Source organism: Bacillus sp. JJ1609, assembly GCF_036967045.1.
GTDB lineage: Bacteria > Bacillota > Bacilli > Bacillales > Cytobacillaceae > Mesobacillus.
On record NZ_JBALSS010000018.1, the window covers coordinates 77,428 to 130,304 of the forward strand.

At 40.9% G+C, this 52,877-nt stretch carries 59 protein-coding genes, 1 tRNA gene, 3 pseudogenes and 1 riboswitch; of the genes and pseudogenes, 49 read left to right on the top strand and 14 right to left on the bottom strand.

Features of this window, described 5'->3' with window-relative positions; all coding sequences use genetic code 11:
• Positions 1-96 precede the first annotated feature (96 nt).
• The 5 genes from V7654_RS14445 to V7654_RS14465 all read left to right on the top strand — a co-directional run bounded on the left by V7654_RS14445 (position 97) and on the right by V7654_RS14465 (position 4,854).
• Positions 97-666: a 5-formyltetrahydrofolate cyclo-ligase gene (locus tag V7654_RS14445; protein ID WP_335431172.1), complete on the top strand. Its 570-nt coding sequence runs from the start codon at positions 97-99 to the stop codon at positions 664-666.
• Positions 659-1,447, top strand: coding sequence for a DUF92 domain-containing protein (locus V7654_RS14450; RefSeq protein WP_335431174.1), 789 nt, complete (start codon positions 659-661; stop codon positions 1,445-1,447). The genes V7654_RS14445 and V7654_RS14450 overlap by 8 nt, the downstream gene beginning before the upstream one ends.
• A 131-nt stretch (positions 1,448-1,578) precedes the next feature.
• The gene (locus V7654_RS14455; RefSeq protein ID WP_335431179.1) at positions 1,579-2,529 is read left to right on the top strand and encodes an L-lactate dehydrogenase; all 951 of its coding nucleotides are present in this window, start codon (positions 1,579-1,581) and stop codon (positions 2,527-2,529) included.
• Positions 2,530-2,742: 213 nt separating this feature from the next.
• Complete coding sequence (locus V7654_RS14460; RefSeq protein ID WP_335431182.1) at positions 2,743-2,940, top strand: hypothetical protein; 198 nt, start codon at positions 2,743-2,745, stop codon at positions 2,938-2,940.
• Between the two features lie 378 nt (positions 2,941-3,318).
• Positions 3,319-4,854, top strand: a complete 1,536-nt coding sequence (locus V7654_RS14465) for a rhomboid family intramembrane serine protease (RefSeq protein ID WP_335431185.1) — start codon at positions 3,319-3,321, stop codon at positions 4,852-4,854.
• Here the strand turns inward: V7654_RS14465 and V7654_RS14470 are convergent.
• On the bottom strand, positions 4,832-5,704 hold the full coding sequence (locus V7654_RS14470) for a hypothetical protein (RefSeq protein ID WP_335431187.1): 873 nt from the start codon (positions 5,702-5,704) through the stop codon (positions 4,832-4,834). The two genes, V7654_RS14465 and V7654_RS14470, sit on opposite strands and share 23 nt — an antisense overlap.
• 167 nt (positions 5,705-5,871) lie before the next feature.
• Between V7654_RS14470 and V7654_RS14475 the strand changes: the two genes are divergently transcribed.
• From V7654_RS14475 to V7654_RS14500, 6 genes are all read left to right on the top strand, one after another.
• Entirely contained in the window at positions 5,872-7,332 is a 1,461-nt protein-coding gene (locus V7654_RS14475; protein WP_335431189.1) for a spore germination protein, read from the top strand.
• Positions 7,333-7,579: 247 nt separating this feature from the next.
• Entirely contained in the window at positions 7,580-7,795 is a 216-nt protein-coding gene (locus tag V7654_RS14480; RefSeq protein WP_335431190.1) for a YqgQ family protein, read from the top strand.
• A gap of 6 nt (positions 7,796-7,801) precedes the next feature.
• Positions 7,802-8,779, top strand: a complete 978-nt coding sequence (locus tag V7654_RS14485) for an ROK family glucokinase (RefSeq protein ID WP_335431193.1) — start codon at positions 7,802-7,804, stop codon at positions 8,777-8,779.
• Positions 8,780-9,059: 280 nt separating this feature from the next.
• Positions 9,060-10,946: an LTA synthase family protein gene (locus V7654_RS14490; protein WP_335431194.1), complete on the top strand. Its 1,887-nt coding sequence runs from the start codon at positions 9,060-9,062 to the stop codon at positions 10,944-10,946.
• 251 nt (positions 10,947-11,197) lie between these two features.
• Entirely contained in the window at positions 11,198-12,352 is a 1,155-nt protein-coding gene (locus tag V7654_RS14495; protein ID WP_335431195.1) for a hypothetical protein, read from the top strand.
• A 19-nt stretch (positions 12,353-12,371) separates the two neighbouring features.
• Positions 12,372-12,683: an MTH1187 family thiamine-binding protein gene (locus V7654_RS14500; protein WP_335431196.1), complete on the top strand. Its 312-nt coding sequence runs from the start codon at positions 12,372-12,374 to the stop codon at positions 12,681-12,683.
• Positions 12,684-12,742: 59 nt separating this feature from the next.
• Here the strand turns inward: V7654_RS14500 and V7654_RS14505 are convergent, their stop codons facing one another.
• Both V7654_RS14505 and V7654_RS14510 read right to left on the bottom strand, forming a co-directional pair.
• Entirely contained in the window at positions 12,743-12,916 is a 174-nt protein-coding gene (locus V7654_RS14505; protein WP_335431198.1) for a DUF2759 domain-containing protein, read from the bottom strand.
• Positions 12,917-13,036: 120 nt separating this feature from the next.
• Positions 13,037-13,504 (bottom strand): hypothetical protein, encoded by a 468-nt coding sequence (locus tag V7654_RS14510; protein WP_335431199.1) that lies wholly within the window; start codon positions 13,502-13,504, stop codon positions 13,037-13,039.
• 105 nt (positions 13,505-13,609) lie between these two features.
• Between V7654_RS14510 and V7654_RS14515 the strand changes: the two genes are divergently transcribed.
• Positions 13,610-14,245, top strand: coding sequence for an MBL fold metallo-hydrolase (locus tag V7654_RS14515; RefSeq protein ID WP_335431200.1), 636 nt, complete (start codon positions 13,610-13,612; stop codon positions 14,243-14,245).
• 154 nt (positions 14,246-14,399) lie between these two features.
• Positions 14,400-15,497, top strand: a complete 1,098-nt coding sequence (locus tag V7654_RS14520; RefSeq protein WP_335431202.1) for a class I SAM-dependent methyltransferase — start codon at positions 14,400-14,402, stop codon at positions 15,495-15,497.
• 44 nt (positions 15,498-15,541) lie between these two features.
• Here V7654_RS14520 and V7654_RS14525 read toward each other — a convergent pair whose 3' ends face one another.
• Both V7654_RS14525 and V7654_RS14530 read right to left on the bottom strand, forming a co-directional pair.
• Entirely contained in the window at positions 15,542-15,787 is a 246-nt protein-coding gene (locus V7654_RS14525; RefSeq protein WP_207499985.1) for a DUF2626 domain-containing protein, read from the bottom strand.
• A 79-nt stretch (positions 15,788-15,866) separates the two neighbouring features.
• Positions 15,867-16,568: a helix-turn-helix transcriptional regulator gene (locus V7654_RS14530; protein WP_335431205.1), complete on the bottom strand. Its 702-nt coding sequence runs from the start codon at positions 16,566-16,568 to the stop codon at positions 15,867-15,869.
• Between the two features lie 193 nt (positions 16,569-16,761).
• Here V7654_RS14530 and V7654_RS14535 point away from each other — a divergent pair, with 193 nt between their 5' ends.
• Positions 16,762-17,115: a Spx/MgsR family RNA polymerase-binding regulatory protein gene (locus V7654_RS14535; RefSeq protein ID WP_335431207.1), complete on the top strand. Its 354-nt coding sequence runs from the start codon at positions 16,762-16,764 to the stop codon at positions 17,113-17,115.
• A gap of 82 nt (positions 17,116-17,197) precedes the next feature.
• Here the strand turns inward: V7654_RS14535 and V7654_RS14540 are convergent.
• Positions 17,198-17,269, bottom strand: a tRNA-Gln gene (locus tag V7654_RS14540).
• 139 nt (positions 17,270-17,408) lie between these two features.
• On the opposite strand from V7654_RS14540, the gene comGA reads away from it, so the two are divergent.
• From comGA to V7654_RS14585, 9 genes are read left to right on the top strand one after another with little or no spacing between them, the layout of a single operon-like run.
• Positions 17,409-18,479: a competence type IV pilus ATPase ComGA gene (gene comGA, locus V7654_RS14545; RefSeq protein WP_438825308.1), complete on the top strand. Its 1,071-nt coding sequence runs from the start codon at positions 17,409-17,411 to the stop codon at positions 18,477-18,479.
• The gene (comGB, locus tag V7654_RS14550) at positions 18,466-19,497 is read left to right on the top strand and encodes a competence type IV pilus assembly protein ComGB (RefSeq protein ID WP_335431210.1); all 1,032 of its coding nucleotides are present in this window, start codon (positions 18,466-18,468) and stop codon (positions 19,495-19,497) included. The genes comGA and comGB overlap by 14 nt, the downstream gene beginning before the upstream one ends.
• A 26-nt stretch (positions 19,498-19,523) precedes the next feature.
• Positions 19,524-19,823, top strand: coding sequence for a competence type IV pilus major pilin ComGC (gene comGC / locus V7654_RS14555; RefSeq protein ID WP_335431212.1), 300 nt, complete (start codon positions 19,524-19,526; stop codon positions 19,821-19,823).
• A 3-nt stretch (positions 19,824-19,826) separates the two neighbouring features.
• Positions 19,827-20,267 carry a competence type IV pilus minor pilin ComGD gene (gene comGD / locus V7654_RS14560; RefSeq protein WP_335431214.1) on the top strand — a complete coding sequence of 147 codons (441 nt, stop codon included), beginning with the start codon at positions 19,827-19,829 and terminating at the stop codon, positions 20,265-20,267.
• On the top strand, positions 20,251-20,586 hold the full coding sequence (locus V7654_RS14565; RefSeq protein WP_335431216.1) for a hypothetical protein: 336 nt from the start codon (positions 20,251-20,253) through the stop codon (positions 20,584-20,586). Before comGD ends, V7654_RS14565 begins: the two co-directional genes overlap by 17 nt.
• The gene (gene comGF / locus V7654_RS14570) at positions 20,537-21,013 is read left to right on the top strand and encodes a competence type IV pilus minor pilin ComGF (RefSeq protein ID WP_335431217.1); all 477 of its coding nucleotides are present in this window, start codon (positions 20,537-20,539) and stop codon (positions 21,011-21,013) included. The genes V7654_RS14565 and comGF overlap by 50 nt, the downstream gene beginning before the upstream one ends.
• 29 nt (positions 21,014-21,042) lie before the next feature.
• Positions 21,043-21,384 (top strand): competence type IV pilus minor pilin ComGG, encoded by a 342-nt coding sequence (comGG, locus tag V7654_RS14575; RefSeq protein WP_335431219.1) that lies wholly within the window; start codon positions 21,043-21,045, stop codon positions 21,382-21,384.
• A gap of 15 nt (positions 21,385-21,399) precedes the next feature.
• Complete coding sequence (locus V7654_RS14580) at positions 21,400-21,897, top strand: shikimate kinase (protein ID WP_335431221.1); 498 nt, start codon at positions 21,400-21,402, stop codon at positions 21,895-21,897.
• A gap of 44 nt (positions 21,898-21,941) precedes the next feature.
• Entirely contained in the window at positions 21,942-22,121 is a 180-nt protein-coding gene (locus V7654_RS14585; protein ID WP_335375157.1) for a YqzE family protein, read from the top strand.
• Between the two features lie 75 nt (positions 22,122-22,196).
• Here V7654_RS14585 and V7654_RS14590 read toward each other — a convergent pair whose 3' ends face one another.
• Complete coding sequence (locus V7654_RS14590; RefSeq protein ID WP_335431222.1) at positions 22,197-22,991, bottom strand: YqhG family protein; 795 nt, start codon at positions 22,989-22,991, stop codon at positions 22,197-22,199.
• Complete coding sequence (locus V7654_RS14595) at positions 22,969-24,657, bottom strand: DEAD/DEAH box helicase (RefSeq protein WP_335431223.1); 1,689 nt, start codon at positions 24,655-24,657, stop codon at positions 22,969-22,971. The genes V7654_RS14590 and V7654_RS14595 overlap by 23 nt, the downstream gene beginning before the upstream one ends.
• 168 nt (positions 24,658-24,825) lie before the next feature.
• A riboswitch (glycine riboswitch) is annotated at positions 24,826-24,914 on the top strand.
• A gap of 209 nt (positions 24,915-25,123) precedes the next feature.
• Between V7654_RS14595 and gcvT the strand changes: the two genes are divergently transcribed.
• From gcvT to gcvPB, 3 genes are read left to right on the top strand one after another with little or no spacing between them, the layout of a single operon-like run.
• A complete protein-coding gene (gene gcvT / locus V7654_RS14600; protein WP_335431225.1) occupies positions 25,124-26,230 on the top strand; it encodes a glycine cleavage system aminomethyltransferase GcvT in 1,107 nt (368 codons plus the stop codon).
• Positions 26,231-26,252: 22 nt separating this feature from the next.
• Positions 26,253-27,599, top strand: a complete 1,347-nt coding sequence (gene gcvPA / locus V7654_RS14605; RefSeq protein ID WP_335431227.1) for an aminomethyl-transferring glycine dehydrogenase subunit GcvPA — start codon at positions 26,253-26,255, stop codon at positions 27,597-27,599.
• On the top strand, positions 27,592-29,052 hold the full coding sequence (gene gcvPB, locus V7654_RS14610) for an aminomethyl-transferring glycine dehydrogenase subunit GcvPB (protein ID WP_335431229.1): 1,461 nt from the start codon (positions 27,592-27,594) through the stop codon (positions 29,050-29,052). Before gcvPA ends, gcvPB begins: the two co-directional genes overlap by 8 nt.
• Before the next feature lie 220 nt (positions 29,053-29,272).
• Here the strand turns inward: gcvPB and V7654_RS14615 are convergent, their stop codons facing one another.
• Positions 29,273-29,593: a rhodanese-like domain-containing protein gene (locus V7654_RS14615; protein WP_423994158.1), complete on the bottom strand. Its 321-nt coding sequence runs from the start codon at positions 29,591-29,593 to the stop codon at positions 29,273-29,275.
• A 243-nt stretch (positions 29,594-29,836) separates the two neighbouring features.
• Here V7654_RS14615 and V7654_RS14620 point away from each other — a divergent pair, with 243 nt between their 5' ends.
• The 8 genes and pseudogenes from V7654_RS14620 (at position 29,837) to V7654_RS14655 (ending at position 38,354) form a co-directional block, all read left to right on the top strand.
• Positions 29,837-30,673 (top strand): lipoate--protein ligase family protein, encoded by an 837-nt coding sequence (locus V7654_RS14620; protein WP_335431232.1) that lies wholly within the window; start codon positions 29,837-29,839, stop codon positions 30,671-30,673.
• Between the two features lie 348 nt (positions 30,674-31,021).
• A pseudogene (locus V7654_RS14625) lies at positions 31,022-31,840 on the top strand (ribonucleotide reductase N-terminal alpha domain-containing protein); the annotation flags it as partial.
• A 320-nt stretch (positions 31,841-32,160) separates the two neighbouring features.
• Positions 32,161-33,336: pseudogene (locus V7654_RS14630) on the top strand (vitamin B12-dependent ribonucleotide reductase); the annotation flags it as partial.
• A 206-nt stretch (positions 33,337-33,542) separates the two neighbouring features.
• The gene (locus V7654_RS14635; RefSeq protein WP_335431233.1) at positions 33,543-34,373 is read left to right on the top strand and encodes an HNH endonuclease; all 831 of its coding nucleotides are present in this window, start codon (positions 33,543-33,545) and stop codon (positions 34,371-34,373) included.
• Positions 34,374-34,445: 72 nt separating this feature from the next.
• Positions 34,446-35,048, top strand: a pseudogene (locus tag V7654_RS14640) (vitamin B12-dependent ribonucleotide reductase); the annotation flags it as partial.
• A gap of 192 nt (positions 35,049-35,240) precedes the next feature.
• Positions 35,241-36,251, top strand: coding sequence for a DUF1646 family protein (locus V7654_RS14645; protein ID WP_335431234.1), 1,011 nt, complete (start codon positions 35,241-35,243; stop codon positions 36,249-36,251).
• A 102-nt stretch (positions 36,252-36,353) separates the two neighbouring features.
• On the top strand, positions 36,354-37,379 hold the full coding sequence (splB, locus tag V7654_RS14650) for a spore photoproduct lyase (RefSeq protein ID WP_335431236.1): 1,026 nt from the start codon (positions 36,354-36,356) through the stop codon (positions 37,377-37,379).
• Between the two features lie 90 nt (positions 37,380-37,469).
• Entirely contained in the window at positions 37,470-38,354 is an 885-nt protein-coding gene (locus tag V7654_RS14655) for a patatin-like phospholipase family protein (RefSeq protein WP_335431237.1), read from the top strand.
• 10 nt (positions 38,355-38,364) lie between these two features.
• On the opposite strand, the gene V7654_RS14660 is transcribed toward V7654_RS14655, so the two are convergent.
• A complete protein-coding gene (locus tag V7654_RS14660; protein ID WP_335431238.1) occupies positions 38,365-38,736 on the bottom strand; it encodes an SA1362 family protein in 372 nt (123 codons plus the stop codon).
• Positions 38,737-39,108: 372 nt separating this feature from the next.
• Between V7654_RS14660 and V7654_RS14665 the strand changes: the two genes are divergently transcribed.
• The 4 genes from V7654_RS14665 to efp all read left to right on the top strand — a co-directional run bounded on the left by V7654_RS14665 (position 39,109) and on the right by efp (position 41,795).
• Complete coding sequence (locus V7654_RS14665) at positions 39,109-39,624, top strand: YqhR family membrane protein (protein ID WP_335431239.1); 516 nt, start codon at positions 39,109-39,111, stop codon at positions 39,622-39,624.
• Between the two features lie 78 nt (positions 39,625-39,702).
• On the top strand, positions 39,703-40,149 hold the full coding sequence (aroQ, locus tag V7654_RS14670) for a type II 3-dehydroquinate dehydratase (protein ID WP_335431241.1): 447 nt from the start codon (positions 39,703-39,705) through the stop codon (positions 40,147-40,149).
• A gap of 4 nt (positions 40,150-40,153) precedes the next feature.
• Positions 40,154-41,215 carry a M24 family metallopeptidase gene (locus tag V7654_RS14675; protein WP_335431242.1) on the top strand — a complete coding sequence of 354 codons (1,062 nt, stop codon included), beginning with the start codon at positions 40,154-40,156 and terminating at the stop codon, positions 41,213-41,215.
• 22 nt (positions 41,216-41,237) lie between these two features.
• Complete coding sequence (efp, locus tag V7654_RS14680) at positions 41,238-41,795, top strand: elongation factor P (RefSeq protein WP_335431243.1); 558 nt, start codon at positions 41,238-41,240, stop codon at positions 41,793-41,795.
• 75 nt (positions 41,796-41,870) lie between these two features.
• On the opposite strand, the gene V7654_RS14685 is transcribed toward efp, so the two are convergent.
• The 3 genes from V7654_RS14685 to V7654_RS14695 form a co-directional block, all read right to left on the bottom strand.
• Positions 41,871-42,233: a rhodanese-like domain-containing protein gene (locus V7654_RS14685; RefSeq protein ID WP_335431245.1), complete on the bottom strand. Its 363-nt coding sequence runs from the start codon at positions 42,231-42,233 to the stop codon at positions 41,871-41,873.
• A gap of 199 nt (positions 42,234-42,432) precedes the next feature.
• Positions 42,433-43,095 (bottom strand): SIMPL domain-containing protein, encoded by a 663-nt coding sequence (locus V7654_RS14690; RefSeq protein WP_335431246.1) that lies wholly within the window; start codon positions 43,093-43,095, stop codon positions 42,433-42,435.
• Between the two features lie 108 nt (positions 43,096-43,203).
• The gene (locus V7654_RS14695) at positions 43,204-43,356 is read right to left on the bottom strand and encodes a hypothetical protein (RefSeq protein WP_335431247.1); all 153 of its coding nucleotides are present in this window, start codon (positions 43,354-43,356) and stop codon (positions 43,204-43,206) included.
• A gap of 137 nt (positions 43,357-43,493) precedes the next feature.
• Between V7654_RS14695 and spoIIIAA the strand changes: the two genes are divergently transcribed.
• From spoIIIAA to V7654_RS14735, 8 genes are read left to right on the top strand one after another with little or no spacing between them, the layout of a single operon-like run.
• On the top strand, positions 43,494-44,417 hold the full coding sequence (gene spoIIIAA / locus V7654_RS14700; RefSeq protein WP_335431248.1) for a stage III sporulation protein AA: 924 nt from the start codon (positions 43,494-43,496) through the stop codon (positions 44,415-44,417).
• Positions 44,418-44,933, top strand: a complete 516-nt coding sequence (gene spoIIIAB, locus V7654_RS14705) for a stage III sporulation protein SpoIIIAB (RefSeq protein WP_335375842.1) — start codon at positions 44,418-44,420, stop codon at positions 44,931-44,933. It begins immediately after the preceding gene.
• A gap of 19 nt (positions 44,934-44,952) precedes the next feature.
• Positions 44,953-45,159, top strand: a complete 207-nt coding sequence (gene spoIIIAC, locus V7654_RS14710) for a stage III sporulation protein AC (RefSeq protein ID WP_009794945.1) — start codon at positions 44,953-44,955, stop codon at positions 45,157-45,159.
• A 14-nt stretch (positions 45,160-45,173) separates the two neighbouring features.
• Positions 45,174-45,563, top strand: a complete 390-nt coding sequence (gene spoIIIAD / locus V7654_RS14715) for a stage III sporulation protein AD (RefSeq protein WP_335375880.1) — start codon at positions 45,174-45,176, stop codon at positions 45,561-45,563.
• Between the two features lie 30 nt (positions 45,564-45,593).
• Positions 45,594-46,793, top strand: a complete 1,200-nt coding sequence (spoIIIAE, locus tag V7654_RS14720) for a stage III sporulation protein AE (protein WP_335431250.1) — start codon at positions 45,594-45,596, stop codon at positions 46,791-46,793.
• 10 nt (positions 46,794-46,803) lie between these two features.
• Positions 46,804-47,436, top strand: coding sequence for a stage III sporulation protein AF (spoIIIAF, locus tag V7654_RS14725; protein ID WP_335431252.1), 633 nt, complete (start codon positions 46,804-46,806; stop codon positions 47,434-47,436).
• Positions 47,426-48,088: a stage III sporulation protein AG gene (spoIIIAG, locus tag V7654_RS14730; RefSeq protein WP_335431254.1), complete on the top strand. Its 663-nt coding sequence runs from the start codon at positions 47,426-47,428 to the stop codon at positions 48,086-48,088. The genes spoIIIAF and spoIIIAG overlap by 11 nt, the downstream gene beginning before the upstream one ends.
• 3 nt (positions 48,089-48,091) lie before the next feature.
• A complete protein-coding gene (locus V7654_RS14735) occupies positions 48,092-48,640 on the top strand; it encodes a SpoIIIAH-like family protein (RefSeq protein ID WP_335431256.1) in 549 nt (182 codons plus the stop codon).
• Positions 48,641-48,672: 32 nt separating this feature from the next.
• Here V7654_RS14735 and V7654_RS14740 read toward each other — a convergent pair whose 3' ends face one another.
• The gene (locus tag V7654_RS14740) at positions 48,673-50,154 is read right to left on the bottom strand and encodes a methyl-accepting chemotaxis protein (protein WP_335431258.1); all 1,482 of its coding nucleotides are present in this window, start codon (positions 50,152-50,154) and stop codon (positions 48,673-48,675) included.
• Positions 50,155-50,371: 217 nt separating this feature from the next.
• Here V7654_RS14740 and accB point away from each other — a divergent pair, with 217 nt between their 5' ends.
• The 3 genes from accB to V7654_RS14755 are packed head-to-tail and all read left to right on the top strand — an operon-like array spanning position 50,372 to position 52,668.
• Entirely contained in the window at positions 50,372-50,875 is a 504-nt protein-coding gene (gene accB, locus V7654_RS14745) for an acetyl-CoA carboxylase biotin carboxyl carrier protein (RefSeq protein ID WP_335431260.1), read from the top strand.
• Between the two features lie 12 nt (positions 50,876-50,887).
• The gene (gene accC / locus V7654_RS14750; RefSeq protein ID WP_335431261.1) at positions 50,888-52,243 is read left to right on the top strand and encodes an acetyl-CoA carboxylase biotin carboxylase subunit; all 1,356 of its coding nucleotides are present in this window, start codon (positions 50,888-50,890) and stop codon (positions 52,241-52,243) included.
• Between the two features lie 14 nt (positions 52,244-52,257).
• Positions 52,258-52,668 carry an Asp23/Gls24 family envelope stress response protein gene (locus V7654_RS14755; RefSeq protein ID WP_207499945.1) on the top strand — a complete coding sequence of 137 codons (411 nt, stop codon included), beginning with the start codon at positions 52,258-52,260 and terminating at the stop codon, positions 52,666-52,668.
• Positions 52,669-52,877: the final 209 nt, after the last annotated feature.

The window sequence follows — 52,877 nt, forward strand, 5'->3', positions numbered from 1 at the left end:
CGCTTGCGCTTTTCTTACTTTCCGAGCGAGATGAAGCAATTAATGGTAAAGTTTATACATAAGATCATATCTTTGTGACCATTGGAGGAAGAATAAGTGGAAGCAAAAAAAGAACTTCGTAAAATGATAAGAAAAGAGCTTTCTGCACTGAATTTGCCGCACTATGAGCATTTATCCTACCAAATCGCCCAGCGGCTCTATCAGGATGAATATTGGAAAATGGCTTCAACGATCGCCATTACTATGTCTAAATCTCCTGAAGTTGATACTTGGCAAATGATCAGGAAAGCCTGGGAGCAAGGGAAAAGGATTGTTGTCCCTAAGTGTGAACCGAAGTTGAGAGCATTGGATTTTCGTGAGTTGACCCAGTTCTCCCAGCTTGAATCAGTATATTACGGACTTTTTGAGCCAATTGTTTCTGAAACCATTAAAGTAAAACCAGATGAGATTGACTTAGTTATTGTTCCAGGCCTGGCTTTTTCCAAAACAGGTTACAGACTCGGCTTTGGGGGAGGATACTATGACCGTTTTCTGGCAAACTATCAGGGGAACACTCTTTCATTGGCCTTTGAAAGTCAAATAGTGTCAGGCATCCCAACTGAAGCTCATGATATTCCGGTAAGTAAAATTATTAGCAATATTGAGGTTATTAAAGTTGGTGGCTGAGCAATTAATCATCCCATTTTTGATTGCCATAGTTGCCTTGGCTTCTTTTTTTTATAATTTCCTCAGTTTCTCTGGGACAGTCTCGGCTTTTGTTACCGGCTTGCTCGTCTGGTCAGGGTTTGGAATAAATGGATTGATCCTAATGGGGATCTTCTTTCTGACATCAAGTTTGCTATCTAAGTACAAGCAAAAGCGAAAGGAGAACCTTGGTGAAATGCATGAGAAAGGATCTTCCAGAGACTGGGCACAGGTTGCTGCTAATGGAGGGACAGCTGCTATTGCTGGGCTATTGAATATTTTGTTTCCTAATCCTGTTTGGATTCTGGCATTTTCAATTTCGCTTGCCAGTGCTAATTCTGACACATGGGCATCAGAACTTGGAGTTTTAAGCAAAAGTGATCCGGTATCAGTCAAAGGATTTAAAAAGGTTCCAAGGGGGACTTCTGGTGCAATTTCAGGTTTTGGAACAATCGCAGCAGCCGCAGGATCGGTGTTGATTGCCACTGCAGCTTACTTGCTATTTAATCTTGACCTCGATTGGACAGTGGCCATTTTTGTTTTAGGATTAGCTGGCTCTATAGTGGATACCATACTGGGTGCTTTTTTACAGGCAGGTTATAAATGTGTAGAGTGTGGCCTGCATACAGAAAAAACAATGCATTGTTCAAAGAAAACTGCTAGATTGACTGGACATAAATGGGTGAACAATGATGCTGTAAATTTTTTTTCAGGTTTTGCAGCAACTAATATGGGAATGATTATATATTTTGTTTTATTGTAATAAAGTGAAGGGCTTAATTTGTAACAAAATGTTTATAATGATAACGTTTTCGATATACATAGGGATTCTTAAATAATGTACTATTTTAAACATGGAAATAGTAAGCAGCCGAATTTAAGGAGGATGCCGATATGAAAAATCGTGTTAATAGAGTTGTCCTGGTGGGTACTGGCTTCGTGGGATCAAGCTATGCATTTGCAATGATCAATCAAGGAGTGGCAGAAGAGCTCGTTCTTGTAGATCTTAATAAGGAAAAATCTGAAGGGGATGCAATGGATTTAAACCATGGTATGGCGTTTGCACCTTCTCAAACGAAAATATGGTTTGGTTCATATGCGGATTGCAAGGATGCTGACTTGGTCGTCCTTTGTGCCGGAGCTAATCAAAAGCCGGGTGAAACAAGACTGGACCTTGTCGAAAAAAATACGAAGATTTTTAAAAGCATCGTGGAAGAAATAATGGCCAGCGGCTTCGACGGAATTTTCCTTGTCGCAACAAACCCTGTTGACATCCTGACATATGCAGTCTGGAAATTCTCAGGCCTGCCAAAGGAACGTGTCATTGGTTCAGGTACAATCTTAGACACAGCAAGATTCCGTTTTTTGCTTGGAGACTATTTCAAAGTCGATACGAGGAACGTCCATGCCTATATTATCGGAGAACACGGTGATACCGAATTACCGGTATGGAGCCATGCTGATATCGGAGGAAAACCGATTGCAAAAATGATGAAGGACCAAGAGCGTTATAAACACGATGACCTTGAACAAATTTTCACGAATGTACGAGATGCTGCTTACCATATCATTCAGCGAAAAGGAGCAACTTATTATGGAATTGCGATGGGACTTGTCCGTCTAACAAAAGCCATACTCCATGATGAGAACTCGATCTTGACCGTTTCCGCCCAGCTGAACGGAGAATATGGACATAATGATATTTATATAGGTGTGCCAGCAATTGTGAACCGCAGCGGTATCAGAGAAATAGTGGAGCTTTCACTAGATGAGGAAGAGCAAAAGAAATTTGATCATTCAGTAGAAGTACTGAAACAAGCTATGGATCCTGTGTTAAAAGGCTAAGATTTTGAAAGCTGCCATTTCCCTGGCAGCTTTTTTTGTAAGTTACTTCGGCTTTCGTTCTGAATTTAGATATCATCCCATATAAATAGCTTTTGTAAAAGAAAATGGAACCGTTTTCTTCTATTATATATACACAACTTTTGGAAGGTATTTTTTTCGTCAATCGGGATAAAAATTCGTTCTTTTTCCCAAAATAAAAGGGGAGGGATTTAAATGGTCAGGAAAATGATTTCGATTTTTATGGTTGGTCTTGCTGGTTATTTTCTATTTGAAAATAGGTACAGGGTGATGAATGTATTGCTCGGAAACAGGTTCTTGCGAAGGGTCGCAGTTGGCTCATTCATGGGATTGCCTGGTGTTAGGAGTAAAATGCTTCAATCTGTATTTTCAGGACCTTCAGATTTTCAGTAAAAGACCCTTTGAGGTCTTTTTCTGCTTTAGAGACGGCTGGCATGTTAACTTAGAAAAAGAGGACCAGGTAAACCTGCAAACTAGATAAAGACATAATAATTGGCTGTTTTCTTAAAAGATTGTTGTTTTAAATGAATCGTTTGAAATCAACTTATTAAAAACAACAAAGTATACGAAAACAGACTAATAATCAATGGATGGGGCATCTGAGTTTAGCAGATGGTATACAAATCCTCTGGATATGTGACGAAATAATATTTAGTTTATAATATTTTTAGTGAATAATTTAACTGTAGGCATATAAATATTGATAATAAATTTTTAGCCTCGTCATTAGGCAAGAAAGTAGGAGAGAAGTTGGCTTTATTGGAGGAGTATTTGTTTTGGAGGATCGCAGAATTCCTGATTGACCAAAAGGGCTATCGCATTCTGCAGCTGTCAAAGGGCCAGGAAGAGCTATGGCTGGAGAAAACAGAAAACAAGCAAGCTCAAGTCATTCGCTTGCTTCATTATAATATTGATTGGAGCAACTGGCTCCAAAGAGATATAGAAATGACAGCAGACAATGGTGAAAGCATACGCAGACAGATGGGTAAAGGAGATTTAAAGCTATTGAATCTCTATTTCAGTTCGTATCCACCTGTAGATGATTATGAATTCAGGTTGGCGGAACCTTATCAATCTCCTGACAATGCAAAAGTCAGCGTTACATCTATACTAGTAGACCGTGCACATGCAGCTGATGCGGTAAACCGGATAGAGAAGCATTTGGGCACAAATATAGAACTGATATTTACAGGTGATCATGTGGATTACGATATAGAAACAATAAAGAAAAACGCCCTTTCAACAGCATTGAACAGAGCTAAGGCTGAAAAATCAGTATTTAATTATGGCAAACCATTCTTCACTTATCTTTTTATTGGCATCCAAATAATCGTGTTTCTTGTCATGGAATTCGCAGGGGGCAGTACAAATTCATCCACATTGATAAAATTTGGTGCTAAATTTAATCCACTCATTCTAGCAGGCGAATGGTGGCGTTTTTTCACACCCATTTTCATCCATATAGGCCTCCTTCATTTGTTGATGAATACTCTGGCTCTGTACTATTTAGGAACGATGGTGGAGCGGCTTTATGGGAACTTCCGTTTCTTTATGATCTATTTAGCGGCAGGATTTACCGGGGTGCTCGCGAGTTTTATTTATAGCCCCAATCTATCAGCTGGAGCAAGTGGTGCGATATTTGGCTGTTTTGGAGCCTTGTTGTATTTCGGCATCAGTAATCCAAGATTGTTTTGGAGGACACTGGGACTTAATATTCTTGTAGTACTTGGCATCAATCTTGCATTTGGATTTACGATTCCTGGCATAGATAATGCAGGACATATCGGCGGGCTGATTGGCGGCTTTGCAGCTGCGGGCATTTTACATCTGCCAAAGAAAAAGCGCCCATTGCTGCAATTAGGGTTCCTGGCAGCTGCAAGCGCTTTGATTATTCTGACACTGCAATATGGTTTCAGTGGAAAAGCAGAAATTGTTGATGAGCGGTCTGTCTTGGTGCTTGCCCAGCAGCACATTAAGGCCGGTGAGTACGGTAAAGCATATCAAGTGCTGTCCGCATATTCAAAAGAGGAAAATCCATCTGCAGAGACATATTTTCTGCTCTCATATACTGAGATTAAGCAAGGCCGCCTTGAAGAAGCAAAAGGTCATTTGCTGCAAGTGGTGGAAAAGGAGCCCGAGTTTCATGAAGCTTTTTATAATTTGGCTCTAATATATTTTGATGAAAAAAATTACAAAGAGGCTGAAAAATATGCTAAGAAGGCAGTTGAACTGAAACCGGACCAGGAAGATTATAAGAAAACATTGAGCCAAATTAAGGACTTACTTAAAGCAGCTGCTTCAGAATAATGCTTTCACCATCTTTTGTTTGAGTTACTGCCAGTAAATGACTTTTATCCTTAGAAATTAAAATGAGCGGCATGGTACTGTCTCGAGAGTCGACTACAGTACCATCGCTTTTTTTTATGCCAAGGTAATAATTTTTATATAATCCTTCCCAAAGCTTTCCGAGTATATTAGCTGTTTCCCTCTGTGAAAATCCACCGATTGGCTGATCTTCATATTTACGGATTTCATATAGAGGGATGGCAATGTAGTTTGAGAGGTTAACTCCATAATTCTTTGCAGCCTTCTGAAGACTTTTATTCAGCCTGTTTTCCGTGCTTCGATCAAGGACTTGCTTCCATTCCCTCTCTTCCTTGCTATTAGGAACCCTGAAGGAACTGAGTGGGCTGAATTGTGAATCGATTACGTAAAGCCTATCCTCAGACATCCGTTGAGAGCTTGAAATCCTATCGTCGTTGCCATGCAGCTCTGAATAATGAAAAGTGATGGCATCATACCTTCCGCTTTCTCCTGTGGAAATGATATCTCCCTGTGATAGGTCAGATGTGTCCTGTTCCCATTTCCCCACCTTGCCCTTTAAAAGACCATTAATAAATATTAGGCCTAAATCCTGTCGTAAATAGGCTTTCCGATCAAGTACAGAATTTACTTTCCAATCTACTTGATGCTGGTTGTTTTTTTTATCTTTTAGCAGCGTTAAAGTGGTGTTTGCAGTTTGATATTGAACAGATTCATCTATTGGGAAGAAGGTGATCGTTTCCTGTATGGGTTTGAATAGCTGCAGCTGGATTACGATAACGGAAGCAGCAATTGCCAATGCGCTAATTCCTAGAAATATAAAACTTTTCCTCATGCTTATCCCTCTCAACGTTCATATTAGTTTGTCGGTATAACCACTATATGACTCTTGTCCTGAAGACATGCATTAAGTATGTTTTAGTGATTCTTTGGCAAAGATGGTGAAGGAAAAGGCAGGGAAATAATGGTTTAGTGCTGTATGAAAGGTGTTTGAGAAGGGCTATGTCGGAGAAAAAGAAGCATCTTGTACAAGAAAATCTAAAAGAGAATATTGAATTCCTGAGAGAAGAGCTCGGTATTGGCAAAAGCTTTGATGTTATTCAGCTTGATGTAGAGTATGCAGGCAGGGATATGGCGCTCTTCCTGGTTGATGGTTTTGTGAAGGATGACATCTTGCTCTATATCATGCAGCTGCTTGCCAAGCTGGAGCCAGGTACATTAGAAGTGGACACCCTGAAGAAGCTGGTGAAAACGTATATACCATACGTGGAGGTTGAAACAACTGACGACTTGGATAAGGTAGCCGATATGGTGCTTGCAGGGCCGACAGCCTTGGCGATTGATGGGATCTCAGAGATGATTTTGATCGATGCCAGGACTTACCCTGTCAGGGGACCGGAGGAACCTGATACTGAGAGAGTTGTAAGGGGTTCAAGAGATGGCTTTGTCGAAACACTCGTATTTAATACTGCGCTTACCAGGAGAAGAATCCGTGACCGCACCTTAAGGATGGAATACATGCAGGCTGGCAGGCGTTCTAAGACTGATATTGTCGTTTGCTATATTGAAGATATCGCTGACCCCGAAATGGTCAAAAAGGTAAAGGATTCCATCAGCAAAATTGATACAGACGGTCTCCCAATGGCCGAAAAAACAATAGAAGAATTTATGGCTGGCCGACATTGGAATCCGTTTCCGATGGTCAGATATACAGAAAGGCCTGATACTGCAGCAACACACTTATATGAAGGGCACGTCTGTATTATGGTTGATGGATCGCCAAGCGTGCTCATCACTCCTACAACTTACTGGCATCATTTGCAGCATGCCGAGGAATATCGAAATAAACCAATAGTTGGAGCCTATTTGCGATTAGTAAGGTTCATGGCAGTATGGTCATCCTTGTTTTTGTTGCCGCTGTGGTATTTATTCGCGGTAGAACCTGAACTGCTGCCGGATAAGCTTTCCTATATAGGCCCAAATGATCCAGGACAAATACCGTTGTTTTTACAATTTTTCATTATCGAAATCGGCATAGATGTCCTGAGGATGGCCGCAATACATACACCAACCTCACTGGCCACTGCACTGGGACTAGTCGCCGCATTGATGATTGGACAGGTTGCGGTAGAGGTTGGCCTTCTGACCAATGAAGTCATCTTGTATCTTGCTATAGCCGCAATTGGCACGTTCGCGACTCCAAGCTACGAAATGAGCCTTGCCAACAGGCTGGTAAGATTGTTTTTGCTGATTTTAACAGCTGCGTTCCAGCTATACGGGTTCTTGATAGGGATTGTCCTGTTCATCATCATGCTCGCAAGGATGAAGTCATTTGGCGTCCCATATCTCTGGCCGTTCATACCGTTTAACCTGAGGGCGTTCCGGGACGTCTTGGTCCGATCACCTATCCCATTAAAAAATCGGCGTCCACGAATATTGCATCCGCAGGATCCGGATCGTTAATAATGTGAAACGAAGAAAAGCAGCCTCCGCTGCTTTTTAGTTTTTTTAGGATAATGGTTAGAAAATAAACAAACATACTTATCACGCAGATATGTTAACTCGATTTTACATACTTTGAAACAGTTTAATTAAGGAAATATAAAATCTGATAAAATCTTCTCCAGTACTCTTGAGGAGGCTCCATGTATCCATTATACTTAAGTATTGTAGACATGCTCTTATATTCACAAACATTGAGGGGAATACGTTGAAAACGATTTATGAAATCCAGCAATTCCTGAAAAAGTTCGGGACCATAATTTACATTGGCGACAGAGTTTCTGATTTAGAGCTTATGGAGTCAGAATTGAAGGAACTTTTTAATTCCCAACTGATCGAGACAAGTGTTTATCAGACTGCATTATTGCTGTTAAGACATGAGATACAGCTGGAAAAAGAAAAAACTGCAAATAAGAAAAGGTGACGCAAGATGGCTGAAAAATGGCTCATAGGTGTGGATTTAGGTGGTACAACGACTAAACTGGCGTTTATAAACTTATATGGAGAAGTTCTTCATAAATGGGAAATACCAACCGATGTTTCCAACGAAGGGAAAAATATCACCCTTCATATCGCAAAATCGATTGATCAGAAGCTGGGAGAATTAGGTCATTCCAAAAGTGAAGTTATTGGGATTGGCATGGGAGCACCTGGCCCGGTCGATCTTTCCTCAGGTGTAATTTTTGAGGCGGTAAACCTTGGCTGGAGAGAACCATATCCGTTAAAGGATTTACTTGAAGTAGAAACTTCATTGCCGGCTGTAATCGATAATGATGCTAATTGTGCAGCACTTGGTGAAATGTGGAAAGGTGCTGGCAATGGAGCAAAGGATCTGGTTTGTGTAACTTTAGGTACGGGGGTCGGCGGAGGCGTCATCACAAATGGGGATATTGTCCATGGAATAAGCGGCGCTGCAGGGGAAATCGGCCATATAACTTCTTTAGCTGAAGGTGGGGCGCCATGCAACTGCGGTAAAACGGGCTGCCTCGAAACAATTGCTTCTGCAACCGGTATTGTGAGGATTGCTAAAGAAATTCTAAATGCAGAACCTTCAAGCGGTGAGCTTGCTGGCGTTTTTAAAGAAACAGGCTTGGTAACTGCAAAAGATGTATTCGATGCTGCGAGAAGGAATGATGGTATTGCCCTTAAGGTAATCAACACAGTTGCATTGCACCTGGGCATCGCCCTTGCAAATATCGCTAATACACTTAATCCTGAAAAAATTGTCCTTGGCGGTGGGGTATCAAAAGCAGGAGATGTCCTCCTGAATCCGGTAAAAGAACAATTCTTAAGAAATTCTTTTCCAAAAGTTGCTCAGTCAACTGAGATTAGTATCGCAACCTTAGGAAATGATGCTGGTGTGATTGGAGCAGCATGGCTGGTAAAAAATAGAATTCACCAGTCCTAAATCTTAAACAGGGAGTTCTCTCATCTATGAGAAAACTCCCTGTTTTCGTTTGAGCCAAAAGATTCAATTTTCGGAATTTGGACAGTGGTGAAACTTTTTGAGGTTTGAATCGTCTATAATGGTGGAAAATCACATTGATGGATTATACCTTTTGCCTTTTAAATTGGGTTTGCTTTTTCGTAAAAAAAGTATTAAGATTATGTTTGATTCTTGAGACAGATGTTTATTTATCCTAAAAATTCCCATGTCTGTTATTTAATAACAGGGAGGTAGTGAATGAATGAAAACACCTAAATGGTCAAAAGCATCCATTGTTGCAATCGCAACAATCCTGCTATGGCTGAAAACTTATATTGCCTATAAAACTAGCTTTGATATTAAAATTGAAAACTGGAGACAGGAAATCATCCTGTTCATAAATCCTTTAAGCTTCCTGATGTTCATCTTCGGAATCAGCCTGTTCATGAAGGAGAAGAACCAGAAGCGCTACGTACTGATTACAAGTTTCATAATATCCGCAGTCTTGTTCGCGAATGTTGTCTTCTATCGCTTCTTTAATGACTTCCTGACGATTCCAGTCTTATTCCAGACGAGCAACATGAGCGACTTGGGGAGCAGTGTCACCGAATTGATAAACTTAAGTGATTTATTATATTTTGCTGACTTTATCATTTTAGCCCTTCTATTAAAAGTTAAACCGAAATTTATGGGATATCGGGAATATTCCAAGGTTGATCGCAGAGCATTCTTCCTCGTTGCGATAGCGATCGCTTTTTTCAATCTTGGAATGGCTGAAACAGAGCGTCCTCAGCTGCTTACAAGAACGTTCGACAGAGAAATGCTTGTAAAGAATATCGGAACATACAATTATCATCTTTATGATGCGTTTTTACAGTCTAAATCATCTGCACAGCGAGCAATGGCTGATGGCAGTGAATTAGCTGATATCGACAATTATGTTCGAGCAAACTATTTGCCGCCTAATGATGAGATGTTTGGTGTAGCAAAAGGCAAGAACGTAATTCTTATCTCCATGGAATCAACACAGAACTTTGTGATTAATCAAACAATAAATGGACAGGAAATCACTCCTTTCCTTAACGATTTCATTAAAGACAGTTATTACTTTGATAACTTCTATCACCAAACTGGCCAAGGTAAAACTTCAGACTCGGAGTTCCTGGTTGAGAATTCACTTTATCCTTTGAGCCGAGGCGCAGTTTTCTTTACTCACTCGGGGAATGAATTTACGGCTACACCGGAAATTCTAAACAAAAACGGTTACTACACAGCTTCTTTACACGCTAATAATAAGAGTTTCTGGAACCGGGACATTATGTACCAATCATTAGGATATCAGCGTTTTTATTCGCTGCCTGATTACGAAGTGACTGAAGAGAATTCAGTTGGATGGGGAATGAAGGACATTGACTTCCTTCAGCAATCTGTTCAGCATTTGAAGGAAATGCCAAAACCGTTCTATTCAAAATTCATTACATTGACGAACCACTTCCCATTTGAATTGAGTGAGGAAGACAAATTTATTCAGCCATATACGTCTGATGATAAAACAGTTAACAATTATTTCCCAACAGTTCGTTATCAGGATGAGGCTTTGAAGCTTTTTGTACAAAAATTAAAAGATGAAGGTCTTTATGAAGATTCCATTATCGTATTATATGGAGACCATTATGGTATTTCTGAAAACCATAATAAAGCAATGAGTGAATTCCTTGGCAAAGAAATTACGCCATTTGAAAGCACTCAGCTGCAGAAGGTACCTTTGATTGTCCATATTCCGGGACAGGAAGGAAAGACTATATCCACAGTAGGAGGCCAGATTGATATCAAGCCGACAATCTTGCACCTGCTTGGAATTGATACAAAGACTGACATTGATTTCGGTTCAGATCTTTTCTCTAAAGATCGACTTGATTTTGCTGTACTTCGCGATGGCAGTTTTATCACGAAGGATCGTGTTTTCACACGTGAAACTTGCTATGATAAATCAACTGGTGAACCAACAGACAAAAACAGTTGTGAGCCGTACATGGAAAAAGCGAAGAATGAACTCGAATATTCCGATAAAATCATTTACGGTGACCTGTTAAGATTCTACGACAAGCCGGCAGGCGGCAAAGGATCTTTCCCACAGAGTGAAGATTAAGATAGAATAAAAACCTGTGCCCTTGGGCGCAGGTTTTATTTGTTATAATGATTGTATTTTTCCATACTGGAGTGTATGTTATCTGTAACAGAATTGAAATTATGGATGTGCACGCCAAGTTGTTGTTGCAGGTGATCAGCAAAGTACACGAAATGAGACTTAAATACAGATTTATTGAAATTGTATGTAACATTTGGGTTTTTTTAACGTACACATAGATACAATGTTTTAATGGTAAAGGTGGTGTAGTGGTGAAAGGGGACAGAGAGAATACATATAAAACGCCTCTTGTGGTTTTCTTATTCATAATCCTGTTCACTTCTGCAATAAGTCTTTCTGGATGCTCACAGAATATGGAGGGTTCAGTCCATGTTGAAGCCAAGCATGACCTGAACAGGCTTAAAGAAACACCCGGAATTTCTTTTTTAGGAGCTAGTATCATACCAATTCAGGATGAGGATGAAGAGTTTTACAAGGCAGCAGGCTGGTTAACGAATTTATCTATCCTTTATATTGCAAATAAGGGCGAGAGTTCTATTCTGTATTCCTATAATCTTGCCTTTGGAAAAGCGAATATGCTTTATGAGAGTGAGAATCCCATTATTGCGGTTGAGATAAGTCCTGATAAAAAGAAAATTTTAATTCATAGTGCTGCCACAAATACAGGGATTTTGACGATCATCGATATCTCAGGGAAAGAAATCTTTTCGGCAGAGATTGATTCTTATGAATTAAGTTTTGAATGGAATCCATTTAATATGGATTTGCTTATGGTATCTGCTTTTACAGAAGACTGGGATTTTAGTACTTTTTTGTTGGACTTGAATATGAAGCAGCTAAAGGAGCTAGATCTCCCAGAGCCATTTGTTCGCTGGGTTTCTGACGAAGAACTTGTTTTCCAGGAGTGGGAGGAACAAAGTATTGCATTGCAGGCGCCATTGAAGGTAATATCAGTAGATGATCTGAATACTGAGCAGCTTTTTGAGGATTTGTACCAGTTTGATGCGTTTGGAAAGTATCTTATCACAGTCAAGGTAGAAGAAAATGAAGATTCTGAGCTTGCACATTACACAATCTATGCCCCTGGATTAGAACCAGCAGCAAGCTTTAATGTACCGGTTCTAACATCTTTTTCTGGATGGCTTATTCCTTTTTATGATTTAATGAATGATGGGAAGGAAATCTTATATTTACGTGCGCTTCATAATGGTGAGGCGGATATTTATCAGGATGGCTTTGAGTTAGTCCGTTTAAACCTTGATACACAAAAAGAGGACCTTATTTTTTCTGGCCAGGCCAATGAGCCGATTTCCTGTTCGCCTTCTGGCGAAATGTGCCTTACCGGGTTTCAGTACGAAAAGATATTAAACATTGAAATGAAGGAAATAATTGAGCTCGTCAAATAATTCAATAGGAGAGAAACAAATGGCAATAGTAGATGTGACAGTTATACCGATTGGTACACAGACACCTAGTGTAAGTTCATATGTAGCGGACATTCAAAAAATCCTCAAGGAATATGAAAAACAAGGGAAAATACAATTCCAGCTGACTCCGATGAATACTTTGATAGAGGGCGAGCTGCCAGTATTGTTTGAGGTTATTCAAGCAATCCATGAGGCACCATTCAATGCGGGGATATTGAGGGTAGCGACAAATATTCGGATTGATGACCGTCGGGATGTTAAGAGGAAGATGCACGAAAAAGTAGACCGGGTTAACGAGCTTTTGAAATAAGCGGTATTTGTATATAACAAAAAAAGACCACCGGAACGGTGGTCTTTTAATGCCTTCAATTAGTGTGCAACAGGGAATCCGTGGTTAAGGACTGTCATGACTGTGAACCAGCCAAGTACTAAAAATGTTCCTCCAGCGAATACAATTCCAAGAAGGTTTTTGTTTTTAAGCGCCGTAAACGTTCCATAGCCGGCAAGTAGCGTAACTAAAGCGAAAATAATCGCCAATCCCATGATAAAGCCCCCTTCATTAAATATTTGGCAGGCATTTAGCCTTTTTGTTGAAGTTTTAGGCGGCAGCCTGTTTATGTAATTACAAGCATACACTCGTTTTTTATTGTATATTTTTTTAAATCATTTGTCGAGGTCTAAAAATTCAACTTTAACTTTATATGCCCTTACTATACCCATAATCAGCTCTTTGTAGTGTTCCGCTATGAAAAAAATCTCTCCAGCAGCTTTAAAAGTTAAGTGCTCATCTATTTGCAGTAAGGCCATCTCTATTTGTTTATTGTCTGAACCACTTATTTTGAAAGCTGATAACTGATCAATATATATAAATGATGCACCATCAGCATAAAATCCATAATCGAAAAAGTCAGCTCCTGGTTTGCCTTCAGCTATTCTAATAAGAGGATGAATTTCTTCTAATAACTCTGCATCATGCAGGAGCTCAGCTGCCTCATCGGCAAGGTTTCCTGACGGATAGATAAATAAATGACCCTGAACGAGAAGCGGAGGTGCAACTGAATGAAGAAACTGCAAAAAGTCTGGCAGTTCTGAGATAAATGGTTTAGCTTCGATCCCTATTGTTTTATCCAATTTTTATGCTCCTTACAGATCTTTTGGCAAATCCTTAAATCTTATACAACAATAGTGTAGAATAAGTATAATGATAATTTCAATAGAAGCTGGAGGCATTTATATATGAAATGGAAACAGATTCCGCTTGGGCAATTGCAGACAAATTGTTACCTGATCATTGATGAAAATAATTCTTGTTTAATCGTAGATCCAGGGGATAATCCAAAAAAGCTGACAACAATAATTGAACAACATGAACTAAAGCCTGAAGCAATCTTGCTAACGCATGCTCATTTTGATCATATAGGCGCAGTAGACCGTATCAGGGATAAATACGCAATTAAGGTATATATTCATGTAAGGGAAAAGGATTGGCTTACAGATCCTGCATTAAATGGCTCGAGGCATTTTATGATGAAAGAAATGATCACAGCAAGGCCGGCAGAAAACTTGATTGCAGATGAAGGAGAAATGTCAATCGGCAATTTTTCTTTTTCCGTATATGAAACACCTGGGCACTCACCTGGCAGCATTTCTATCTATTTCCCTAATGACAATTTTGTTCTTGCTGGTGATGCTCTTTTCAATGGAAGTATCGGCAGGACCGATTTGCCAGGTGGAAATCATAATCAGCTAATTAAAAGTATCCATGACAGGCTTTTGGTATTGCCTGAAGAAACAGAAGTCCTGCCGGGACATGGACCAGCAACAACAATCGGCTATGAAATGGACACAAATCCATTTTTAAACGGGTTTTAACTATCAAACTAGAAAAGCCCTTCTCATAGAGAAGGGCTTTTCTGGGGGATGTTCTATTCATATCATGGGAGGGGATATAGTTAAGCTACTAATTAAAACAATATAATAAAGAAAACACTATGTCAATAGTGAAAACTGTGTCTAAGGAGATATTATGAAAGAAATAATCAGCAAGGTTATTGCTTCATCACCACTTAAAATGATCTCTTACGCTAAATATATGGAGTTAGCACTTTACCATCCTTCAAAAGGATACTATATAAAAAATCGGCAAAAGATTGGCAAAGGCGGAGACTTTTATACTACAAGCAATGTTTCAGATGTTTTCGGAAAATTAATTGGCAAATGGTTTGCTATGAACATTGGGAGTTTAGGCCTTCCTCCATCCATTTGCGAAATTGGTGCAGGAAATGGGCGTTTTGCTCATGCATTCATTGCAGGCTGGAATGAATTGAGTGACTCTGCTCTTACCTATTACATAGTTGAGGAAAGTCCTTTTCACAGGGAATTGCAATCGGAGGCTTTGGGCGGGCTGGTCAATGTTCAAGTGGTTCATGCTCCGACCTACGCTGATTCAGGAATGAATGAGGGTCTTGTTTTTTCAAATGAATTGTTCGATGCCTTCCCTGTTCATGTAATTGAAAAAAGACAAGATGTCATCCAGGAAGTCTTTATAGCATGTGAAAATGAACAGTTGGTTGAAAAATTCTTTCCTGTTGAAAATGAAAAAATAATTGCATTCTTACAAGAACAAAATATTGAACTTATCGAAGGTCAGCGGATTGAAATACCTCTGGCGATGGAACCATTCATCAAATCAATTGCAGAAACCTTATCAAAAGGGATCGTAGTCACTGTCGATTATGGATATACAAAAGAACAATGGATGGAGCCTTCACGAATAAAGGGTAGTCTCCGTGGGTATTATCAGCATCAAATGTATCACGATGTCCTGCAGATGCCTGGGGAGATGGATATAACGAGCCATGTCCATTTCGATGCATTGATATCTCAGGGAGAAAAGTATGGCTTGAGCTTCCTGCAAAAAAAGAGACAGGATGAATTCCTGCTGTCGATTGGCATTCTAGAAGAGCTGGAAAACCACTATGATCCAAACCCCTTTTCAGAAACAAGCAAACGGAATAGGGCTATCCGAAGTCTCATCATGCCTGGCAGCATCAGTCAATCGTTTGATGTGATCATCCAGGGCAAGGGGATGGGAGAGAAAGCCGTTAAAATAATCAGCAAATAAAAAAAGCGATGAGATTCCATCGCTTTCTTTATTGGGGAAAAGGTTTAGTGTCCAGTTCCACCAAGTGGCATCATAAATGTTGTCCAGTAAGTAAATCCTGCAAAGAAAACAGTTAAGTATGCGCCGAATACGTAAATATACATACGCTCGGACAGTTTCAAATAGCTTAAAAGCAAGAAAAATCCAGTTTGACCAAAGAAAATCAAGGACGTCGTATACATGTGACCTAAGAAAAACATCACAGCAAAGATTCCCGTCCAGAATCCTAAAACTCTGTACATACGATCCAAAGATATCCCTCCTTTACCCTACAAGTCCATCACTATCATATTATAAAGTATAGTGGAGTGAAAAGTAAACAAGGATTGATTATTGTGCAATAACAGCCTGGTAAGAACATGAGTGACAGCCAGTGAACATATTTTCTTTTTCAATCAGCTCGATGTCTCCAAATAGTGATTCAAACATTCCTCGCAAAAACTCATAATGCATATTGCAGACTGTTTCAGTGTGATCCATGGCAACTTCTTTGAATGGGCAGTTGAAAATTTGGAAATAGATTTTTGTTTTTTCGTCATTAACTTCGAATTCAGGATAGAATCCCGCTAGCGTCGCCGCATTCTTGATTGCATTAAGCTTATGCTCAAAGCTCATATCTTCAGGAATCTGTGGGTGTCGGGAAATTTCCTGGTCCATCAATTCAGCCCCAAAGCGTTTACCAGTCAGGTACAGAGCGTTCTTTCCGGCTTCCCCCAATGACATCATCGTCGTCATGGCAATCTTTGATAGCAGCTGATAGTCCCTGAATGGAAAGTGCAGCTGGATCACATCATCTGAAAGGCGGTAAAGCCTGCTAGGTCGTCCGCCCTTGCCAGTCTTTTTTGTTTCGGAAATAAGCATATTTACATCTTCCAGCTTGGATAAGTGGAGCCGTGCTACATTCGGATGAATATCAAAGTTATCTGCTATTTCTTGAACGGTTACATCTTTATGCCTTTTTGTAATGTATTGATAGATATAATAACGAGTTGGGTCAGACAAGACGCTTGTTATTTTTAATGTTTGTTCCACCTTAGTTCACCTCAGACCACTATTTTGCCTTTATTATAATACAGGGGAAAATAAGGTTTACACTGTTTAAACTATATGTTTAGAAAATGTTCACAACTAAATGGCGAAATGATGACAAATAAGTGTACAAAAGTTATACAAAAGTTATACAATGTAATTAATAATAAAAAATGTTATCCAGGAGGTATGACGAATGAAAGAATTGATATTTTATTCCTATCCGAGCTGTACATCTTGCCGCAAAACAAAAAAATGGCTTGTGTCAAACAGCGTAAAATTTAAGGAACGTCATTTGTTCAAAGACACTCCGACGAAAAATGAATTGCTGCAAATTTTATCATTGACTACAGATGGTCTCGATGAACTGCTTGCAACTAGAGGAGGAACATATAAAAAAATAGGAATAGAGGTTGAAGACCTGCCTTTGTCTGAAGTATTAAAACTGATGGTCAATGAACCAAAGCTTCTGAGGAGACCAATATTGACAAACGGGAAAAAGCTGATCGTGGGATTTAACCCTGACGCCCTGAAAGGGATAGCTAAATAACATGAAAAAATCGGAAGCACATCGCTTCCGATTTTTTATGTGATACTGTTATTTGTTTTTAGCAAGAATTCGCACGTTCTAACTGGGCTAGCTGGATTTGAACCAACGCATGACGGAGTCAAAGTCCGTTGCCTTACCGCTTGGCTATAGCCCAATATTAATGTTTGCTGTTGTTACGATAGTAGTATCATTCTATTTGTCATTTTTTATACACATTTAAACGAATTTATCGGCAGGGAATGAAAGTCACTTAGCGAAATATTTTAATATAACGAAAAAGGTGGTGCATACCTATTGTAAAGTCAATAGAACAACTTGCAGAAAATGTATTGAAGGATGCTTTAAGAAGCGGCGCCTCTGATATCCACATCATTCCCCGTGAAAGAGACACACTTATCAAATTCAGGCTTGGGAACCAGCTCCTCCCACGTTTTACGCTTGAACAAGCGGATTGCGACCGGCTCATTTCACACTTTAAATTCACCGCATCCATGGATATTGGTGAAAAAAGACGGCCGCAGAGCGGTGCTTACACTTATCAATATCTCGACACAAAAATAGGCTTAAGGATATCCACCCTGCCCGCCTACAAAAATGAAAGTATGGTAATACGATTACTCCCGCAGCAAAATCAAATCCCTTCCTTTCAAATTTCCTTGTTCCCGGAAACATCCAAAAAACTTATCTCGTTATTAAAGCATGCGCACGGTCTGATTATTTTCACAGGTCCGACAGGCAGCGGTAAAACCACGACCCTTTATTCAATGTTGTCTGAAACATCGGAAATCGTTAACCGCAATGTTATTACACTCGAGGACCCTATTGAAAAACCGAGTGACACGGTGCTGCAGGTCCAAGTGAACGAACGGGCTGGCATTTCCTACTCTGCAGGCTTGAAGGCGATATTGAGGCATGATCCGGACATTATCATGGTTGGAGAAATCAGGGATAAAGAGACTGCTGAAACTGCAGTCCGGGCCGCACTCACTGGCCATCTTGTATTGACAACGATGCATACTAGGGATGCTAAAGGAGCGATTTACAGGCTGATCGAATTTGGTATCAACTGGCTAGAGATTGAACAGACGCTTATTGCCGTGACTGCCCAAAGACTTGTCGAGTTGACATGCAGATACTGTGATGAGGGGTGCTCACCATTTTGTTATTCATCTGGAAGCGGAAAAAGGGGAAATATCTTTGAAATTCTTACAGGCAGGGACCTTATAGCTGTACTAAAAGAAGCAAGAGGAGAACCACATTCTTACCACTACAAAACATTAAAAGACGCCATCACAAAAGGAATTGCGCTCGGTTACATCAAGGAATCAGAATACCAAAGGTGGGTGCTCAATGAAGGAGAATAAATGGCCAGTTGAGGAACAGGCCCGTTTCCTGAAAAGGGCAGGCGAATTATTAGCCCGTGGCTACCCATTAGCAGAAGCGATTGAGTCATTATCATATTATCTTGAGAAGAAAAGAAAGAATGACATAAAAAATAGTCTTGGTCAATTACGTGAAGGGTATCCACTGTATTTGATCCTTGAACAGCTTAAGTTTAATAAGGATTTAGTTAGCTATGTTTATTTCGCAGAGCAGCATGGCGGTCTGGCTCATGCTGTAACCGAAGGGAGCGAAATGGTGCTAAAAAGGGAAAGTGATCTCCAGCGATTGAAAAAGATTGGTTCCTATCCGCTTTTTCTGGTGATGCTGACTGGTGTATTATTTTTCTTTGTTGACCGGCTCTTGCTTCCAAAATTCACTTCGCTTTTTACCGATATGAATCTTGCCCCCAATTTATTTATGCAGGTTATTTATTCAACCGCCTCCATATTTCCATTTGTTTTTTATTCCGTGTTCATACTAATAATTTTGACCATTGGTTATTACTTATTGGTTTTTAAAAAGCTCTCTCCTATTGAACAAAAAGTAAAGCTAACAAGTGTGCCTATGGCAGGCAAGCTTTTGAGGCTTTATTATACCCATTTTTTCTCCGTTCAATTGAGTTACTTATTTTCAGGGGGCCTTTCAGTTTTGGATGCGTTGAAGGTATTTGAGAATAATCGGCACGAACCATTTTTAATGGAAATAGGAAAGGGGATTATTTACAAGCTTTCCAGGGGGCAGGATTTGGATGTGGCCTTAGCGGCATACCCGTTTTTTGAAGACGAATTGGCAAGGATTGTCCTTCATGGCCAGAAAAATGGAAAGCTGGACCAAGAGCTTTATTTTTACAGCAGGCATTGTCTTAATCAGCTGGAAGAAAGAACCGAAAAAACAATGAAAATCATCCAGCCGGTATTATACAGTTTTATTGGACTGCTGATTATATCGTTGTATCTTGCCATTTTGCTTCCAATGTTCCAGTTGTTACAAGGAATATAAATTATCTGCAAAAGGAGTATAAACAAATGAAGAATCAAAATGGATTTACCTTGATTGAAATGATGATTGTATTACTAGTGATATCTGTTTTATTAATCATAACAGTCCCTAATATATCAAAACATAGTTCCAATATTAATACGAAGGGCTGCGAAGCCTATATGAAGACAGTAGAGGCACAGGTTCAGGCTTATAAAATCGATCAAAATAAAATTCCAACCTTTGACGAGCTAAAAACAGGGGGCTATTTGAAAAGTGCAGAAGGTAAATGCCCGGACGGATCTGTGCTTCAGATTTCGTCAGATGGTGCAGTTACAAAACAATAGTATATGAATAACTCAAAAGGTTTTACATTGGTGGAAATGCTGGTCGTCCTGTCAGCACTTTTCATGCTCAGCTCAACCACAATCTTCTTATTCACTCCGCAGGATGCAAATCTCGAAAAGAACCTCTTTTTTGCTCAATTGAAATCAGACCTTCTTTATGCCCAACAGTATGCCATTTCCCATCAAGAGAAAATAGCCGTTCATATCATGCCGGAAGACAATTTTTACTATATTCGGAGTAATGAATATGGTGATGCATATTTGATAAAAAGGCATTACTCGCCTGATATAAAGATAGTCAAAGGGTCAATGAGTTTATATTTTCAGTATATGCCAGACGGGAATATAGATGGTTTTGGATCACTTTATATAAAGATTAGAAACAGGACGTACAAGCTGATGATCTTGATTGGAAAGGGAAGATTCTATGTTACGGAAGAGTGAGGGTTACTTTCTTGCGGAAATGCTTCTTTCACTGGCTGCCTTTGTCATGGCTGCATCCATTATACTCCCATTTGCTCTAATGATTATCAGCCAAACAGTGCAGCTAAGAGAGGATGTTGCGGCTGCTCATGTGTTATTTGACGAGCTGATGTATATAAAAATTACCGGAGCGGAATCGGGCAGGGGAAGTGTATTAAGGGATGGAGTATTATTCGATGTAGCTGTTTACAAGGACAATATCAGTACATCATGGGAGGTATGTATCCATTATGCTGGTGAGAATCAAAAAGAGAATGAGAAATGTGCCTTCGTTGAATGACAGGGGTTTCACTTTGCTTGAAATGCTCTTGTCATTGCTCACTTTTTTGTTGATTGCCTCGGTGCTTCCTATCGGCATGAGAGTAATCTTGGATGATGGAATGGTTGAGAGTGGGATACGCAGGATGGAGTGGGAAATCTTCAGCAGCCAGGTTAAAAAGGAAGTACGCTCTGCTGACGAAATGACAGTTAACCCAGAGAAAATCATGATGAAAATTGATGGAAAGGTAATTCTTTATGAAAAGTACGGCACTAGCATGCGGAGAAGAGTGGATTTTCAAGGACATGAAATCTTAATGCAAAACCTTTCTAGTTTTCGATTTGAAAGGATAGAAGAAGGATTCCAAATGACCGCATTCGAACTTAATGGAGTTCAGCATTCAGCAAAGTTTCAAAATTATATTAAAGTAGGAGAGGTTTCGCCATAAATGAAAAAGGCTTCATATACCCATTAACATTGATTTTCCTCGTACTTATGTCTTTATTTTTGCTGACGGTCACGGAACAGTATGTGGCAGAGAAGCGATTTGCCAAAGAAACAAAAGCTATTAGGCTGCAAGAATATTATATGCTATGTTCAATAAAGCAGGCAGAATCGATGATGATTGCAGATCGTTTACCGACAACAGGCACAATTGACTTTAAGAATGGTACAGTGACATTTAATAAAACATCACTTTCGGAAAATATGGAAGAAATAACATTCACATTGAAGCTGAAGAGCGGAGAGAAAGCAACAGGCACAGGCAGATATGACAAGCAATTGGGGAGGATGGTAAAATGGATAGAAAGGAATTGATAGGGGATTTTTAAGATGAAGGCCATATACTTGATTGGCTTCATGGGTGCTGGCAAAACATCAGTATCCAGGAAGCTTGCAGAAGCATTAACCGTTTCTCACTACGACACTGATCATGAAATTATCGAAGCTGCAGGAAAATCAATTAATGATATTTTCGCTAGCGAAGGTGAAGCTAAATTCCGTGAAATTGAATCAGCTGTATTAAAAACGATGCCACAACATGATGCAGTGATAGCTACCGGCGGAGGCATAGTAGTAGCTGAAGAGAATAGACGTCAAATGAAAAGCAGCGGAACAGTTATTTTTCTATATGCTGAAATCGGTGAAATACTTCAACGGCTGGAAGGAGATAACTCAAGACCTTTGCTAAAAGAAAATAAGCTAGAAGCCGCGCAATCGCTGTACATCAGCAGGCTGCCAATATACCGCCAGACAGCACATATCGAAATCGACACGACCTCAAAATCTGTTTCAGATATTGTAAAGGAAATTATTGTGAGTATGAATTGAATAGACATGGTTATACTTGTTACCGAAAGAAGGCAGGTGTAAACATGAAAACAAATGATTATGTAAAATATATTACCCAGACTTTTGTGAAGTACATTGATCAGCCAAAAGAAGAAAGAAAAAAAATGAAACAGGCAAAAAAAGAAGCAGAAGCAACCTTTCTATACAGGTGGTTTGGAATTCTGCCCTTTCTGTTGATGTCCAGTATAAAAAAGAAAAGATAAACCAGTAAAACCCGGCTGAAGGACCAGTCTGGGTTTTACTTTTTCTAACTTTAATGTCCAAATTAGAGCATTCGGTTAAATTGCTTTTTCAGTCAAATAAAACAATCCGCCATTGATAATCGAAATATTTATTTTTGGTTCATATTGTTCCTGTAAAGCAGTTTTTTCAGTTTCAAAGCTTTCAGATATTTCTTCACTATCTTCATAGAAGTGATGCAATAAATCTAAATCTTTTTTCCACCGTTTCCTAGCTTCCTCTGCCCATGAATGATCTTCTTGCTCAATCCGCCCGTTTAAGAAAGTTTGGATACGGTTCAAGCCACTTTTCGGCTTAATCAGCGGAGACAAAGTATAGGCATAATCCGGAATTTTTGACTTCATTGGCAGTCTTAGCAGCTTGTCATGAAAATCCTCAACCATTCTCCCATTGATCAGCTGAAGTCCGATTGATTGAAATATATCCCGCTTCCTGTCGCATTGGTAGGATATTTTCATATTTAAGCCTATCCACGGAATTAACGGTGTTTGCACTCCGTAATTTAAGCTGTTACTTTCATATAGCCGGATAAATCCTGCGAGATTTTTTGTCGATTGGAAAATTTGATGCAAACGTGGAGATCCGAAGTGGATGACCTCGCCTTTTACATTGTCCGGTGCTTGCTGCCTGTTTGTAATGAAGGTCAGCTTCATTGGGTTTGGAACGCCGCCAGTCTTCTCAAGATAGTGCCAGTAAAAAGGGCGGTTCATCAACTCCTTGTCCAGCTCGATTGTCAGCTGGACTGTCATATAACCTGAATTGTTTTCGAGCATTTCGCAATTATTGGCCGTAAAGTATCTCTCAAGAAAATTATGGATTTCCTGTTGCTGCACGCTGGTTACCCTCCTTCATTTCTTCAGCGAACTGGATCATTGACGTAAGGTTTTCCATCTTGATCCGCATCTCGCCTTCTGACGAAGACTTGCCAAATATATCAACCAAATGATCTTCAAAATTGCCAAATTCTAATTTTGTCAGGATATCATCCAACTCTCCGATTACTTTTTCAAATAGATGTATTTTTTCGTATAAAAGCTTAAGGACATGCTCTTCCACAGTATCCTTTGTAGCGAAGTTATATATCCTCACGTCTTTCTCTTGTCCAAGACGATGGATCCTGCCTATTCTTTGTTCCAGCCTCATCGGGTTCCATGGAAGGTCAAAATTGATGATGTGGCTGCAGAATTGCAGGTTGATCCCTTCTCCTCCGGCTTCAGTGGCTATCAAAACCTGGACATTTTTCTGGAATAGCTCTCTCATCCAATCCTTCTTACCTCTTTTGAAGCCTCCGCGAAATGGGACGGATGTGATGCCGTTTTGCTTCAGGAACCATTGAAGGTAAAGCTGTGTTGCTCTGTATTCGGTAAATATGATAACCTTGTCATCTATTTTTTGAATCAATTCCAGTGCTTTGGCAGCTTTTGAGTTCTTGGTTACCGCTTCGACTTTCTTGATAAGTCCTGCAATGATTTCCTGGAAAGCGATTGAAGGGTTCTCCTGCCTTTGGAGCATATTTTTCAAAGTATAAAAAACAGCTTCCCTGCTGCTGCACGCTTCCCGCTGCAATGTCATCAATGAGAACTGGCTGGAAGCAAGTCCGCCTTCTGAGTCTCTCAAACCTAGAATAGAATCATACAAAGCACGTTCTTCCTTCGAAAATTCAATCGCAATTGTTTCTACATGCCGCTTTGTCCACTCTATTCCAGTGTCGGCGCGCCTGTTGCGAATCATCACTTTATTTACCAGTTTCCTTAGGTGCTCGTCATCATTTACAGACCTGGAGTCTTTCTTGTATTTTTCAAAAAAAGCAGTTTCGCTGCCTAAATGACCTGGCTTTAGCAAGGATACGAGATTGAAGATTTCTTCAATCCTGTTCTGGATTGGAGTGGCAGTCAAAAGCAGGCAAAATCTTTTCTTTAGGTTTTGAACAAATTCATAGTTTTTTGTTTTGTTATTTTTCAACTTATGAGCTTCATCTATGATGATGAGATCGTAATTTAAATTATTGATGATATCGCAGTGAGGTGCCCGCTTTGCTGTATCGATGGAAGAAACGACAACGTCGCATTGTTCCCACACATAACTTTTCCGCTGAGCAATTGCAGGAATGTGGAATTTGGAGTTCAGTTCCATCGCCCATTGCGACACGAGAGAGGCGGGAACAAGAATCAAGACCTTCTTAACAAGCCCTCGAATCATATATTCTTTCAAAATCAGGCCAGCCTCAATGGTTTTGCCCAGGCCTACTTCATCCGCAAGAATCGCTTTGCCATTCATATTTTCGACAACCTGCCTGGCGACTTCGAGCTGGTGAGGCAATGGAGTTAATTCAGGTAAATGTGCTGGGGCCTGCAATCCCTCGAATTCAGGAATAATGGTATGTTTTTCTATTTCTATGGCAAGCTTAAAAAGCTCCCAATTTCCCCACGGGCCATCGTTCTCGATTCGATTAGCCATTTCGTCCTGCCAGGAAGAATCAAAGTTAATTTGAACGGTCATTTTCACACCTCTTTTTTAAATATAATGTATTGCCGAACCCGGCTGTCTAATGGTAGGATGAAGTTAGCTTTGGAATGTTTTGAAATTTGTCACTTTATAGTTTTATCAGTTTGCAGACATGTGTAATAAGGTTTAGCATGCCCAATTTGGAAAATTATATAAATGCGAATGACGACAAGGGGAGAGACTACATCTGTAGCGCCGAAGGAGCAAGCAATCTTTGTGAATCTCTCAGGCAAAAGAACTCTTGTTTGACGCATCTCTGGAGAGCGCTTTTATAATGGAAAGCCACCAAAGGGGAAAGCCTTTACAGGTAAACTTTCAGGTGAAAGGACAGAGACCTTCTCAAATACAGAGGGGGTGCTCTGTCCTTTTTTGGTCTGCCCCTGGATCTTTCCGGCTGGGTATTGAAAACCTGCATGGCTGTCTGCTGAATTGTCAGGCACAGGACGAAGGGGGATACATAATGACTGAATTGAAAAGAACACCGCTTTTTGATGTGTACAAGGAATATGGCGGAAAAACGATTGACTTTGGAGGCTGGGATTTACCTGTCCAGTTTTCAAGCATCAAGGAAGAACATGAAGCTGTAAGGACAAGAGCTGGCTTATTCGATGTTTCCCATATGGGAGAAATTGAAGTGAAAGGCCCTGGAAGTCTGGCCTATCTGCAAAAAATGATGACAAATGATGTTTCAAAACTTAAAAATGGCGGTGCGCAATACACAGCCATGTGCTATGAAAATGGCGGCACTGTCGACGACTTGCTAGTTTATAAGCTAGAAGAGGACCACTACTTATTAGTTGTTAATGCATCGAACATTGAAAAAGATTTTGCATGGCTGAAGGACCATCTCGATGCTGACGTTGAAATTGATAATCTTTCAGAAGGCATGGCGCAGCTTGCTCTTCAAGGACCGGCAGCCGAAAATGTCCTTCAAAAACTTGTGAATGAACATGATCTAAGTCAAATTGGCTTTTTCAAGTTCAGTGAGGAAGTAGATTTAAACGGCAAGAAAGCACTTGTTTCAAGAACAGGATATACCGGGGAAGATGGTTTCGAAATATATTGCAAAGCTGAAGACGTAATCAGCATCTGGAAGGACATCCTTGAAACAGGGAAATGTGCTGGAGTGATTCCGTGTGGCTTGGGAGCGAGAGATACACTTCGTTTTGAAGCAAACCTTGCATTATACGGCCAGGAACTATCACCTGAAATCAGTCCGCTTGAAGCAGGGATCGGATTTGCCGTTAAATTGAATAAAGAAGTAGACTTCATCGGTAAAGAAGCACTGAAGCAGCAGAAAGAAAATGGCCTGCCAAGAAAGCTTGTCGGGATTGAAATGATTGACAGAGGCATTCCTCGCCATGGTTATCCAGTTTATAAAGGAGATGTGCAAATCGGTGAGGTTACTACCGGTACTCAGTCTCCAACTTTAAAGAAAAATATCGGGCTTGCGCTGATTGATGCAAAAGAAACAGAATTAGGAAACGAAGTGGAAGTTGAAATCCGCGGCAAGCGCTTAAAAGCTGCAGTATCAGCGACGCCTTTTTATAAAAGAGACAAAAAGTAAAAACCGGAGAGGGGAAAGAAATATGAAGCATCGCTATTTACCGCTGACTGAAAGTGATAAAAATGCTATGTTGGAAAGCATCGGCGTTTCATCAATTGACGAATTATTCAGCGATATTCCTGAAAAAGTCCGTTTTGCCGGGGAATACAATATTAAACCAGCCAAGCCTGAAACAGCTTTAATGAAAGAATTGGCGCAAATGGCGGCCAAAAATGCTGATTTGAAAATGTATTCTTCTTTTATTGGTGCAGGTGTTTATGACCATTACATCCCTGTTATCGTCGATCATGTTTTATCACGTTCAGAATTCTACACTGCCTATACACCTTATCAGCCAGAAATTTCCCAGGGTGAGCTACAGGCTATCTTTGAATTCCAGACGATGATCTGTGAATTGACAGGCATGGAAGTGGCTAACTCATCCATGTATGACGGCGGTACGGCTTTAGCGGAAGCGGCTATGCTTTGCGCAGGCCATACAAAGCGCAAGAAAATATTAATTTCGAGCGCAGTCCATCCGGAATATAAGGACGTTGTTAAGGCTTATGCCAAAGGGCAATACATCGACGTCGCAGAAATTCCTCACAAGGAGGGCGTGACCGATCTTGATGCTTTAGGCAATATGGCCAATGAAGATATTGCAGCGGTCATTGTTCAGTATCCGAACTTCTTTGGGCGCATTGAGCCAATGAAAGAAATTGAAGAAATTACCCACAATAATAAATCGTTATTCGTAGTATCGAGCAATCCGCTGGCACTGGGTGCATTGACTCCTCCAGGAAAATTCGGTGCTGATATCGTGGCGGGAGATGCTCAGCCGTTTGGAATTCCAACAGCATTCGGAGGGCCTCACTGCGGATATTTTGCAGTAACAGGTAAGCTTGTAAGAAAGGTACCAGGAAGACTGGTCGGCCAAACGAAGGATGACCAGGGACGCCGTGGATTCGTATTGACCCTTCAGGCGAGGGAACAGCATATCCGCCGTGATAAGGCGACTTCCAATATTTGCTCTAACCAGGCATTGAATGCCCTTGCTGCATCAGTTGCAATGACGGCACTTGGCAAAAAAGGCGTTCGTGAAATGGCAGTTTCCAATATTCAAAAGGCGCATTATGCCAAGAAAGTATTTAAAGAAAATGGTTTTGAAATCGCATTTGATGGTCCTTCCTTCAATGAATTCGTTGTTAAGTTGAATAAGCCAGTTAAGGAAATCAACCAGCAGCTGCTGACTAATGGAATCATCGGTGGATATGATTTGGGCCGGGATTATCCTGAATTAGGACAGCATATGCTTGTGGCAGTCACTGAACTTAGAACAAAAGAAGAAATAGATACGTTTGTAAAAGAAATGGGGGATATCAATGCATAAGGAAGATCAGCCACTCATTTTTGAATTAAGCACACCTGGCCGTGTCGGCTACAGCCTGCCGGAAATGGATGTTCCCGAAGCAGATTTATCAGAGCTATTGCCTGAAGGATTCCTTCGTGAAGAGGAGCCTGAACTTCCGGAAGCATCAGAGCTTGATATCATGCGCCATTATACTGCACTGTCAAAGCGTAATCACGGTGTGGACTCAGGGTTCTATCCATTAGGTTCTTGCACAATGAAATATAATCCTAAGATGAATGAAAATGTTGCTCGTTTCAATGGGTTTGCACACTTACATCCTCTTCAGGATGAAAGTTCAATCCAGGGTGCTCTAGAGCTGATGTACGACCTCCAGCAGCACCTGATTGAAATCACTGGAATGGATGAAGTAACGCTTCAGCCGGCTGCGGGTGCACATGGTGAATGGACAGGATTAATGATGATCCGTGCTTACCATGAGGCAAATGGTGATGACAAGCGTACTAAAGTCATTGTTCCTGACTCTGCTCATGGAACAAATCCTGCTTCAGCAACAGTAGCAGGATTTGAGACAATCACAGTTAAATCGGATGAAAACGGCTTAGTTGATTTAGAGGACTTAAGAAAGGTTGTCGGTGAGGATACTGCTGCATTAATGCTCACGAACCCAAACACACTTGGCCTTTTTGAAGAAAACATTCTTGAAATGGCTGAGATTGTCCACAGTGCTGGCGGAAAGCTTTATTATGATGGAGCGAACCTAAACGCTGTAATGTCAAAAGCACGTCCTGGCGATATGGGCTTCGACGTTGTTCACTTGAATCTTCATAAGACATTCACTGGCCCTCATGGCGGTGGCGGACCTGGATCTGGCCCTGTTGGAGTAAAGGCTGACTTAATTCCATTCCTGCCAAAGCCAATCGTCACAATGCAGGATGGACAATATAAATTTGACTATGACCGTCCGCAGTCAATCGGCAGGGTCAAGCCATACTACGGAAACTTCGGCATCAATGTCCGTGCGTACACGTATATCCGCACAATGGGTCCTGACGGCTTGAAGGCTGTAACAGAATATGCAGTATTGAATGCAAACTATATGATGAGAAGGCTTGCAGAATATTATGATCTGCCATTCAACAGACATTGCAAGCATGAATTCGTCCTTAGCGGAAAGCGCCAGAAAAAGCTAGGCGTCCGCACGCTAGATATAGCAAAACGCCTGCTGGATTTTGGCTACCATCCGCCAACAATCTACTTCCCATTGAATGTGGAAGAGGCGATCATGATCGAGCCAACAGAAACCGAATCTAAAGAAACATTGGATGCCTTCATCGATGCGATGATCCAGATTGCCAAGGAAGCAGAGGGAAATCCAGAAATTGTTCAGGAAGCACCACACTCTACTGTCGTTGGCCGAATGGATGAAACAACGGCTGCCAGGAAGCCGATTTTACGTTATCAAAAAGTATAAGATGCTGTAGCCCTGCCGAGGAAGGCAGGGCTTTTTATATAATGCTGCAGCCTTTTTGCGTGCTGTGTGGATGCTTTTATAGAAGAGGTGTCGAAGCTATCGGTTTCGTTAACTAAAGTGGATATTAAGAGAGAAATGAGATAAAGTAGTGACTGTTCAATGAACAAAAGCTAAACCCCTCTGCAAAATGAACAGAGGGGTTATTTTATGGGAATATAGCTTATTTCGCTTTGACTTTGCCGCCCCATTTTTTGAAGCCGCCTTCTAAATGGTGCAGATCCTTGTAGCCTTTTTTGTAAAGCATCTGTGCAGCACGGCCGCTGCGGGATCCGCTCTGGCAATAAAGATATACGGGCTTGTCCGGCCTGATTTCTTTTAAGCGAGTCTTCATTTGCGTAAGAGGGATATTTCTTGCTCCAAGAATATGTCCGCCAGAAAATTCATTTGGTTCACGGACATCGATTAATTGAGCTTTGCGGTAACCGCTTTTAAATTCTTCCTCAGACAATGTCTTCACGATTTTCTTCTGGTAAAAATACATGAAAACAGAGTAAAGGACCACCGCAACTGTGAGGACGATTAAAAAAATAAGTGTATCCAAAACATATTTCTCCTTTCAAGCTTAGCTGAGCCACTTATAATTATATAAGCCATCCGACCTGAGAGCAAAGGAAATTAGCAATTTTCTTAAAGGGATTTAAAAAACAAGCTGCTTTGCATTTGAAAATTAATTTGATAGACTTAAAAAATCTTAACCGCAAATATTTGAAAATGGGGTAATGGCATGGAAAGAGAAGTATGGAGATTTATTGATTCTGGAGACAATTCACCATCTTTTAATATGGCACTTGACGAGGCGCTGCTGGACTGGCATGGGGCCGGCAAAATCCCTCCCGTCATCCGTTTTTACGGCTGGAACCCAGCATCGCTGTCTGTTGGCTATTTTCAGAACATCGAAAAAGAGATCGATATGGACGCAGTAAAGCAGCACGGGCTTGGATTCGTGCGCAGGCCTACAGGTGGCAGGGGGGTACTGCATGAGCATGAACTTACATATAGCGTTATTGTTACAGAAGACCACCCAGAGATGCCCAAAACAGTAACAGAAGCTTATCGGGTTATTTCAGAAGGGATTTTACAAGGCTTCCAAAAACTTGGGCTGGAGGCTTATTTTGCTGTGCCCAAGACATCTGCTGAGAAGGATGCCTTAAAAAATCCCCGCTCAGCTGTTTGCTTTGATGCCCCTAGCTGGTATGAGCTTGTTGTCGAAGGACGTAAGGTTGCAGGAAGCGCCCAGACAAGGCAGAAGGGCGTCATCCTCCAGCATGGATCAATCTTGCTTGATCTTGATGAGGATAAGCTATTCAGTCTATTCAAATATCCGAATGAACGAGTAAAAGAGAGGATGCAAAAGGCTTTCAAGACGAAGGCTGTGGCAATTAACGAGATCAGCAGCAGGACAATTACCATTGATGAGGCAAAGGAAGCATTCAAAGAGGGCTTTGAAGATGGACTTGGGATTCAATTAGAGCCCTACACATTAAGTGAAGAAGAGTTAGATTATGTAAGCACTCTCGCAAAAAATAAATATCAATCGGATGAGTGGAATTTTAAAAGATAAAAAAAGCGGAAATCCGCTTTTTTTTATTTTTATCCAGTATTTTCAAGGGTTTAATTTCTGCTCCAAAAGTGCAACCCTCGAAATTTGTTGTTTTTTATCGTTTACTGGTTAATATCTATCTTTCTCTCTTTTTCTCTCGCTTTTTTGATAGATTTCATTTTTGACAAAATATATTTCTTCTGACTCAAACACCATATATAGTGTTGTCGAAAATTTAAAATACACTATATATTGATTTTTAATGTTTGAGTATGATAACGTAAGGGTAATTCAAGAAAGCAACTAGAATTACATACTTCTAGTAAAACAATACAGATATGATTTGAAACCTTAGAAGGAGTTGTAGAAATGTCTGTTACCATTGGACAAAAAATGAGCCTTAATGTTGAGAGTTTGAACAAGGACATTGGTTTATTCCAGCAGGTTCATCCCATCACACCTGAAATGAAATTAACCCACAAAGGCGTATCCCGACTTGTCATGCTGGACCGCTATACTTTTAAAGACACTGGAAAAATAACTCTATCAAACGGGGATTTCGTCGTCCTCACCATCAAGGAGGATCCGAAGTTCCCGGCACGCGGGCTTGGATTCATACTAGATATTGATTGGGAAAGCAAAACTGCCAAGGTACTGGTCGAAGAAGAATTCCGAGGCGTGCTGGATGATCCCGAAGAAGCATCTACAGGCGTAATCAAACGTTCATTGGATGTCATTGAAAAGCCACTCGAAGTCTTCTACGAGCAAATCGCAAAGCGTAATGCGACAGGGCTTGCAGCTGTTGAAAAAACAGAAGAGAAGCGCCAGGAATGGTTCGAAAAGTTCTATCAGGAGCTTGTATCGATGAACTTCATCCCAGCAGGCCGTGTTCTATACGGAGCAGGCGCAGATACAGATGTTACCTACTTCAACTGCTATGTAATGCCTTTCGTTAAAGATTCGCGCGAGGGCATTTCCGAGCACCGCAAGCAGGTTATGGAAATCATGAGCCGCGGTGGCGGGGTTGGAACGAACGGTTCAACACTAAGACCTCGCAATACACTTGCAAAAGGCGTTAATGGAAAATCATCCGGATCGGTTTCCTGGTTAGATGATATTGCGAAGTTGACACATCTTGTTGAGCAAGGCGGATCCCGTAGGGGCGCTCAAATGATAATGTTAGCGGATTGACTGATGCACTAGTCCGCATCGTTCAGACAATGAACGATTAGAAAATCGGGTGAATTGCAGGGAACTCCTTAGAGGCAGGCAAGCCACAACGTGACTGGAAACGGTGAGCGTGAGGGCTATAAAAATTGCTTGCATTGGACAATCTGCAGCCAAGCGTCATCGGGCCAAGGTGATGGCGAAGGTTCAACGACTAGAGAGTGAGTCCCAACAATAAACTCTCACAAGCGCCCGGCCCCTAACAGGTAATGCTGAGGGTGATGATATAGTCTAGTCCGGCTGCATGGCAGCGAAATATTCCGAAAGGAACGGTATGTACGTGGCATCCTGACATTGTAGAATTCATCATCTCAAAAATGCAAAACCCTAGAATCCTTCGCTTCCTGATTGAAAATACACAAGATGAATCAATCAAAAAACAAGCGAAAGAGAAACTGAAATTCACTCCACTTACATTGCAAGAAGAAGCTATGTATCAGGGGATTGTAAATTATAAAAATATTCCTGGTTATGGCGGCTTCAGTGCTGATATTGTCAAAGCTGCTGAAGAAAAACTTGAAACAGGCGGAACTTATACAGTTCATAACTCCGAATTCCTGACTGGTGCGAATATTTCAGTAACCTTAACGAAAGACTTCATGGATGCAGTCGAAAACGATGAGGAATATGAACTTCGTTTCCCGGATGTTGAAAGCTATGATCCTGAAACAATGAAAATTTATAATGAAGAATGGCATAAAGTAGGCGACGTACGAGAGTGGGAAAAGCTAGGCTACAAGGTACGCACCTACAGAAAAATTAAAGCTAAAGAATTATGGAATTTAATTAATATCTGTGCAACATACTCAGCAGAACCTGGCATCTTCTTCATTGATAATGCCAACGATATGACAAACGCACAGGCTTACGGACAAAAGGTTGTAGCGACAAACCCGTGTGGGGAGCAACCTCTTGCACCTAATTCTGTCTGTAACCTTGCTGCAGTAAACCTTGCTGAAATGGCAGACAAGGAAACAAAAACTGTTAATTTTGAAAAATTAAAGCGTACTGTTGAAGTTGGTGTCCGCATGCAGGATAACGTTATCGATGCGACCCCATACTTCCTTGAAGATAATAAGAGACAGGCATTAGGTGAACGCCGAGTAGGACTTGGTGTTATGGGTCTTCACGATCTCCTGATCTACTGTGAAACAGAATACGGCTCCGAAGAAGGAAACAAGCTGGTTGATGATGTTTTCGAAACAATCGCAACATCTGCATACCGTGCGTCTGTAGAACTTTCTAAGGAAAAAGGAAGCTTTCCATTCCTGCAGGGCGGAACTGCAGAAGAAACAAACAGACTTCGCAATGCGTTTTCAAACACTGGCTTCATGAAAAAGATGCCAGAAGATATTCGTGAGTCTATTCTGGAAAACGGAATTCGCAACTCACATTTGCTGACTGTTGCTCCAACGGGTAAATCGCTTGCCCCCTATATTCGTAAGAATGTAGCGTAAACTTGGCTATATGCGGGAAACTCTGGCGTATCCCTTGCTACCAGGACTTAGCCAGTCCCTCAAAATGGTAAAAATGCAAGGGTGTAGGTAAATTGCCTACCAGACAATCCGCAGGGAAGTCGTGGCTGACCCCTCAACGACTACATGCCGAGCAACCAAACGAACATCTGTTCTTATTATGTGATATAATAATAAGGGGTGTTCATATGGAAAAAAAGTGTTTAAATTGCGGAATTGATATGAATGTCAAGCCAAGTCATTTTGATAGGAAAAAATATTGTTCTCGTTCTTGTAAAACCCAATTTCAAATTAAAAATCCACCTGAATTTTGGAAAAAGATGTCACTAAAACGGATGGTAAGGTGTTCTAACTGTGGTAAGGAACCACTAAGAAAACCTAGCAGTGTATTTAATGATATCTTTTGCAACCTTGAATGTAAAAAAACTTACCAGAAAAAGAATGGGCATCTGATTAACCAGCATTTAAAAAGACAAGTTCAAAAAAAATGCCCCATTTGCGAAAAAACTTTCTGCGTCCCCAAAAATAGAGAATCTACAGCAAAATACTGTTCGAAATTATGTTTAGGTAAAGCGAACGGAATTAGAGGTAGAAAGGATTATCGAAGAAGGGTTAAAATTTCGTGCTCATATTGCAGAATAGAAATTGAGAAAAAGCCTTCTGAGATTACAACTTATAATTTTTGTTCCATAAGTTGTATGGGAAACTATTATGCAGAAAGTAAAATGTTTTCTGGAGAGAATAGTGGTACATGGTCGGGTGGAGATATAAATTATTATGGGCCAAACTGGCTAGCTCAAAGGAGAAAAGCCAGAGAACGAGATCGATATACTTGTCAAGAATGTGGGTTAACAGAACAGTATGGTCACGAACTATCTGTTCATCATATAAAACATTTTCGTGATTTTAATGGCGACTGGGAACAGGCAAACCAATTATCAAATTTGGTTACACTTTGTGAATATCCATGTCACCGAAAAAGACACTCGAAAAATTATTTGGTTGATGATATAGTCTGACCCATATGGCGACATATGGAGCGGGTACTGATAATCCCGCCCTCTATTACATGATAGAGAGTAACAAAAGTGAGCACTGGAACAATGGTTGGCGTATCAACAGGACTTGAGCCTTACTTCTCATTCTCTTATTTCCGAAGCGGCCGCCTTGGAAAGTTCATTGAAGTGAAGGCTGATATCGTGCAGGAATACCTTGACCGCAATCCGGATGCAGATCCTGAGAACCTGCCAAACTGGTTCGTGTCTGCTATGGAATTAGCTCCTGAAGCACATGCTGATGTACAATGTGTCATCCAGCGTTGGATCGACAGCTCAATCAGTAAAACGGTCAATGCTCCGAAGGGGTACAGCGTCGAACAGGTTGAAAAGGTATACGAGCGCTTGTATAAAGGCGGGGCAAAAGGCGGGACTGTCTATGTAGATGGTTCACGCGATTCTCAGGTATTGACGCTTAAAGCGGAAGAGAACACTATGGAAGAGCAAATTGATAAAAAAGAAAAGCAAAAACAGCATGTTGTATTAGTCGACACAATCCATGAACTGCGTTCTACTAACGTTACGATCGGTTCTGAAGTCGGCAATACTTGCCCGGTCTGCCGCAAAGGCGAAGTAAAAGAAATCGGCGGCTGCAACACTTGTACAAATTGTAACGCACAGCTGAAGTGCGGATTATAAAAACGCAAAAAGGTACCACGGCCAAGCGCCGTTGTATTTTTTATACTCTTTTTGAATTACTCAATCCCACTGAGTAGACTGTATTTTCACTGTCCAAATACCTATATACAAGAATTTTAAAACGAAAAACTATCAAAATTTTAAGAATAATTTTATAATAGAAACGATTATATAGATAAAGGACTGGGGAATATGATTGGTTTAGTTGTAATTTTACTTATGGTATTGTTTTTGCCTTTTACAGTTAAAATGGTAGAACACAATTTGGAGATTTTTTTATTCATTATGGGTATTGCTGCTGCAGCAATTAGTGGTGTGTTGAATCAGCTTTTAATTGAAAAAGCGCTTGTTGACCCAATTATCATTACAATCGCTGTGTTTGTCGCAGGCATACTCACCAAATGGTTTCAAAAGCCTATGGAAAAATCGATTTTATGGGGAAGCAGGTTATTGACTCCGAGAATTTTTTTCGCGTTAACAGTGGTCGTTCTTGGTTTGGCGTCAAGTATCATTACGGCTATTATTGCAGCGATCGTCCTTGTAATCATTATCAATGTCCTCCCTCTAGACCGACAATCGGAAATTCGTTTTACCGTCTTGGCCTGTTTTTCGATTGGCCTTGGGGCTGCCTTAACACCGATTGGTGAGCCGTTAGCTACCATTACCATCAGTAAATTAAATGAGGACTTCTTTTATTTGCTTAAATTAATCGGTGGTGAAGTGCTGCCTGCGATTATTATTTTCGGCATCATGTCGATGGTTCTGGTAAACCCTCATGAAGCCAAAAATGGATTAAAGTCTGTAACTAAATCAGAGTCCTACAATGAAATTATCGTTCGCTCTTTAAAAATCTACTTGTTCGTCATGGGACTCACATTTCTGGGGCATGGATTTGAACCTTTTATTAATGAGTACGTTATCGGGCTTTCTCCAACACTGTTGTACTGGATCAATATGATATCAGCAATACTGGATAATGCTACACTTGCCGCTGCTGAAATCAGTCCTGCTATGGATAGAGAAACCATCCAAGCTGTTTTACTGGGGCTTATTATAAGTGGAGGAATGCTGATACCAGGAAATATCCCTAATATCATCTCTGCAGGTAAGCTAAACATCACTAGTAAGGAATGGGCGGCATTTGGAGTTCCGGTTGGCCTTGCTACCATGTTTTTTTATTATATTGTCCTATTTGTTTTTTAGCATGGCGAATAATCGAGGATGGAAATATTTTTTCCATCCTCATTTTGCATTTCTGCCCATAATAACTGTAATGAATTATGGAATGAAATGAGGAATCTTAACATGAAGGCATTTGTACCCCAATTAGTCTATATCGAGCCACAGGCTCTTGAATACCCGCTTGGCAGAGAACTGAAAGAAAAGTTTGTGAAAATGGGTTTGGAAATAAAGGAAACGACCTCCCATAACCAGGTTCGGGGCATTCCTGGTGAGAATGAGCTACAGCAATACCGGAACGCTAAATCTACTCTGGTTGTTGGTGTCCGAAGAACGCTGAAGTTCGATACATCAAAGCCATCTGCTGAGTACGCAATACCGCTTGCAACAGGCTGCATGGGGCATTGCCATTATTGCTACCTGCAGACGACACTTGGGAGCAAGCCGTATATCCGTACTTATGTGAACCTAGATGAAATATTCAATCAGGCACAAAAATATATGGATGAAAGGAAGCCAGAAATAACCCGGTTTGAAGCTGCATGTACTTCCGATATCGTTGGAATTGACCATTTGACTCATGCTTTGAAGAAAACAATTGAGTTCATCGGCCAAACAGAATACGGTCAATTGCGCTTCGTCACAAAATACCATCATGTCGATCATTTATTGGATGCCAAGCATAATGGTAAAACGAGATTCCGTTTTAGTGTAAACGCACGCTATGTAATCAAGAACTTTGAGCCAGGCACATCTTCCTTCGACGAACGGCTAGAGGCGGCCAGGAAGGTAGCAGGGGCCGGCTATCCGCTAGGTTTTATTGTTGCGCCTATTTATATCCATGAAGGCTGGAGAGAAGGGTACCATGAATTGTTTGAAAGACTGAGCCATTCATTAGAAGGGGTGGATTTGACAGGCTTGAGCTTTGAACTGATCCAGCACCGTTTTACAAAACCAGCTAAAAATGTGATTCAAAAACGGTACCCAAAATCAAAGCTGGAAATGGATGAAGAAAAACGAAAGTATAAATGGGGGCGCTACGGAATCGGAAAGTATGTATATCAAACGGATGAAGCCAAGGATCTTGAAAACACGATTCGCGGATATATTCATTCGTTCTTCCCGGAAGCGGAGATTCAATACTTCACATAATATAAAATTTTTAACTTGTACGCCGTACTATTTTACAAAATGTGCGCTTAAAGATGTAACAATGGGATTACATCGACGGGAGTGGCTCATATGTATATAGACGGCGTTTTTTCCGGCGGAGGAATCAAAGGATTTGCGTTGATCGGTGCCTGTGCTGCAGTTGAGGAAAGAGGGTTCAGATTTAAACGGGTGGCTGGTACAAGTGCCGGGTCATTGGTGGCAGGAATGCTTGCTGCTGGGTATACGAGCACAGAAATGGCAAGGCTTGTTGGTGAGCTGAACCTTAAGAAATTTCTCGACTCAAGAAAAACGATTATCCCTTCAGCACTGACTAAGTGGCTGTTTGTATATTGGCGTATGGGATTGTACAAGGGGGATGAACTGGAATGCTGGATCGCAGAAATACTTGCCGCGAGAGGGTTGCGGACATTTGGTGATCTGGCTCCGGATGCACTTAGAATCATCGCTTCAGATTTAACGAATGGAAGATTATTGATCCTTCCTGATGATCTTCCGAAGTACGGAATCGACCCAAGAACTTTTCCCGTAGCAAGGGCAATAAGGATGAGCTGCAGTCTGCCTTTCTTTTTTGAACCGGTAAAACTAAGGGACCGCATCAGTACGAATATCGTTGTGGATGGTGGTGTATTGAGCAATTTTCCAATGTGGCTATTTGATAAGGATAATGTGAAAAAAGTGCGGCCGGTACTCGGAGTGCAGCTCAGCCATCATTTAACGCAGCAGCCAACAAACAAAATCAAAAATGCCTTGCAAATGTTCGATGCATTATTTGAAACGATGAAAGATGCGCATGACTCCAGATATATTTCGCGCAAACATGAAAAAAGTATTATTTTCATACCGACTGAAGGGTCATTGACGACTGAATTTCAGCTGACTAATGAAAAAAAATTAGAGCTGATCGAACTAGGTAAAAAAAACGCAGATAAATTCTTTAAATCCTGGTGCTATTAAAAAAATCGGGCTAAAACGAAGCCCGATTTTTTTTCTTGCTTTTTTTTCCATCAATTACAGTTAAATGGGATGCATCCTTTTTCTTGTTGCGTGCAGATGCCAGGGACCTAATTTTAGAGCGCTTAGATGAAGAACTCGTTTCTTTTGCCTGGAACCGTTTCTTGGACCGCTTAGCCGCTTTTACAAATGCTCGCTGTTGCTGCTTTCCAGGGCTGCTTCCAGAAAAACGTCTTACTAGATAATAAATCACTGCACCGACCAATGCGACAACAGCAAGGGTTTTAATAACACCAACAGGATCGCTTATCAATTTCGATACTATTCCGATAATTGAAAGGACAATGAGTCCTGTAACCAAATACTTAGAAGTTCGATTATTCAAAGTAAGCCACCTCCCTAAAAGCATCATGAGCATTTTTTTAGTCTTTTAAACTAGCTAACGCTTACTTTATACAATTTCTTCGGTTTTATACTATTCTCCTGCTTCTTTTTCCTTTTTTAGAAGCGCTTTAAACGAGAGAATGAAAGTTAACATTTGTTTCAAGGAAATAAACGACTAAAGAAACCTTATGTCTAAAGTTAAGGACGATATAACTCATAAAAATAAATGAAGAGATCTTTAAATACCTTAACTTTATTTTACTAAAAAAAAGCATAAACAACTATATGCTATCTGACCTCATCACAACATTTTTATCCAGTTCATGCAATTGATTTCTTTCTCCGGGACATACTAAAAACGGAGGTGCAACTAATGGCAGAAAATCATGAAAACCTTGAGCAAAATCAACGGGAAAAACCTATGTCTTTCCTCACGTTGACGATTATTACAGGATTATTTGGCGGGATATTTTGGAGTGCCCTGGCATACTTAGCCTATATTTTCAATTTTACTGAGATACGACCAAATGTCATTCTTGAGCCATGGGCATTGGGAAAATGGAAAGAGCAGTGGCTAGGAACGGTTATCTCGATCATTGCAATCGGTCTTTTTTCAATCGGTGCCGCACTTGTTTATTATGCAGCAATGAGAAAAATTAAATCCATATGGGCAGGTGCCGCTTTTGGATTAGTGTTATTTTTGCTTGTATTTTATGTCTTAAATCCAATATTCCCGGGGATTAAGCCGTTCTGGGACCTATCGAGGAACACCTTAATTACGTCTGCTTGTTTTTATATCCTCTATGGTGTTTTTGTTGGCTATTCGATTTCCTATGAGGAACAGGAAATCCGTAACAGGGAGAAAAAACATAAAGAGGTTCCTTCTTAAGCATGTCTAAGTAGTTTTCACGAATTTAGTTATGTTAGAATGTTCTTAATGAACATTCTTTTTTTACGGGAGCTTTGTATGAGAAAAATACTTCTGCTTAACGGGCCCAATTTAAACCGTCTGGGAAAAAGGGAACCGGGAATATATGGTAGCAAGACGCTGAAGGATTTGGAGAACAGAATAATTGCGCTTGGTGCAGAAATGCAGCTGGAGGTTATTTGTTATCAATCCAATCATGAAGGAGAATTGATAGACAAACTTCATGAGGCGGAAGATACTGGTGTTGAAGGCATCATTTTTAACCCGGGGGCATTTACGCATTATAGTTATGCCATCAGGGATGCGATAGCAGGAATAAATTGTCCCGTTATCGAAGTACATATTTCAAATGTTTATGAAAGAGAAGCGTTCAGGCACAAATCTGTCATAGCTCCTGTTTCAAAAGGGCAAATTGCCGGTCTTGGCCTAATTGGCTATGAATTGGCGCTTGAAGCTTTCAAAAGGGAAGAAAAAGGGGAGGAATAAGGTTATGGAAAAGATACAAAAATTGCGCGCAACCTTTGAAACACTCGGCATAGATGGAATGCTAGTAACAAGTGAATATAACCGACGTTATATGACTGGGTTCACAGGTTCTGCTGGCATGGTGTTAATCACTAATGAAAAAGCTTTATTTATTACTGATTTCCGTTATACAGAGCAGGCAGCCAAGCAATGCGAAGGCTACGATGTGGTCCTTCATAAAGGACTCATCCAGGATGAGGTTGCGGCCCAGACGAAAAACCTTGGAATTAAGAAGCTGGGATTTGAACAAGATCATGTTACATATTCAGCGTTCAAAACCTTTGATAAGGCGATTGAAGCTGAGCTTGTACCTGTATCGAGTGAAATTGAAAAGTTACGCTTGATTAAGACTGATTCAGAGATTAAGATATTAAAGGAAGCAGCAGCCATTGCAGATGCTGCGTTTACACATATACTTGAGTTTATCCGTCCAGGGAGAACAGAGCTGGAGGTATCGAATAAACTAGAATTCTTCATGAGAAAGCAGGGAGCTACTTCTTCTTCATTTGATATTATCGTAGCCTCAGGTTACCGTTCTGCCCTTCCACACGGTGTGGCAAGTGACAAGGTGATTGAAGCTGGAGACTTTGTTACCCTTGATTATGGTGCTTATTATAAAGGTTATGTTTCTGATATTACGCGTACTGTTTCAGTTGGCAAACCAGCTGATAAGCTGAAGGAAATCTATGACATCGTTCTTGAAGCCCAGCTTCGAGGCATGGCAGGGATTAAGCCTGGAATGTTAGGCAAAGAAGCCGACGCGCTGACTAGAAATTTTATCACAGAAAAAGGATATGGAGAATATTTCGGACATTCAACTGGACATGGCATTGGCCTCGAAGTACATGAGGGTCCTGGACTTTCATCTAGATCTGAAACAGTACTGGAGCCAGGTATGGTTGTTACAGTAGAACCGGGAATCTATATCGCTGGCCTTGGCGGAGTCCGAATTGAAGACGATACCGTGATTACATTAGACCATAACGAGTCCCTGACACATTCAACAAAAGAACTCATCATACTTTAAGACGACACTAGGAGGACAAACAATGATTTCAGTAAACGATTTTCGTACTGGTTTAACAATCGAAGTGGATAATGGCATTTGGCGTGTACTTGATTTCCAACACGTAAAGCCGGGAAAAGGAGCAGCGTTTGTACGCTCAAAGCTTCGTAACCTTCGTACTGGAGCAATCCAGGAAAAAACTTTCCGCGCTGGAGAAAAAGTAGCAAAAGCGCAGATTGAAAACCGTAAAATGCAATATCTATATGCTAGCGGCGACCAGCATGTGTTCATGGATAATGAGTCTTATGAGCAGATTGAATTACCAGGAAATTCTATCGAATATGAATTGAAATTCCTTAAGGAAAACATGGAAGTACACATTATGACATTTGGCCACGAGACACTTGGGGTTGAACTTCCAAACACTGTTGAGTTAGAAGTAACTGAAACAGAACCGGGGATTAAAGGTGATACTGCTTCTGGCGGAACAAAGCCTGCAATCATGGAAACTGGTCTTTCTGTCCAGGTTCCTTTCTTCATCAACCAAGGTGACAGACTGATCATCAATACAACTGACTCATCTTACGTATCACGTGCTTAATTAAAAACCTGCCTTTTGGCAGGTTTTTTGTTTGGTATAAGAAAAAGCATCTCATTAATTGAGATGCTTGCCAGGTTATTGTTCAATATCATATCTCCACTCATTCATTCCGCCGCTCATGTTGTATATTTTCTTGAATCCATTCTCAGTCAGTACTCCGCTTGCTTTCGTTGAACGGTTTCCGCTTTGGCATACAACAACATATTTTTGTTCTTTATCAAGCTCGGAAAGCATGCCTTCAAGCACCTGCAAAGGCACTAGTTTTGCCCCGGGAATATGCCCTGCGGCAAACTCTTCTGGTGTTCGGACATCAAGCACTTCAACTTCCCCATTGTCGATCATTTCCTTCGCTCCATCAACAGAAACATCTTTATAGGAACCTGCGGAACAGCCGGTAACCAACAATAGAAAGCTGATTGCTGCTAAGATCTTTTTCATGTTTATCGCTCCTTATAAATACTTATAAGGGTATTTTACCTCAAAGGTAGTCATAAAGGTATAACAAATTGTGTCAGCCGTGATTTTTAAAAGACTGCCCGTGCAGGCAGGTAAAAGCGAACCTCCTGTAACGGAAATCACCAGTTAAATTTTGCAAAACCAAAAAGAAAAGCCAGGTTGCGCCCGGCTTTACGTAAAGCTAAACAATAGTATAAGTGGCTTTTAGGGTAGCTTTAATCTCTAGTTTTCCTGGTTCAATTGGTGTTCCGCTGCCTGAGCTCTTTTCGAATGAAGCAACAAGGTAAGGACCGGGTATTGCTTTTTGGGATTCTTCTGTAATGGATAAAATTTGCGGCTGGGTGGTGATGCCAAACGTTCGCGCAATTGTTTGCGCTTTTTTAAAAGAATCAATAACGGCAAGGGATAGAGCCTGACTATAATAGGCCTGTGGGTCCGCAACAGTAAATTGGATGTTCATTACCTCATTTGCACCATTTTTAACAGCTGTGTCGATTACCAAACCGACTTGCTCAGCATTGCGTATTGTTAATGTGTATAGATGGGTAACGCGGTATCCCTGGAATAGCTGTTTGCCGTCTTCATACGTATAAATAGGATCAATTCTGTAATCTGCCGTTTTGATATCGTCTTTTGGAATTCCAATACCTACAAGAGCTGTAATAATATCATTAGCAATTTTAGCATTGTCCGCCTGTGCCTCTTGGAGATTTAGATTCTCTGTCCGGACTCCGAGTGTTGCCGATGCCTTATTTGGGCTTGCCATGACTGACCCTTCACCGTTTACAGTAATCCTTCTTCTATTCTCTGCTCCCCTGAAGCCAGAATATATTCCTTGAGCCATTTTTATCCCTCCAAGCTTTTTTCCTCTTTCTCCTATTCTTATGATTGCTTCTTAATTTCCATCACAAGAGGACATAGGGAATGCTTGAAGAGTAACAATGCATTTCTATTACTCGCCAGCTCCAGGTGCTTTATCGGTATCAGTATTGTTGTTGTACTTCGGGTCAGTCATAGGAGAGTCCTTCAGGCTTCTTGTGCCTCCAAGGTATGTCGCCCGATCATCCCTTTGAACCTTCTGGAATTTTTGATGATCCTCATTCATAATTTTCAACTCCTTTCATGAGGATTATTTTTTACTAATGTCTTTCTGATTACACCTGCAATAATCATAAATCTGGAGGTCATAAAGTGGCCAAGCAGGCATACATATTAATTAAGTGTATGTCAGGAGGATCAATTATGGACGATATCTTCTCTTTTTTGCCGAAACGAATTGCTGAATTGCTGGATACAGTGCCTCCTAATGACAAAGACGGGATGGAAGAAGTGCGGATCAGGATCAACCGTCCGCTGGAAATAACGGTAAGAGGCAAACCGCAATTCTTGCCGTATATCATTCCCCCCGAGGATGCTGTCCAGCTCTTGAACAAGCTTGGACATTTTTCTATGTATACATTGGAAGAAGAACTGAAGCGGGGGTATATCACGATTGCAGGCGGCCATAGAGTGGGGCTGGCGGGCAAGGTGATACTTGAAAATGGCTCAGTAAAAGCCATCAGGGATATTTCTTCATTTAATTTTAGGATCGCCAGGGAAAAAATCGGGATAGCTGAACCGCTCTTGCCCTTTTTATATCAAAATGGCTGGAAGCATACGATGATTATCGGCCCGCCTCAGACTGGGAAGACAACATTGCTGAGGGATATCGCAAGGTTGATTTCCAGTGGTGTACAGCAAAAGAAGCTGCCTCCTCTTAAAGCAGGCATTGTCGATGAAAGATCGGAAATAGCGGGTTGTGTAAAAGGAGTTCCACAGCTCACCTTTGGGCCCAGGGTAGATATTCTCGATTCTTGCCCTAAAGCCGAAGGAATGATGATGATGATCCGATCAATGAGCCCAGATGTCCTGGTTGTGGATGAGATTGGCCGTAAGGAAGATGGGGAGGCAATTCTCGAGGCGGTGAATGCAGGGATCAAGCTGATCATGACAACCCACGGCGATTCCCTCGAGGATATTCAGAAGCGTCCAACATTGAAACCAATCCTTGAGATGGGCATTTTTGATCGATTTGTTGAGCTTAATAGGGTTTCCGGGCCAGGTACCATCACTTCTATAAAAGACGCTAATGGCAAAGAAATCCTGCAAAAAGTGAGAGTGACATAAATGGTGAAAATAATTGGTGCTGTGATGATCATCCTGGCCACGACATGGACAGGTTTTGAGGCATCCAGACATTTAAGTGAACGGCCGCGGCAGCTGCGGCTCTTGAAGTCAGCGTTGCAGTCACTTGAGGCGGAAATCATGTATGGGCACACCCCTCTGCATGAAGCATCAAGGAAACTTGCAGCACAGCTTTCAAAGCCCTTGTCCTGGTTTTTTGAAGCCTTTTCGAAAAAATTGACTGAATCCGAAACGACTGTAAAGTCTGCATGGGAAGAAAGTCTGTCTGAGGTCTGGAAATTAACCGCGTTCAAACAGGGCGAATTTGAGATCATGAAACAATTCGGCGAGACACTTGGAAGACATGACAGGCATTCTCAGCAAAAACAAATTTTGCTTACGATTTCACATTTGGAAAGAGAAGAAACAGATGCCTGCGAAAGGCAGATGAAATACGAAAAAATGGTGAAAAGCATCGGATTTCTATCTGGCTTATTATTAATCATTTTATTGATGTAGCGTTTAGGAGGAGGACAAGATGGGTCTAGAAGTGGATATTATCTTTAAAATCGCAGGTGTTGGCATCGTCGTTGCTTTTTTGCATACAATCCTCGACCAGGTAGGAAAAAAGGAATATGCACAATGGGTAACATTGTTCGGATTCATCTATATACTTTTCATGGTCGCTTCAATTGTTGATGATCTCTTTCAAAAAATTAAATCTGTATTCCTATTTCAAGGGTAAGGGAGGGCTTCGCCATTGAAATCCTTCAAATAGTTGGTGTAGCACTGATTGCAACCTTTCTTGCGCTGATTGTGAAAGAGCAAAAGCCTAACTTTGCATTTTTATTGATTGTTTTTACAGGCTCTGCAATCTTTCTTTTCCTTGTTGATCAAATCTACCAAATCATATTTATGATCCAAAAGCTGGCGGCAAATGCTCGTGTGAATCTTGTTTATGTGGAAACAATCCTGAAAATCATTGGGATAGCATATATTGCAGAATTTGCTGCCCAAATTACGAAAGACGCAGGCCAGGGGGCAATCGCTTCTAAGATTGAACTAGGAGGGAAAATCCTGATCCTTGCTATGGCAATCCCAATACTCACAGTAATGATCGAAACAATCATTCGCTTAATCCCGGGCTGAACTTAGAGTCTCGTATGAAGAGGTGTAAATATGAAGCAGCGGCTGCAGTTCATTCTAGGCATCATTCTTATCCAATTGTTTTTTTTCAGTACGATTGTACAAGCTGCCGGAGAAGAAAATGACTCGAATCTATTGATTAATCCTGATCAAATTGCGAAGTCCCAGCTTGAGAATCTTAATATCGATGAGCTTAAGGGGTTTTGGGAAGATATCATCGATAAATATGACGGTTATTTGCCAGAAAGTCAGAAAGGCAGCTTATATGATTTCATAAGCGGAGAAAAAGAGTTTTCGATGAAGGCCTGGTTTAAAGGCATCCTGAATTTTGCCTTTCATGAATTCATTGTTAATGGAAAGCTCCTAGGATCATTGATTTTGCTTACTGTCTTCAGTATGTTTCTCCAGGCTTTGCAGAATTCCTTTGAAAAAAGCACAATCAGTAAGGTCGCCTATTCGATCGTATTCATGGTCTTGATCATTATTGCCCTCAATAGCTTCCATGTGGTCGTCGATTACACGAATGACGCAATTGGGACGATGATTCAATTCATACTTGCCTTAATACCGCTCTTGCTTGCATTAATGGCGACTTCTGGAGGTTTGATATCGGCAGCTTTCTTCCATCCAGTGATCATTTTTATGATGAATACGAGCGGTATGTTTATTCAGTATGTTGTACTGCCGCTATTATTTCTGTCGACACTGCTTAGCATTGTCAGCATATTGTCTGAGCACTACAAGGTCACTCAGCTAGCCAGCATGCTTAGGAATTGGAGTGTTGGCCTGCTCGGAATATTGTTGACCGTGTTTCTTGGAGTTATTTCAGTACAAGGAGCATCAGCGGCTGTGACCGACGGCGTAACCGTGAAGACGGCAAAATTTATTACCGGGAATTTTGTGCCTGTCATCGGCCGGGTTTTCACAGATGCAACGGATACAGTCATCAGTGCATCGATGCTGCTGAAAAATACAGTTGGCCTCGCAGGGGTAGCAATTCTATTGATCATTGCCGCATTTCCAGCCGTCAAAATTCTGATGGTTGCCTTCATATATAAATTCGCAGCAGCTATTCTGCAGCCATTAGGCGGGGGTCCTGTCATTACATGCCTGGATATCATCAGCAAAAGCATCATATACGTATTTGCTGCTTTGGGAATTGTCTCATTGATGTTTTTCCTGACGATTACAGTCATTATCGCCGCCGGAAATTTAACGATGATGGTGAGATAGGGGGAGAAGGATGGATTTTTTAAAAGAGTGGGTTACGAATATCATCATTTTTATCCTCCTGGCAACTGTCCTGGATATGCTGCTGCCGAATTCAAGCTTCCAGAAATACACTAAGATCGTAACTGGCCTGATTTTGATCGCCATTATCCTTTCACCAATTATGAAACTCTTCACAACTGATTTTGAAACAGCAATCGCTTCGATTAGCCAATTTAATAGTCAGGATGAAGAAAAAAATATAAAAAGTTCAATAGAAATTCAGAAAAAAGAAATACAAGCATCCCAGCATGCATATATTTTAGAAACAATGGCTGTCCAATTAAAAACAGCCGCAGAGGAGGAGTTGATGGAGAAGCAAGGAATGGAGATTGCTAATATCGAGCTTGAAGTAAATGATCAGGATCAGCGGCCTTTCCCAGAAAACCTTCAATATGTCATCGTGCATGTGAAGGAAGCAGAAAATGAGGGAGAGACTGTGGCAGTAGTAAGAGAAGTAGAAATTGATACAGACGCACCCCTTCCATCAAAACAAACCTCTAAGAATACAGATCAAATATCTTCTCTTCTGTCAGAAAAATGGAACGTTCCTGAAAGCACTATTCAAATAATGATAGAAGGGGGGAGTGACGAACATGGACAATGAAAAAGGTCCTTTGACCTGGCTTAAAAAGCTATTGGGGAGCAAAGATGGGCCGCCTGGTAAGAAATCAGGCAAATATCAGTATTTGATGATAGTAGTCCTCTTCGGTACCGCCATCATGCTAATGGGAAATATACTCGGTGATAAAAATCCTGCTGATGCAGTTGTCCCAGCAGTGAAGGAAGCTGGATCTGAGGAAGATACTGCTGTATTCGGCCAGAAAAAAAATGCTGGAAATGACGTCATTTCCGATTATGAAGAAGCCTATGAAGCCCAGCTTACAGAAATGCTGGAGGGAATAAACGGCGTAGGAGATGTAACCGTTTTTGTCAATGTTGATGCAACTGATAAAAAGGTTCTGGAAAAAAATACGAACATCCAATCCCAGACTACAAACGAAACCGACCGTGAAGGCGGTACGCGGAAAGTCGAGGAGGCTTCAAAGGATGAGCAGCTTGTTTTAGTACGGAATGGTGAAAAAGAGGTTCCACTTGTCCTTGAGACCAAGAAACCAGAAATTAGAGGTGTTCTGGTTGTGGCAAAGGGAGCTGAAAATATACAAATCAAAAAGTGGATCATCGAGGCTGTCACAAGAGCGCTGGATGTTCCCAATCACCGCGTGGCAGTAATGCCTAAAAAATCTAAGGGGGATTAATAGATGTTATTAAAAAAGCAAACTGTATGGTTATTGACAATGCTAAGCCTAGTGGTCGTACTTTCGGTGTATTACATTACTTCACCTGAGCAGCAAAAGGGGGCTGATCTTGCTGGAGTAGAACAGAAACAGACAGACAATAAAGAAACTGCAGCAACTGAATCTAAGGATGGATCAACAGTGATTTCAGGAATTGCAAGCGATGAAAAGTTTGAAGCTTTGCGTATGAGCCTCGAAGAAAAGCGTACAGAAATGAAGGAAGACCTTCAGACAATCTTAGCTTCAACTGACCTTCCTGCTGAAGAACGCAGCAATGCAATTGAAAAGATGAACCAACTGGATGAAATCGCACAAAAAGAAGGGGTACTTGAAACATTAATCAAATCAATGGGATATGAAGATGCATTGGTTCGTGCAGATGGTGAAAACGTCAGAATTACAGTAAAAGCAAAAGATCATTCTGCTTCAGCTGCAAATGAAATCATCCAGATGGTAAGGACTGAACTTGGATCACTTCAGCCTGTAGCAGTTTCATTTGAACCATCTAAATAAGATGCACAAAAGGGAAAGCGAATGCTTTCCCTTTAACTTTGATGCAATTTTAATAAATTATCTAATGATTCGTGCGCGACTTCTACTGATTTAAATAATTGTTCATGATGCTGGCTTTGAACATGTGCTGCTGATGAAATTTCCTCCAGTGCGGCACTGGCCTGCTGAATGACTGAGCTGAACCCGGCGATTGTTCCTTCGATCGCTATAGACGATTCAAGGATGCTTCTTGTAAATGTATCCTGCTCCGAAATGTCGCTTTTTAAATTTTTAAATACGTAATGAATCGTATCGAATGCTTCCATTGTTTCTGCTGCTAGCTCCAGATTTTGAGTGAGCCTTTCAGCAGTGAAGTTTACGCCTTCCTTCGTTCTTGATGTATCAATCATGACGCTCTTTAAATTATCCGTTATCTGGGTTGCGGTGCTGCTCGTGATGTCTGCGAGTTTTCTCACTTCATCTGCTACTACTGCGAATCCTTTGCCGCTTTCGCCTGCGCGGGCTGCCTCAATGGAAGCATTTAAAGCCAGAAGATTTGTCTGAGCTGCAATCCCTTGTATATCTGATGCAAAATTGGATGTTTCTTTCACCAGGGAAGAAAGCGACAGGATATGTTGATTCACAGATTTCATGTTTTCAAATGAAGAGGTCAATTCTTTAATCAGCCTCCTCATTAATTCATCGCCTTTATCAGATACCTTCTCAGCTGACATTGCATCCTGATGGAGCTTTTCCACCAGTGATGATGTCCTTGATATGTCCTGGTTGGTTCTTTCTAGAGTCTGGGTTATGTCGATGATCGAATCAGATTGAATATGGATGCCGGCTGAGATTTCTGTAACTGAATGTGTCATCTCAATCGAAGACTCGTAGTTTTCCCGACTCATTAATTTTACATCATCAATCAGGTTTGATATGCTTTTTGTATTATTCTCAATTATTTTTCTTGTCTCTAAGTCTTTCAATAACAAGCTTTCAGATTCCTGTTGGGCCAAAACGATTGTCTCAGCCAGCTTATTGGAAATGGAAAACTGGAAGCTCAGCATGACGGTAATCAACATATACAACAGATAAATCGTCACATAATTTTTTGTTTCTAGCGGCAATTCATGTTGGTGAAGATAGGTGAATATTGTAATAATCGCAAATCCTAAACTTGAACCTAGCAAAAGAATTTTCCGGTCCATGTAAATGGCTGCTGTTGCAAGGATGAAATACAGCAATATATAAGCAGTAGGCGAAACGCTCGTCTCCATGATCAGGAATAATACGCCAGAGACGATAACAACAGATAGGTATGGGATGAAGGCAGTCAGCTTCTTGAGATAATGAAGGATTGCCACTATCCCTACTCCTGCCCCGCCGCCTGCTATGATAGAAAGAATCACAGCAAGGTCTTTCTTCATTGCAATATCAACTGCCGCTGCCAGTATGACAGAAACCAGAGTGGCTTTAACAATCAATGAATTCTTTCTTGCCAGATCCTCTATCTTAATTTCTTCAATATTTTTCATTAAGTGTCTTCTCCTCTACAATTCAAGCTATTGTTATATTCGCTAAAAATTTTGCGATTCCTGTCGAATGAATTCACTTTTTTTTCAGAAAATATTAAAATGAATGAGAAAGGCAAGTAAGAGAGAAGATTATCGTAACATATTGAATTTGTACATGATATTATCGTATAGTATTAGTATCTAGTCTTAATTATGAAATGGACAAGGGGTGCCCAAAATGTTAAAAGTTCAAGAAATCAGAGAGTTAATTAAATTGGTAGATCAATCGAGCATAGACGAGTTTTCATACGAGTATGAAGGATCAAAAATAAAAATGAAAAAGCATGGAGCAGAGAAAAAGCTCGAGCAGGTTCAGCAACCTGTTTCATTCCCTGCACCACAGCCAGTTGCAGCAGTACAAGAGCCAGTTAAGCCAGAGACTAAGGTTGAAGCGGCAGCTGTCCAGGAAGTGAAGCAGGAAGAAGCAAAGGATACTTCAAACTTACATAAAATCGTTTCTCCGATGGTTGGAACTTTCTATCAATCTTCCTCACCTGATGCAGAGGCTTATGTAAAAGAAGGTTCAAAGGTCAGCAAGGATTCCATTGTGTGCATCGTTGAGGCTATGAAGCTGTTTAACGAAATTGAAGCCGAAATAAATGGGGAAATTGTTGAAGTTCTTGCAAAAGACGGGCAGCTTGTTGAATACGGCCAGCCTTTATTCTTGGTCAAGCCCGAATAAGGAGCGATATGAATGATAAAAAAATTATTGATAGCCAACAGAGGAGAAATTGCAGTCCGAGTTATTCGTGCCTGCCGGGAGCTTGGAGTTGAATCAGTTGCGGTTTTTTCAGAAGCAGACAGGGAATCACTTCATGTACAGCTCGCTGATGAAGCCTATTGCATTGGTCCGAAAGCTTCAAAGGACAGCTATTTAAATTTCACCAATATTATTAGCGTAGCAAAATTGACAGGCTGCGATGCTATCCATCCAGGATATGGTTTCCTCGCTGAAAACGCCGATTTTGCAGAGCTTTGCAGAGAATGCAATATCATATTCGTCGGTCCAACTCCAGAAGCGATTCAGAAAATGGGGACGAAGGACGTTGCAAGGGAAACGATGAAGGAAGCGAATGTACCGATTGTACCAGGCTCACAGGGAATCATCGAAAGTACGGATGATGCTATCAGCCTTGCTAATGATATTGGTTATCCAGTTATCATCAAAGCGACTGCCGGCGGAGGTGGAAAAGGCATCCGTGTAGCAAGAACAGAACAGGAAATGATAAAAGGAATCAATATAACACAGCAGGAAGCTATGACTGCGTTTGGAAATCCAGGCGTATATATCGAAAAGTACATTGAAGACTTCCGACATGTAGAAATCCAGGTGCTGGCTGACAACTACGGGAATACCATCCATCTTGGTGAACGCGATTGTTCAATCCAAAGACGCCTGCAAAAATTGCTTGAAGAAACACCTTCTCCTGCCTTGGATGGTGAAATCAGGGCTGAAATGGGCGAAGCAGCTGTAAAAGCGGCCAAAGCAGTTGATTATTCAGGTGCCGGCACGGTAGAATTTATATATGATTATCGCAATCGCAAATTTTATTTCATGGAAATGAATACACGCATCCAGGTTGAACACCCTGTTACGGAAATGGTTACTGGTGTCGACTTGATCAAGGAACAGATTAAAATAGCATCAGGAGAAAGGCTGAACCTTAAACAGGAAGATGTGCAATTTAACGGCTGGGCAATTGAGTGCCGCATTAATGCAGAGAATCCTGCGAAAAATTTCATGCCTTCTGCCGGTAAAATTAAAATGTACCTGCCTCCAGGCGGTTTTGGTGTTAGAATAGATTCAGCGGCATATCCCGGCTATACGATTCCGCCTTACTATGATTCAATGATAGCGAAGGTTATAACTTACGGAAGCAGCCGTGAAGAAGCGATTGACCGCATGAAGAGGGCCCTCAGCGAATTTGTGGTAGAAGGGATCCATACGACGATTCCATTCCATCTTAAGCTGCTGAACCATGAGGAGTTCGTGGAAGGGCAATTCAATACGAAATTCTTGGAAACACACGATTTAATGAGAGAAGAATAATAGGAGGTCTAGCCATGAGTGAACAGCAACATTTACTTGAAATGAGTCATGATGAAAACGGCTTAGGAAAAGTAGAAATTGCACCTGAAGTAATTGAAGTCATTGCAAGCATTGCTGCATCAGAAGTAGAAGGCGTAATGCAAATGCGCGGCAGCTTTGCTGCAGGCGTCGTTGAAAGACTGGGAAAGAAAAATCACGGCAAAGGTGTAAAGGTTGAACTTGCTGAAGAAGGAATCAAGGTCGACGTATATTGCGTGATGAAATTTGGTGTGTCCATTCCGGTAGTTGCTCAGAAAATCCAGGATAACATCCGCCAGGCGTTATTGAACATGACAGCACTTGACGCAACTGAAGTAAATATCCATGTCGTTGGTATTCAATTCGAAAACCAAAAAGTGGAACCAGAAGTAGAACAAGAAATTTGATAGCGGAACCAAAGGCATATTTTGTGTGCCTTTGGTTTTTTTGTTTTGGTGTGTAAGGTGCCAATTTCATAAAACTGTTGATTGGAGCGGAAATCAACTTATTAAAATTAACAAAGTATACGAAAACAGCTTTTTAAAAAAGCTGTACAGTTTGTCGACAAAGATTCAGTTCACCCAATCAGTTATTGAAACCCTGTTGATTGGAGTGG

Bases quoted from the DNA above. Each gene is read 5' to 3' on its own strand.
- V7654_RS14455 (WP_335431179.1), top strand. From the start codon at position 1,579: ATGAAAAATCGTGTTAATAGAGTTGTCCTGGTGGGTACTGGCTTCGTG.
- V7654_RS14460 (WP_335431182.1), top strand. From the start codon at position 2,743: ATGGTCAGGAAAATGATTTCGATTTTTATGGTTGGTCTTGCTGGTTAT.
- V7654_RS14470 (WP_335431187.1), bottom strand. From the start codon at position 5,704: ATGAGGAAAAGTTTTATATTTCTAGGAATTAGCGCATTGGCAATTGCT.
- V7654_RS14475 (WP_335431189.1), top strand. From the start codon at position 5,872: ATGTCGGAGAAAAAGAAGCATCTTGTACAAGAAAATCTAAAAGAGAAT.
- V7654_RS14485 (WP_335431193.1), top strand. From the start codon at position 7,802: ATGGCTGAAAAATGGCTCATAGGTGTGGATTTAGGTGGTACAACGACT.
- V7654_RS14490 (WP_335431194.1), top strand. From the start codon at position 9,060: ATGAAAACACCTAAATGGTCAAAAGCATCCATTGTTGCAATCGCAACA.
- V7654_RS14500 (WP_335431196.1), top strand. From the start codon at position 12,372: ATGGCAATAGTAGATGTGACAGTTATACCGATTGGTACACAGACACCT.
- V7654_RS14505 (WP_335431198.1), bottom strand. From the start codon at position 12,916: ATGGGATTGGCGATTATTTTCGCTTTAGTTACGCTACTTGCCGGCTAT.
- V7654_RS14515 (WP_335431200.1), top strand. From the start codon at position 13,610: ATGAAATGGAAACAGATTCCGCTTGGGCAATTGCAGACAAATTGTTAC.
- V7654_RS14520 (WP_335431202.1), top strand. From the start codon at position 14,400: ATGAAAGAAATAATCAGCAAGGTTATTGCTTCATCACCACTTAAAATG.
- V7654_RS14535 (WP_335431207.1), top strand. From the start codon at position 16,762: ATGAAAGAATTGATATTTTATTCCTATCCGAGCTGTACATCTTGCCGC.
- comGB (WP_335431210.1), top strand. From the start codon at position 18,466: ATGAAGGAGAATAAATGGCCAGTTGAGGAACAGGCCCGTTTCCTGAAA.
- comGC (WP_335431212.1), top strand. From the start codon at position 19,524: ATGAAGAATCAAAATGGATTTACCTTGATTGAAATGATGATTGTATTA.
- comGD (WP_335431214.1), top strand. From the start codon at position 19,827: ATGAATAACTCAAAAGGTTTTACATTGGTGGAAATGCTGGTCGTCCTG.
- V7654_RS14565 (WP_335431216.1), top strand. From the start codon at position 20,251: ATGTTACGGAAGAGTGAGGGTTACTTTCTTGCGGAAATGCTTCTTTCA.
- comGF (WP_335431217.1), top strand. From the start codon at position 20,537: ATGCTGGTGAGAATCAAAAAGAGAATGAGAAATGTGCCTTCGTTGAAT.
- V7654_RS14580 (WP_335431221.1), top strand. From the start codon at position 21,400: ATGAAGGCCATATACTTGATTGGCTTCATGGGTGCTGGCAAAACATCA.
- V7654_RS14585 (WP_335375157.1), top strand. From the start codon at position 21,942: ATGAAAACAAATGATTATGTAAAATATATTACCCAGACTTTTGTGAAG.
- V7654_RS14595 (WP_335431223.1), bottom strand. From the start codon at position 24,657: ATGACCGTTCAAATTAACTTTGATTCTTCCTGGCAGGACGAAATGGCT.
- gcvT (WP_335431225.1), top strand. From the start codon at position 25,124: ATGACTGAATTGAAAAGAACACCGCTTTTTGATGTGTACAAGGAATAT.
- gcvPA (WP_335431227.1), top strand. From the start codon at position 26,253: ATGAAGCATCGCTATTTACCGCTGACTGAAAGTGATAAAAATGCTATG.
- gcvPB (WP_335431229.1), top strand. From the start codon at position 27,592: ATGCATAAGGAAGATCAGCCACTCATTTTTGAATTAAGCACACCTGGC.
- V7654_RS14615 (WP_423994158.1), bottom strand. From the start codon at position 29,593: ATGTATTTTTACCAGAAGAAAATCGTGAAGACATTGTCTGAGGAAGAA.
- V7654_RS14620 (WP_335431232.1), top strand. From the start codon at position 29,837: ATGGAAAGAGAAGTATGGAGATTTATTGATTCTGGAGACAATTCACCA.
- V7654_RS14635 (WP_335431233.1), top strand. From the start codon at position 33,543: ATGGAAAAAAAGTGTTTAAATTGCGGAATTGATATGAATGTCAAGCCA.
- V7654_RS14645 (WP_335431234.1), top strand. From the start codon at position 35,241: ATGATTGGTTTAGTTGTAATTTTACTTATGGTATTGTTTTTGCCTTTT.
- splB (WP_335431236.1), top strand. From the start codon at position 36,354: ATGAAGGCATTTGTACCCCAATTAGTCTATATCGAGCCACAGGCTCTT.
- V7654_RS14655 (WP_335431237.1), top strand. From the start codon at position 37,470: ATGTATATAGACGGCGTTTTTTCCGGCGGAGGAATCAAAGGATTTGCG.
- V7654_RS14665 (WP_335431239.1), top strand. From the start codon at position 39,109: ATGGCAGAAAATCATGAAAACCTTGAGCAAAATCAACGGGAAAAACCT.
- aroQ (WP_335431241.1), top strand. From the start codon at position 39,703: ATGAGAAAAATACTTCTGCTTAACGGGCCCAATTTAAACCGTCTGGGA.
- V7654_RS14675 (WP_335431242.1), top strand. From the start codon at position 40,154: ATGGAAAAGATACAAAAATTGCGCGCAACCTTTGAAACACTCGGCATA.
- efp (WP_335431243.1), top strand. From the start codon at position 41,238: ATGATTTCAGTAAACGATTTTCGTACTGGTTTAACAATCGAAGTGGAT.
- V7654_RS14685 (WP_335431245.1), bottom strand. From the start codon at position 42,233: ATGAAAAAGATCTTAGCAGCAATCAGCTTTCTATTGTTGGTTACCGGC.
- V7654_RS14690 (WP_335431246.1), bottom strand. From the start codon at position 43,095: ATGGCTCAAGGAATATATTCTGGCTTCAGGGGAGCAGAGAATAGAAGA.
- V7654_RS14695 (WP_335431247.1), bottom strand. From the start codon at position 43,356: ATGAATGAGGATCATCAAAAATTCCAGAAGGTTCAAAGGGATGATCGG.
- spoIIIAA (WP_335431248.1), top strand. From the start codon at position 43,494: ATGGACGATATCTTCTCTTTTTTGCCGAAACGAATTGCTGAATTGCTG.
- spoIIIAB (WP_335375842.1), top strand. From the start codon at position 44,418: ATGGTGAAAATAATTGGTGCTGTGATGATCATCCTGGCCACGACATGG.
- spoIIIAC (WP_009794945.1), top strand. From the start codon at position 44,953: ATGGGTCTAGAAGTGGATATTATCTTTAAAATCGCAGGTGTTGGCATC.
- spoIIIAE (WP_335431250.1), top strand. From the start codon at position 45,594: ATGAAGCAGCGGCTGCAGTTCATTCTAGGCATCATTCTTATCCAATTG.
- spoIIIAF (WP_335431252.1), top strand. From the start codon at position 46,804: ATGGATTTTTTAAAAGAGTGGGTTACGAATATCATCATTTTTATCCTC.
- spoIIIAG (WP_335431254.1), top strand. From the start codon at position 47,426: ATGGACAATGAAAAAGGTCCTTTGACCTGGCTTAAAAAGCTATTGGGG.
- V7654_RS14735 (WP_335431256.1), top strand. From the start codon at position 48,092: ATGTTATTAAAAAAGCAAACTGTATGGTTATTGACAATGCTAAGCCTA.
- V7654_RS14740 (WP_335431258.1), bottom strand. From the start codon at position 50,154: ATGAAAAATATTGAAGAAATTAAGATAGAGGATCTGGCAAGAAAGAAT.
- accB (WP_335431260.1), top strand. From the start codon at position 50,372: ATGTTAAAAGTTCAAGAAATCAGAGAGTTAATTAAATTGGTAGATCAA.
- accC (WP_335431261.1), top strand. From the start codon at position 50,888: ATGATAAAAAAATTATTGATAGCCAACAGAGGAGAAATTGCAGTCCGA.
- V7654_RS14755 (WP_207499945.1), top strand. From the start codon at position 52,258: ATGAGTGAACAGCAACATTTACTTGAAATGAGTCATGATGAAAACGGC.